A 40,931-nucleotide genomic window follows, 5' to 3' on the forward strand; every position below is an offset into this window, starting at 1 on the left:
CGCGTGGCTGGTCCGGATCAAATTTTCGGGCAAGGTGCTCATGTATCCGCAATTGCGATTTCCAAAAATCAATTCCCAACTCCATTTGCCGGAATTTCATGGGTGGACAGGTATTTGGGGGCGCCAATCGCATCAATTTCAATTGGATGCTTTCGGTGGCGATACTATTTTTCAGGCGAACAGTGTGGCAGACAGGTAAGGTGGAGTGACTACGAAATAAATCCTTATAAAGGAATATATTCCCTAGAACAATTCGATCCCCATATGCCAGACAATGCCGGCCAGGGATACGGCAAGCAACGTCTGGATCATGCCGGCCCTGAACCGGAAAATGGCAATGACCGCGGCAAGCGTCAGCAGGAACGACGGAACGTTGATCGATGACAGAACGGGGATGTCCAGCGCAATCCCATAAGCCTGCCACCGGACGACTTCGCCGAAAATTACGTGCAGGGCGAACCACACTGCGAGATTCATGATCACACCGACGACGGCCGCGGTGATCGCCGACATGGCGCCGGTCAGGGCGCGGTTATTGCGAAGACCTTCGATGAAAGGTGCACCAAGAAAGATCCATAGAAAACACGGCACAAAGGTCACCCAGGTCGTCAGGATAGAGGCGAGGGTGGCCGCCGTCAGCGGTGACAAAGTCCCCGGATCGCGAAATGCACCCAGGAAACCGACGAACTGCACCACCATGATCAACGGCCCCGGTGTGGTTTCCGCCATGCCAAGCCCATCAAGCATTTCGCCTGGCTGCAGCCATCCATAATGCTGCACCGCTTGCTGTGCCACGTAAGAGAGTACCGCATAGGCACCGCCGAAAGTTACCATCGCCATCTTGCTGAAGAAGATGCCGATTTGGCTAAACACGCTGTCCGCTCCCAGAGTGAGGACGATTGTAGCAACAGGTCCCAGCCAAAGGAACAGCAAGATCGCCGATATCTTCAAAGACCAGGTGAGGTTGGGTCGGGCATGGGCAGGCGTTGTTTCCCCGAGCGCCGAATCCCGATCGGCGAGACCGGGAGCCGCGCTGCCATGACCGCCGCCCACCTGGAATAGCGGGGATCCGGCTCGCCCGCCGATGTAGCCGACGACTGCGGCTGACAGAATGATCAGCGGAAAGGGTACATGGAAAGCGAAGATGCCAAGGAAGGCAGCAACGGCGATGAGCACCATGACTCTATTTTTGAGGGCGCGGTTGCCGATCCTCACGACCGCTTGCAAGACGATCGCGAGAACGGCAGCTTTCAGCCCGAAAAACAGCCCTTCCACGACCCCGACATTTCCGAAAATAACGTAGAGATAGCTGAGGGCCAGGATTGACAGGAAACCGGGAAGGACAAATAGGGTTCCGGCGACAAGGCCGCCTTTGGTCTTATGCAAGAGCCATCCGATATAGATGGCGAGTTGCTGTGCCTCGGGGCCGGGGAGCAGCATGCAGTAGTTCAACGCATGCAGGAACCGGCTCTCGCCGATCCAGCGTTTCTCGTCGACCAGGATACGGTGCATAACGGCGATCTGCCCGGCGGGACCGCCAAAACTCAACGCGGCAATGCGCACCCACACGCGCACAGCCTCGCCGAAGGTAATCCCGTGGCCTTCCCGAGGCGCAGGCGATGCCCCGATGTCAGTACCGGCAAAATCGGACATGTCACGCTCCGGGCTTACGGTTGGGCCAGTTATGTGTTTCGTCCGTAGCATCGCGGCACCATCGGTAGAATGCGTCATACAGCGTCATTCCGGTTTCCAGTTGTTCGAGATCGTCCGAGAACATGCGTGACAGGCCAAGGGATGCGGCCAGCAGCCCGGGGGCTTCCGGTGCAAGGTCAGGACGAGCCGTATCGGCACCCCGAACGATCGTGGCAAGCCGCAACAGCGGCTCGGTGGTCAGGCCGAACTCTTCGACCATCACGTCGAAAGTGCAGAGTTCGCCACGGTGGCTCCAGAACACATTTTCGATGTCAAAAGGTGCTCCGTTAAACCTGTCCGCCACGGCTTCCACCTCCGCAGGCGTCACAAACAGGAATATCGCATCCGGATCAACGAAGCGGCGGATGAGCCATGGACAAGCGATTCTGTCGATCTTCGGCCGTGCACGTGTCACCCAGACCGTTCGTCCCTTCTGATCGAGGGCCGGCAGGCGTGACACTGGAACCAAGGGTTGGCCGGTCGCAACCCAGGCTTCGTATCCCCCCTCAAGCGTTTCTGCAGGTATCCCGTTATAACGCAGCAGCGCCGCCGTTCCCTCGCTCAGTTTTTTGCCCTGCTGGCAGATGATGATTGCCCGTTTTCCCGCAAGCTCGTGGACCCAGGATTCAACATCCCTGTGGGAGCGCCTTCGCGAACCGGGGATCAATCGCGGATCCAAAACAAAATCCTCGTCAATGCGAACATCGATGAGTGTGGGACTGGCGGGCATTCCAATCAGCCGTGCCAATTTATCGTGTGAAATAGTCGTGGTCGAAGACATGTCGCGTCCCTCCGTCAACGTCGGTTTGTTGGACGCGATACTTGGGCATGACGCCTCGTGGGGAGATCGCAATCCCCATGACAATAAGATTGGCACGAAACGGAATTATGTCAAGCAAGCCCTTGGCTGTCAGCTGGCCTTGTCAAGGAAAGTTCGCATCGCGGCGTTGAATTGCTCCGGTCTTTGCAGCGGTGCGAAATGGCTTACCCCTGGCAGCAGGACCAGTTCCGCACCCGGAATGCTCCGCGCGAGAAATTCCGCATGTTCGGGTTTGATGAACTCGTCATGCTCGCTTTGTACAATAGCGACGGGTACCGGGATTTCAGCCAAATCGCGTGCCGAATAGTTGGGCTCAGTCTTCATCATCAGGCTGACCGCTTCGGTAAATGATTTGAATTCGTCCGGCGTGACCGACAACTGGGCATAGTCATTGGTGTGCCGGCGGAAGCACCGGTCAATGATTGAACTTGGCTCGAATTCCTTTGTACCGCTGGGATCCATGTTACAGCCGAAGAAGAACACGCCTGCAACGCGCGCGGGCGCCTTCATGGCGAGGACCAGAGCGATACACGCGCCATCGCTCCAGCCGACGATAGGGGCTTTCTCCAGGTTCAGGGCATCCATCACGGCCAACACATCGGATGCCATCAACTCGTAGGTAAAGCGTCGCAAATCGCGCGTGCTGCGGCCATGACCACGGCTATCGATGAGCACGACGCGACGACCCGCATTTATTAGCATCGGAACCTGATAGCCCCAGTTGCCGCTATGGCCGAGACCGCCGTGCAGCAAGATGACGGGAGAGCCGGATCCGTAAGCGGCGTACCAGATTCGAGCGCCGTCGTGGTCCACATAGCCCTGGTCGCTCGCGACTGGAAGCGGCGCGGCACCATGTGTTTCGAAGTTCTTGAGATCGTCGTCGCACAATTCCATCTTGATCCGGCTCAAGTACACATGAATTTCGGAAGAGGCTGCGATGCTTAGCACCGCCAATCCATTGCAGCGACACGATCATCGCGCCAGATTGTATAGCCTTGAACGATTGGCTGATTCAATGGGGCGCTTTGGTATGCTCCGCGTCGGGCTTGGAATTTCCAATATCTGGGAATGCCGAATCGAGAGGTCATGCCAATCAATCCTGGTCTATGGGCACGCAACATGATCTCTTGGCGACAACAAAAAAGGCAGCCATGCAGTGTCGGTTACAAATGCCGCACCTGCGTCGGTTTGTTTTCCCAATGATCATGCCTTCCGTCTTGATATTCGACCGGTGCAGCCAGCAACTCTTCCGGCGTCAAGTCGTCGAGGCAAGCCAGGTTGATTGCGTAGAATGCGCCGGTGATTTCCATCTCGCCTCGGCCAAACGTCTTGACGCCGCAGGCCGAGCAAAAGAAATGCGCGATGGTCTTGCTGCCGAACCGGTATTCGGTGAGGTGGTCAGCTCCAGCGGTTATTCGCAAAGCATCTGCGCCAATAAAAGCTTTCCAGAACCGTCCCTTCGTACAGGAGGAGCAATTGCACTTGCTTGTACCCTGATCAAGGTCGAGTTCTGCTTCGAAGCGGACTGCGCCGCAATGACAACTGCCATGAAAGGCCTTTTTCACTTGTTTCCTCCTGACGCAAGGATTATGCGGTTAATAACCATTTGGTTAAATAACTATTTGGTTTAGTACAATCTTCGACCGATAACGTCAAGTTGTCGGAATGCTCTTTTTTGTCACAAAGTTTCCTTGGAAATCGCCATTTCGGAAACCAGCCTGCGCCTGGCGAGAACCTTCGCAGTTCAATCCTCGGAGATGGAGATGAGAAATGGGTGGTCATATCACGCGCCGCGGGGCACTGATTGGATCAATGCTTTCTATACCGGCACTATCTTTGTCGATCAGGTCAATGGAGGCTGCTCCGTCGAGCCGGGTGGATCTCACGGCCGCCTTCAAGTCGTTGGAAGACAAAACCGGTGCGCGCCTTGGGGTCTCGGCGCACGATACCGGCAGCGATAATCGCATTGACTATCGCGAGAACGAGCGTTTTGCCATGTGCAGCACGTTCAAGTTTCTGGCGTCCGCGGCGGTGCTCGCCCGCGTTGATCGCAAAGAAGAAGAGCTCAACCGGATTGTCAAATTTAACAAGAGCGATCTGGTTCCCAACTCGCCGGTAACGGAAAAGCATGTCGGCGATGGGATGTCGCTCGGAGCGATTTGCGAAGCCGCAATCACGCGGAGCGACAATACCGCCGGCAATCTCATTCTCGACAGTCTGGGCGGACCAAAGGAGTTGACGAAATACGCACGCAGTAGCTTGGGGGATGCAACATTCCGCCTCGACAGGCGTGAGACCGAGCTCAATGAGGCTATTCCCGATGACCCTCGTGATACGATTACGCCAGCTGCGTTCCTGAAGGATTTGCAGAAGACGGCTCTGGGCGATGCATTGACGAAATCCTCGCGAGATCAGCTCGTTGAATGGCTGCTGGCCAACAAGACCGGTGACAAGCGCCTGCGTGCCGGATTGCCCAAGGATTGGAGCGTTGGTGACAAGACTGGCACCAGCGACAGCGGCATGGCTAACGATATCGCCGTGATATGGCCGCCTGAACGCAAGCCCATTTTGCTCGCAGTCTATCTCTATGACCCCAAGGGAACGCCCGACAATCGCAATACCATTCACAAGAAGGTGGCAGCTTTGGTGGCCGAGAACATCTGAGACCTGTCAAAGAGGGACGGGCGAAAGCCCGTTCCTCGCTTCAGAAGTAACAGCTTTCGGCCCCTTTCCGAGCGCGATCAAAAGCAGAATCCACTACTGCCGTGTCAGGCTCTCGCTCTTGCAGATCAGCCCGCCCATCACGCAGCCGGATAGCGACAGCTTGCCCCCGCTGACACTTGCCTTACCATTATAGGTCTTGCCCTCGTCGAGCTTGTTGACCTGGCCTTTGTAGGTGCCGTCCTTGCCCGACATCGAGCCTATGGATTTGCCCTTGTATTCGCCGGTCATCACTGTGCCGCAATAAGTATCCGCACCGCAGGACGAATATTGGATGATTGTGCCATTTGGCCGCTTCCAGGAACCGACAATCGGTTCTTCCGCCAGGGCGGGGCCTGCCATGAGAGCAAGGCCGGTGCAGGCCAACAAAAATTTACGCTTCATACTTTCCTCCCAATAGGGCGAGCCTCTCCACGGCCATCGCCTAGTCTTACGCAAACGTAAACGTAATTCAAAATATCTGCGAATGGAAGAGAGCATGTCCGCTGGAATTGATAACGTTCCATCGCTGTGGCGGTCTCAATTACACACAAGGCGCGAATTGCAAACCTGTCGTGTGGTTATCAAACGATTGAGAAGGGAAAGCTGCATTTTACACGAATTTTCGTCAAATGCCTGCAATTGCTGGGGCGTTATATTTAACGAATTCCGAAGTTTACGAGTTGTTTTTGTTTTGTTTGGCTCCAGTTAATCATGCCCCTTAACAGCAATTTCAAGTCTCTGCGTCATTCTCGAAAGCATCGAAAGAGCACGCCAAAACAAACAAATCAGGCGGTTCTCAGAAGTCTAACAGGGCTTTCGTAAGACGCGAATTTGGTTCAACAAGGGGTATGGCACAATGGCACGCTTTGATCTTCAGCAAATCGATACCGGTCACGTCGGTGGTTCGGCGGAGACGGACATTCTCTTCGAAATGGGTATCATGTACGCAACCGGGCGCGATTGCGCCGTGGACATGGTAGCCGCACACAAGTGGTTCAACATCGCCGCAATCAAGGGTAGCGATCGGGCAGCGGAATTGCGGGCAGAACTCGCGCAGACAATGTCCAAATCAGATCTCGCGATCGCTCTGCGCGAAGCGCGGGAATGGATGACGTCGCACTGATCGCTCTGTGGCGGCACACGGCCGCAGCGTTTGGATCGCCGCTATTTGCTCGTTGTAGATACAATCACCACGAGATATCGTATTCTAATACAACCAATAGTATGATAACCAACGAGCACTGGTGTCTATAAGGAGCGGATGTGCTGCCATGCAACGGGAAGGACATTCGAATATACATATGCGGGAGTGGTAGACTTTAGAGTGCACACGTGGGTATGACGCGGATCATGCTCGAATATTTGGCAATATTTCAAAAACTGTTTCAAATTTTATTGAATTGATGGCGACGATATCGTCTTCTAACTCGATATAAGTTTGGCATTTTTCGCTGTGGTAGCACACCTGTAAACAGTCGCAGCTGACACTGACATTGCTGTGTCTTTGTCATTTTCAGGGTTTTCGAACACTGGGATATCCGTTAAGTAATTGGTCGGTGAAATTGTTTGATTCTTGATGAAAACGGAAAAATGATGCTGGAAGATCTTGAAGAGTTGTTGTCGAGATTAACGGAGGCTCAAAAACAGCTGGTACTTTCATCTGCCAAGACAAAAGCATTTCCAGATAATAATACACTTAAAAAAATTGCCACGATATCTCTCAACATTTCCGCTGTTGAAGCCGTCATCAGTGACACACACGACCTCAACCAGAAAGCTAAAATGGCCAAGGCGAACGACTGAGAGTTGAACTCCAGCCAAAGGTTCGGCAGGAGTTCAATAGATGTTCGTTCACACGCTGGCAGGGCCTACACGGGTTGCTTCGAAAAGGAACCAGTGTCTGCGTTCTGATTCATCGATGTAGTTCTCGATGATGCTGGTCGTGGCACTGTCGCGATATTCGCTGCACAATTCGTGAACCTGGCGCAGATAACCGATGTAGTTTTTCGTATCATCGCGAAGCTCGGCCAGCATGTCTTCCGGTGTAACGAAATTGGCATCATTGTCCGGAATACGCTGCTGCTTCGAGATTTGCCCGATTGACTTCAGCGTGGTTCCACCAATCTTGCGGACACGCTCGGCCAATACATCGGTCATCTCAAATATTTGAGCCGCCTGTTCGTCGAGCAAAAGATGGAAATCGCGAAAATGCGGACCGCTCATATGCCAGTGGAAATTCTTCGTCTTTATGTACAGCGCGAATGTGTCGGCAAGCAGCGCATTGACCGCCGCCGCGATGTCACGTGTCGCTTTCGCGCCAAGGTCGGTAGGGGTTGCCGTTGGTGCACGCTTGATTGTCTGCAGGGATTTTGTGGCCATGGTCGATCTCCTCGATTGTGGACGGGAAACTTCTCGGCTTCGACGCTCGGTGAGGGTGAGCGTCTTTATTCCTACCACGGCCCTCGCAATATTTGCCCTTCAATTCTTCGTTGAATCGATTATTGCGGTTCCTCAAATCGCACCAGCGATGAATTTTCCTTCACCTGCGCGTTCTCGCTCGCAATTTCCGCGATCTTGCCATCGTGTGGTGCGGTAATCGAATGCTCCATTTTCATGGCTTCAAGGACAAGAAGGATCTGGCCCTTCTTGACCATCTCACCCGCCGTGACGCGCACGGATTTGACCAGACCTGGCATCGGCGCGGTTAATCGGTCACCAGCGTTTCCGGCTTGTTCGGCAAGCAGGAACGGATCGGCAGCGGTGAATATCGCAGTCGTTCCTTTGGCCAGTACCGCCACGCCGTGCGGTACGGTTACCGTTTTTGCCCTCAGATTGATTCCCTTGCCGGTAATATGCCAGCCTGCCGGTTCATGCCGCACGCGTAATTCGATCGTCGTGTCCGGGCCGGTGATGGCATAGCGCTCATCACCGAGGACGGAGACGCCATAGCGAACCGTATGGCCGGCTTCTTCAAGCACAACAGGATAGGCGAGGGTGCTATTATGACTGTAGCCCCGCAAGGCAGTCCAAGGATCGCCCAGAACCGCTCTTTTTAGAAGGCCACTGGCGTAGAGGATCGCGAGCTCCTTCGCGCCTGCTTCGACTGCGACAGGAACAATAAGTCTTGCAAGATCGCGGTCTATCAGCCCCGTATCGACGTCGCCGCTTGCAAAGCCTTCATGACGGATCAGCGCCGCCAGGAATGGGGCGTTGGTGGTGGTTCCGGCAATTTCCGTTTCGGCGAGTACGCTTCCCATTGTAGCAAGCGCCGCCACGCGATCACCACCATGCACCACCAGCTTGGCGATCATCGGATCGTAATATGGCGATATCGTATCGCCAGTGCGCACGCCGGTCTCGATGCGAACCGTCCCGTCCTTTACTGTAGCCGGAAACGCCAGATGGTGCAGCGTGCCAATCACCGGCAGGAAGCTCTTCGCCGGGTCTTCAGCATAAAGCCGAGCCTCGATTGCATGACCATTCAGCGGAATTTGCTTTTGCGTCAGCGGCAGTTTCTCGCCGGCGGCAACGCGCAATTGCCATTCGACCAGATCGAGGCCGGTAATCATCTCCGTCACGGGATGCTCGACTTGCAGCCGCGTGTTCATTTCCATGAACCAGAAGCGATCCGGTTTCAGCCCCTCGGTAGCATCAACGATGAATTCGATCGTGCCTGCGCCGGAATATTTGATGGCCTGTGCCGCCTTCACGGCCGCGCTCGTCATTGCGGCCCGCACTTCTGGGGTGATGCCGGGGGCAGGGGCTTCTTCGATGACCTTCTGGTGGCGGCGCTGCAGCGAGCAATCACGCTCAAAGAGATGCACAACGTTCCCGTGGTTGTCCCCAAACACCTGAACTTCGATATGACGCGGCTTGGCGATGTATTTTTCGACGAGCACCCGGTCGTCCCCAAAGGCACTCTTGGCCTCCCGCCGGGCGCTGCCAAGTGCTTCTGCAAAATCATTGGGATCATCGACCTTGCGCATGCCTTTGCCGCCGCCGCCCGCCCGCGCCTTGATCAGCACTGGATAGCCAATCTCACGGGCCTTGGAGGCTAGCACCACCAACTCCTGCGCCTCGCCATGGTAGCCGGGCACAACTGGCACCCCGGCCTTTTCCATCAATCGCTTTGCTGCATCTTTCAGGCCCATCGCGCGAATCGAATCCGCCGAGGGCCCGATGAAGACCAGTCCCGCCTTGACCACTGCGTCGACAAAACCAGGATTTTCAGACAGGAAGCCGTAGCCAGGATGGATAGCTTCCGACCCAGTCTCAAGCGCAGCCGCAATAATATGGTCGGCGCGCAGATAGCTGTCGGTCACGGGCGAGGGGCCGATATAGACGGCCTCATCAGCCATGGCGACATGCAGCGAGTGCGCGTCGGCGTCCGAATAGACGGCCACGGTGCCGATACCCATTTTTTGTGCCGTGCGAATGACGCGGCAGGCGATTTCACCGCGATTGGCAATGAGGATTCTGGAAAATGTCATGAAAGCTGTTCCTTTGCCCTTATATGCCAATTGGCGCTCTCATCCGTGAAGCAACAGAAAATGACCTGCGACGGTACTGATGATTCAGCAAGAAAAATTGCAACGCTCCCGACAGCAATCTTTGCGGCATCGTCTGCCGGGAATCGATAAACGCCGGTTGAAATGGCGGGAAAGGCAATTGTCTCCAATCCATATTCCTTAGCAAGCGCAAGAGAGCTGGTGTAACAAGACGCCAGCAATTCTCGTTCATTGTTATCGCCGCCACCCCACACCGGTCCCACCGTGTGAATGATGTATTTGGCCGGCAATCGATAACCTTTGGTGATCTTGGCCTGGCCCACCCTGCAGCCATTCAGCTTTCGGCACGCGGCATCCAGCTCTGGTCCGGCGGCGCGATGAATCGCGCCGTCCACTCCGCCACCACCCAGCAGCGATGCATTCGCGGCGTTGACGATGGCATCGACCGTCAACTTGGTGATGTCACCCGTATGAACACGCATTCGTTCACTGATGTTGTTCATCCTCACATCCTGAACACGCCGGATTTGGTTTCTTCCGCCGGCGCATTGAGCGCCGCCGATAGCGAGAGCGCCAGCACCTCGCGGCTCTTGGCAGGGTCGACAATGCCGTCATCCCATAGCCGGGCCGATGAATAGAGCGGGTGACCCTCTCGCTCATACTTTTCGAGGATCGGCGCTCGGAACGCGCTTTCCTCCGAAGCGGACCATTCACCACCCTTGCGCTCAATACCTTCGCGCTTCACCAACGCCAGCACGGTTGCTGCCTGTTCGCCGCCCATGACCGAAATGCGCGCGTTTGGCCACATCCACAGGAAGCGTGGCGAAAAGGCGCGTCCGCACATGCCATAATTGCCGGCACCGAATGAGCCACCAACGATCATCGTCACTTTTGGTACCCGCGCTGTGGCAACTGCCGTTACCAGTTTTGCGCCATCCTTGGCGATGCCTCGCGCTTCATAGGAGCGCCCAACCATAAAGCCGGTTATGTTCTGCAAGAAAATCAGCGGTATGCCGCGCTGTGTGCATAGCTCGATGAAATGCGTGCCCTTCAGGGCGCTCTCGGAAAACAGCACGCCATTATTGGCAATAATGCCGACCGGCATGCCGTAGAGATGCGCGAAACCCGTCACCAGCGTCGTCCCGTAGTTCTGCTTGAACTCGTCAAACTCCGAACCATCGACGATTCGAGCGATCAATTCGCGCACATCGTAGGGCTGGCGCAGGTCGGTCGGTACGATGCCGTAAAGTTCATGTGGATCGTAAAGCGGCGGAATCACTTTGCGAAGGTCGAGCCCTATCTCTTTCTTTCGATTGAGGTTCGCGACGATCCGCCGGGCGATGGCCAGCGCATGCGCATCGTCCACCGCATAGTGATCGGCCACGCCGGATTCGCGCGTGTGGACTTCGGCACCGCCCAGATCCTCGGCCGAAACCTCTTCGCCGGTGGCGGCCTTGACCAGGGGAGGGCCAGCGAGAAAGATGGTTGCCTGGCCCTTCACCATGATCGTTTCTTCCGACATGGCGGGTACATAGGCGCCGCCCGCGGTGCACGACCCCATTACGACTGCGATCTGCGGGATACCCGCCGCCGACATGTTCGCCTGATTATAGAAGATGCGACCGAAATGCTCGCGATCAGGAAACACCTCGTCCTGGTTGGGCAGGTTCGCTCCGCCGGAATCCACGAGGTAGAGGCAAGGCAGGTTGTTCTGCAGCGCAATCTCCTGCGCGCGCAGATGCTTCTTCACCGTGAGCGGATAATAGGTACCGCCCTTCACCGTCGCATCGTTGACGACGATCATTACTTCCTTGCCGGATACGCGCCCGATCCCGGCGATCAGCCCGGCGGAAGAAATATTGTCATCATACATGCCCCAGGCGGCGAATTGCCCGATCTCGAGGAATGGCGACCCTGCATCGAGAAGCTGTGCCAGCCGGTCGCGTGGAAGGAGCTTGCCGCGTGAGGTGTGGCGCTCCCGCGCCTCGTCCGTACCGCCCTTGATCACCAATGCTGCCTTCGCCTCGATATCGCTGACAAGCGCCCGCATCCGTTCCGTATTGGCGGTAAAAGTCTCGGACGTGGTGCTGATCAGGGATGAGAGTATGGTCATGCGGTCTCCTATCGGATCACTTCAATTTTGCAGCCAACATCGAGATCGGCCCAGGAACAGTCAGTTGTGATAGCTGTACCGTCTTCCCGAATTGCAAGGGCAAGGCAAGCGCGATCCCCAAGGGAGAGGCCTTTCGAGCGTGTAGCCGGACATAGTGATGCAGCAAGTAATGCCAGTTCCATGTTGAAATCGATGTATTGAACACCATGCATTGCCATCAAATGTTCGGCTATCTCTGACGGAATGTCTTTGTCAGCACATCGGGTCATAATCTCGGTTAAATTGACCGTTGTGCAGAGAGCGCCGGGAAGGCTAGCTCGGGCAACCGCCGCACCAGGTTCCTCCAGCAGGATCGCCAAAATAGCCGATGCATCAAGAATGACCTTCGTCATTTCTTCTGCGCTCTGGCAATTTCAGCGGCTTCCCGTTCGAGCCTGTCAAAGCGCTCGTCAACTGCCCGCTGTTCGGCCAACCTGTCTGCAATAAATTCGTCGACCACGCTTTCCCCGGGCTTCTTCACCTTGGCAGCGATCTCTCTGATCTTTTTCAAGATCATACTTTGGGATACGACCTGCAGATAGCCATTCTCGACCCGCAATGACACTCTATCCCCTGGTGCTACATCCATCAGCTTGCGCAGTTCAGCCGGGATGACCAGCCTTCCACCTTCGCCGATTATTGCACCTATGGCCCTGGAGGACATGGGAGAAGCACTCGCGGGTTGGTGATTAAATTTGGGCGGCTCCTCTTCGAAGCCCTTGGCTCTCTTACCGGCATTCATGCTGAAACCTCATTTTGAACAATGAGAAGAGTTTGCCATTAACTTGTTCGAATGGCAATTGTTCCAAAGTATGGCATAAAATCGCTTTTATGCCATTACGCGCTTTCCGCGAACATCTCCCGACCGATCAGCATGCGCCGGATTTCGCTCGTGCCCGCGCCAATTTCATAGAGCTTGGCATCACGCAGCAGCCGTCCAGTCGGGTAGTCATTGATATAGCCATTGCCGCCCAGCGCCTGAATTGCTTCGAGTGCACACCAGGTCGCTTTCTCTGCCGCATAGAGAATGCAGCCAGCCGCATCCTTCCGCGTGGTCTCGCCGCGATCGCAAGCCGCCGCAACGGCATAGACATAGGCACGGGAGGCGTTCATCGTCGTGTACATGTCAGCAAGCTTGCCTTGCATCAGCTGAAATTCGCCGATCGGCTGGCCGAATTGCTTGCGCTCGTGCAAGTAGGGAACGACGACGTCCAGGCAGGCGGCCATGATGCCCAACGGGCCCCCAGCAAGCACAACACGTTCGTAATCGAGGCCAGACATGAGGATCTTGACGCCCTTGCCCTCTTCACCGAGCACGTTCTCAAACGGCACCTCGCAATCTTCGAACACGAGCTCGCAGGTGTTGGAACCGCGCATGCCAAGCTTGTCCAGCTTTTGTGCCGTTGAAAAGCCCTTGAACTCTTTCTCGATCAAAAAGGCGGTCATGCCGCGCGAACCAGCCTCTGGATCGGTCTTGGCATAGACCACCAGAGTGTTGGCATCGGGACCATTGGTGATCCACATCTTGTTGCCATTCAGCACATAGCGATCGTTCTTCTTGTCGGCGCGCAATTTCATCGACACGACATCGGAACCCGACCCTGGTTCTGACATCGCGAGTGCGCCGACATGTTCGCCCGAGCAGAGCTTCGGCAGATATCTTGCCTTCTGCTCCTCTGTACCCCAGCGGTTGATCTGGTTGACGCAGAGATTGGAATGCGCACCGTAGGAGAGGCCGATCGATGCAGAAGCGCGGGAGATTTCCTCCATCGCCACCGCATGCGCCAGGTAGCCAAGGCCCGAACCGCCAAACTCCGGGTCCGCCGTCATGCCTAGGAGGCCGAGTTCCCCCATTTTTTGCCAGAGCAGCATCGGAAACTGGTTTGTTCTGTCGGTCTCGGCCGCAAGCGGCGCAATCTCCGCCTGGGCAAAGCGATGAACGGTCTCGCGTAGAGCTTCGATGTCTTCAGAATGTCCGAATCTTAGGCCCGACTGATACATTTTGTCCTCCCGTTTTAGTTGTCGCGATGTTCTTGGCGCCAACAAGGCGCAGTCCCATCTGGACATATTTTTCTGCAATCTCCGCAACGGTAAGCCGGTCATCCGCACGGAACCAGACGTTTACCCCGGTGGTCATCGCGATGATTGCACGCGTCGTCAGGGCAATGTCTTCGATGATGAACTCGCGGGCATCGAGACCATCATCCAGAATCTCGCGTAGCCCGTTTTCGTAGCGTGCGCGCAGTTCGATGATAAAGGCCCGGTTCTCAGGCACGAGGCTGCGTAGCTCCATATTGCCGATATGCACATCGTCCCGGCGTTCCACATGGTAGCGGATGTGAAACCGGATGAAGGCCGATAGCCGTTCAAACGGAGTATGAACTTTACGGCTCTCATATTCCCATGCATCGAGCAGGCGATCCATATGATCCCGCATCAGGGAAAACAGCAATTCCTGTTTGTTCGGGTAATAACGGTAGAAGGCCGCAGACTGCACGCCAACCTCGTCAGCAAGCAAGCGCATCGTCATTGCCTCGTAGCCGATTTTCGCAATCAATCGCTTCGCCGCCGCGTCAATTGCGCTGCGTGTCTTTTCCCCATCGGATCCTGTTGTACGTGCCATGGCAGCTTAATAAAACGAACGTTCAATTAATTCAAGATGGGAACTCGTCCTAGACGAAGGTACGCATAAAAGAGGGACGTCGACACATGTAAATTGCGTTCTGCGAGCCGTTTTCAATTATTCATTTTTAGCGTGGATTTCATGAGCGAAAGAAGAGTTGTCCGCCAAGCAACCGCCAGTCTCATAGCCGTTCTGTTACCGCTGATGTTGGTCCGTCCTGCGACTTCATTGAGCATGAAAGAGTGCAGCGTGAAGTATAAAGCGCAGGACGCCGGGGAGGCAGAGGGCCTATCGTCGAGCCAATTCCGGAAGGCACAATGTGCCAAGTCCAATGATTCAACTGCTGCCGGGGAATCTGCTGACCCTGCGCCAATGGATGCCAAGCAAGCCCAGACGGCTGAAGATAAGCCTGAAAAGGTAGCAAAAAAGACTGATACTGCGCCCAAATCAATATCTGGCAAGACCACGTTTCCTACATCAGTCTCGTCGAAATTCGCGGCCGAAAAGCCCGCGAAAGCACGGATGCACACCTGTCTTGAGCAATACCACGCCCAACAAGGATGGCGGCACGCTCGGCTGTATGCGCTGGATCGAGAAGGACGGTGGCTATTACAAGCTTTGCAACGCCAAATTGAAAGGGGACAGCTAGCGAGCCTGAAGCCCTATGGCTCAAGAACTTACGCGGGTGGAACGTTTGAAATCCGGGGGTGGCGATGGCACAGTCGACGCTATGGAACATAGGGTCGCATTCCTGGAAAAATCGTTTGAGAAGATGAATGCCAAACTCGACATCCTGATCAGGTATAGCGCGCGCGCTCCAAGAGGAAGTCACCTATCTCAAAGGCAGGATGGAAAGTCTTCCCTCGGCTGAGTCATTTGGGCGCTTCGCGAATCCTTTGCAGAACTTCGCGGTCGCGTGGATAGTCTGCCCACGACCGCTAAACTCGCCAGTTTTTTGGGCATCGCCGTTGGCGCGATCGCCATCATCAACAACTGGCAGGTCGTAAGACTTTCTATCTTTGGTGCTTGAAATCCAGCGCCCCAAACGCCGTTGCCGCCACCACGAGCCATCCCAGGATGAGCAGCGATCCACCGAGCGGCGCCGCGAAGGCGAACAGCCGGTTGCCCGCATAGTCGCGCGAAAGTAGATCGCCAATGAACAGCACCAGCCCCAGTATCAGCACGAGTCCGCCAAAACTGGCTGCCCGGCTGATTTTCGCCAGAATGGATAGCGCTAGAAAAGCCGGGGCATGGATAAACAAGATTGGCGCGATGGTGGCCACATGACCCTCCGCGCTGTGGGCCGCCGCCGCATAGGCAGCAATACCCGCGGCCCCGAATAAGCCCCCGAGGCCGGCAAAAATGCGATGAATGTCCAAGGTAGTCTCCATATACTGGGGCTCGCGAAACGCGGGCTATTTCACGGCAGCGAGTGCTTCAGGAAGTTGCTGCTCGAGATAATCGAGTTCTTCGTCAAGACCAACACTGACCCGAATGCAACGGTCCAGTATTGGCGCCATCGGTTTGCGCACGAAGATATCACGATCGATCAGTGCGTTGAGAACAGCGAGGGCATAGGTCCCATCGCGCCCGCAGTCGATGGTGACGAAATTCGTCGCGGACGGGATAGCTTCCAGCCCATTTTGAGCAGCGATCTGCGTGATTCGCTCGCGACCCGCGATAATTTTCTCCGTCACGACTTTGAGGTAATTCTGATCCTTCAGTGCCGCTAACGCTGCGATTTGCGTCAGCTTGTTCATGCCAAAATGATTGCGGATCTTGTCGAACGCGCTGATCTGCTTTTCGGCGCCGATAGCATAGCCGCAGCGCATGCCGGCAAGCCCGTACGCTTTGGAAAACGTGCGCATGCGCAGAACATTCGGCCGTGAAACATCAATTGGGGGCAGGGCCGTCATCGGCGCGGTTTCGCCGTAGGCCTCGTCGAGGATGAGCATCGTGTCACCAGGCAGCGCATTGATAAAGCGCTCGATTTCCGGTGCCTCCCACCAGGTCCCCATGGGATTGTCCGGATTGGAGAAATAGACCAGCGGTGCCTGTTCCCGTCTCACCGCGGCGAGAAGACCCTCAAGATCCTCCCGGTCGTCGCGGTAGGGAACCGTCACCAGTCGCCCGCCAAACCCCGCCACATGAAAATTGAAAGTAGGGTAAGCCCCAAGCGACGTGACGACCGGCGTGCCTTCGCGCACATATTGGCGGACTGCAAGACCAAGCAGCGTATCGACGCCCTCGCTAACGACGACATTGCCAGGCTTTATGCGGAGATGCGCCGCAAGATCCTGTTTCAGATCGAAGTTTTCCGGATCGGCATATTTCCAGACCTCGCCAGCGTTTTGCTGCATGGCAGCAATGACCGAAGGTGCGGGGCCAAAGCCGTTTTCGTTGGCACCAAGCCGCGCGCGGAAGGGCTGATTGCGCTTGCGTTCCAGTGCTTCCGGTCCGACGAACGGCACGCTCGAAGGCAGCGACTCGATGAGTGGGGTGAATTGCGGTTCCATGCGCAAATCGATATCAGTTTTTGCGCTGGTGAAAAGCAAAACTTCGGCGCTTATTTGGCTGATGCGGGATTGAGTTTCCCGCTTTCCGGCTTTGTTACCGATTTAATGCCAACCCACAGTGCCGGGACCAACGCTGCGCCCAGAACCCACCACATAGGCCGTATTGAATAGCTAAACGAGATATTGGCGAAAAGGACGCGTGTCGGTGGAATCCTTGTTGCCAGCGCAAACCAGGCATATTCGACAAGTGCCGTACCCAGTGCAGCAAGGACGGCTATACCGATCAGTGTCCGGACCGATGAAAGCTTGAAATTGTGAGAATGGGCGGAGCGATAGAACAGAAGCGCGATGAGGAAACCTGCCATCAGCGTTGCCTCCGTTACGTCCGCCTTGGACTGCATGAAGAAGTGCAGCACGCCAAGCGCCGCTAATGGATAGGCTAGCTTGTGTAGCCGGTTCCAGTTCTGGCCCATGCGGCGGATCATGGCGTCGGTCGATGTTACGCCGAGCGCCGTCAGCCCCAACAGCGTCGTAAAGCCGATAAGTAGATAGACGCGTAGCCAGATTTCGCTGGCGACGCGCAGCAAATTGAAATTCTGGTCAACGATATAGAGCGAGAAATGCAATGCCGCGTAGGCGAGGGCCGTCAGTCCCAGAATGCGCCGGATAAGCACAAGCTTCGACCAGCGGGTGATATTGCGGACAGGGGTGACCGCCAAAGAAATCAGTAGAAAGCGGATCGCCCAGTCGCCCGTCTCGTGTATGGCCTGGGTGATTGGGCGCGGTCCGAGAATATTGGCTTTGTGGCCGGCAATGATCAGAACAAGCGGCATGAAAGCTGTGCCCAGGGCCACGACTTTGATGACTGATAATTTTCCGGCCCGGTCGTTCCACGGATAGTTCATCGCCTCACTCTTTTGTCCTGAACATACAAAGCTTTACGGCCACAGCTCCCTGTGGATTTCAAGACAAGATGCTGTGAGGTCGCGGTTTTTTTTACCTCTCAATCTGTCGAAGCCTGTGTGCTTGCCCTCGCATTTCGCCCGGAACCAAACCGTCTGATACCGGGTTTCCTTGTCATTGGGACGGATCGGAAACAATAGAGAGGCAAGAAGATGAACAAGGTTTTTACACTGACTGCCGCGGCGTTGTTCGCGACGTGCGGTCTTGCGTTCGCCCAGGATAGCGTTGTTGTTGTACCGCAAAGGGCGCGTGATTATGTCATAGCTCACCCGGCCGATCCGGTCGTTATCGACGACAATATTTCTCAAGGTTACGTCGTTCCAAAGCACATAGTCGTGCATCCAATTCCGGATGATCCGGGCTATGGCTATATCTACGTGGATGGTCGGCCGGTAATCGTGTCCATTGAAAATCGCCAGGTCGTTTATCTTTCAGACGATGTATCGGCGATTCCTGATGATGCGATTACCTATGTCGAAAGGAATCCCGTCGATACAGTGATGATCGACGGCCCAATCCACAGGGGAACAGTCATCCCCGACGATATTCCCCTCGCCGAAATTCCTGACCAGCCACATTATTCCTATGTCTATGTTAATCAGAAGCCGGCGCTGGTTGATTCCGGAACCCGAAGGGTCGTCTGGGTTCGGTAATTTGCGGATGGTATGACTTGAAGCTGCCCGCTAACCAAGCGGGCAGTTTCCCAGTTCGGCTTCCTGCCCCATACTGGATGGTGCCCTAAAATGCGATCGCCACATTCAACTGAATCAGTCTTTTAAATATTGAGCGGAAGCTCTTGAATGCATTTTAAAAATTCCACATTCAGCCGGAAATGATTGCTGTCGCTTCGATCTCTACCAGGGCACGATCCTCGAGCAATGCCAAGACCTGAACCAGCGTCATCGCGGGATAGTGGCGACCGAAGACGCGGCGATAGGCTTCGCCCAGCCGCTTCTGTTCTGCGACATAGGCTTTCTTGTCGGTGATGTACCAGGTGAGCCGCACGATATCGGTCGGTTCGGCGCCAGCGCTGGCCAGTACATCGGCGATATTGCGCATGGCCTGTTCGGCCTGTTCGACAAGATCATCCGTCTCGAATTGCTGATCCTTGGTCCAGCCGATCTGACCGCCCACGAACAGCGTCTTGCCTTCGCCGATCACGCCGTTCGAATAACCCTTTGCCGGTGGCCATCCCTGAGGATGCACAATCTCTACCATGCTGATTTCCTGCCTTGTCTTTTAGTGCTGATTCGCGCGCCGCAATTGGAAGCGCTGTATCTTGCCGGTTGCCGTCTTCGGCAAGGCGTCGACGAACTTGATGGAGCGCGGATATTTGTACGGCGCGATCACTTGCTTGACGTGATCCTGCAGCCGCTTGATCGTTGCCGCGTCTGCGGCAATGCCGGTGCAGAGCACGATATGCGCCTGGACGATCTGGCCGCGTGCTTCGTCGGGCGCACCTATTACCGCACATTCGCTGACGTCCGGGTGAGCGAGCAGGGCTGCTTCCACCTCGGGCCCCGCAATATTGTAGCCCGACGAAATGATCATGTCGTCCGAACGAGCGGCGAAATGGAAATAGCCGTTCTCGTCTTGGACGAAGGTATCCCCGGTCAGGTTCCAGCCATCGCGCACATATTTCTTCTGGCGGTCATCGGCCATATAGCGGCAGCCCGTCGGGCCGCGAACTGCAAGCTTGCCGATCTCGCCGCGCGGTACTTCGCGCATATCGTCATCGACGATGATCGCTTCATAGCCGGTAACCGGCTTGCCGGTTCGGCCGGGACCGGAATCGTCAAGACGGTTGCTGATGAAGATGTGCAGCATTTCCGTGGCGCCAATGCCGTCGAGCAGCGGTTTGCCGGTCTTGGCCATCCAGGCTTCGTAGATGGGTGCTGGGAGGGTTTCCCCGGCCGATACCGCCACGCGCAAGGAGGATAGGTCCGCACCCTCGTTCATCGCCTGCAGCATCACGCGATAGGCGGTTGGCGCCGTAAAGCTGATCGTCGCCTTGTAGGTCTCGATGATCTCGATCATCTTTGGCGGTGTTGCCTGTTCGAGCAGTGTCGCCGCGGCGCCGAACCGCAGCGGGAAGATTGCGAGACCGCCAAGCCCGAAGGTGAAAGCGAGAGGCGGCGAGCCAACAAATATGTCGTCCGGCTGCACATTCAGCACTTCCTTGGCATAGGCGTCGGCGATCATGAGAAGGTCGCGGTGGAAATGCATGGTGGCCTTGGGCTCCCCAGTCGTCCCGGAGGTGAACCCGAGCAGGGCGACATCGTCGCGGCCAGTTTTCACGGCCTCGAAACGCACGGGCTTGTCGAGCGCGATCCGGTCAAGTTCAGCGTCATGATTGGCTGTGCCGTCGAAGCCGACGACGCGTTTCAGATAGCGGCTTTCCTTGGCGCACGCCACCAAGTCTTCCATGATCCGTGTATCGCAAAGGGCGAGACTGATTTCCGCCTTGTCGACGATCTGGGCAAGCTCGCCAGCCCGCAGCATCGGCATCGTGTTGACCACCACGGCCCCAACCTTGGTGGCTGCGAGCCAGCAGGCGACCATCGCAGGATTATTGGCGGAGCGGATCAGGATGCGGTTGCCCGGTTCGACGCCATAGTGCTCGATCAACGCGTGGGCGATGCGGTTGGTCCAGTCTGTCAATTCCTTATAGGTACGGCGGCGGCCATTGCCGATCAGCGCCGTATTGTCTCCGAAACCCTTGTCGACCATGGCATCTGTCAGTTCGACCGCGGCATTCAGCCATTCCGGATATTGGAAACGATTCAGCAGAAATTCTGGCCAGTCTTCTGCTGGTGGAAGATTATCCCTGGTGAAGTGATCCCTATGCGCCGTTGGTCCCAAAATCATAGCTATCCCCTTGCAAGTTCATGCCTTGCGATGATTATTTTTTGTACATCCGATGCGCCCTCATAGATGCGCAATGCCCTGATTTCCCGGTAGAGACGTTCGACGATGCTGCCCTTGCGCACGCCGTCTCCACCGTGGATCTGCACCGCCTTGTCGATCACATTCTGCGCGTGATCGGTTGCGTAGAGTTTTGCCATAGCCGCCTCGCGGCTCACGCGTTCCGCGCCGCTGTCCTTGAGCCAAGCGGCGCGATAGACGAGGAGCGCTGCCGCATCGATATCGAGCGCCATGTCGGCAATATGGCCCTGCACCATCTGCAGGTCCGCCATCGGCGCGCCGAAAAGATGGCGGCCATTTGCGCGCGATACCGCCTCATCGAGCGCACGCCTGGCAAAGCCGAGTGCTGCTGCGGCTACGGTCGAGCGGAAGACATCCAGCACCGACATGGCAATACGGAAGCCCTGTCCGGGCGCTCCAATGAGCGCGGAGGCAGGAATGCGGCAATTCTCAAAGACAAGCCGAGCGAGAGGGTGCGGCGCGATCGTCTCCAGCCGTTCAGCGATACGGAGGCCCGGCGTATCGGCGGGAACGATGAAGGCGGAAATACCCTTGGCGCCAGCGCCTTCGCCGGTGCGGGCGAACAGCGTATAGAGATCGGCAATGCCGCCGTTCGATATCCAGGTCTTTTCGCCGTTGAGCACATAGTCGACGCCATCACGTGTCGCGGCCAGTTCAATATTGGCGACGTCGGAGCCCGACTGCGGTTCGCTAAGCGCGAAGGCGGAAAGGGCTTCACCGGCGCGGGTCTTGTGCAGCCAGCTCTGCTTCTGCCCTTGCGAACCGAACAGCGACAGGGCGCCAGTGCCAAGACCTTGCATGGCAAATGCGAAATCGGCGAGGCCATCGTGCCGGGCCAGTGTTTCGCGGATCAGGCAGAGGCTGCGCACGTCGAGCCTGCTGGCCGCATTGTCGGGATCAATAGCAGTGTGGTGCAGGAATTTGGCCTCACCAAGCTGCGATACCAATACGCGGCAGGCTTCATCGACATTGTCGTGATCAATGCCGCCGAGATTGTCTTCGGCCCATTTTTCAATGCTATCGGCCAGTTCGCGGTGGCGGTCATCGAAAAACGGCCAGGACAGAAACGACCTGTCAGCCATCTCAGTTGCCCTCGAAGACGGGCGTCTGGTGTGCAACAAAAGCGTTGTAGGCGCGCTCGAAATCCTGTGATTGCATGCAGATCGCTTGCGCCTGCGCTTCCGCTTCGATGGCCTGGTCGATGGACATGGACCATTCCTGGTTGAGCATGGTTTTGGTCATCATGTGACCGAATGTCGGCCCCTCAGCGAGCCGCTTCGCCAGCCTGACCGCTTCCGTGTCGAGCTCGTCCGCGGCAACGATGCGGTTATAGAAGCCCCAGCGCTCGCCTTCTTCTGCCGACATCGAGCGGCCGGTGTAGAGAAGCTCAGCGGCGCGGCCTTGTCCGATGATCCTCGGCAATATCGCGCAGGCACCCATATCGCATCCAGCGAGACCGACGCGGGTGAATAGAAATGCCGTCTTTGCATTGGCAGTCGCCAGACGCAGGTCCGACGCCATGGCAATGATCGCGCCAGCACCAACACAGACGCCGTCGACCGCCGCAATAACCGGCTTGCCGCAATGCACGATCGCCTTGACCAGGTCGCCGGTCATGCGGGTGAAGTCGAGCAGGCTCTTCATGTCCATTTTCAGCAGCGGACCGATAATGTCGTGCACATCGCCGCCGGAGCAGAAATTGCCGCCATTCGAACCGAAAATCACGGCTTTGATATCGTCTGCATAAGCGAGTGCACGGAAACAATCCCGAAGCTCGGCATAGCTGTCAAAGGTTAGCGGGTTCTTGCGTTCCGGGCGATCGAGCGAGATCACAACGATCCCATCTTCCGCGCGCCATTTGAAATGGGTGGCCTGATAGTTCGCCATCTTACGCATCATGATCCTCCCCGGGAGTAAGTCCTTGCGAATGTTCGATCGTATCGAGAATGGAAATCAGCCGCGCCGTCGTATCCGGCGAGAGACCTCCAAAGATCTCGTTGATCCAGAGCTCATGCGCGGCCGCCATTTTGGCGAATTCGTCGCGCCCCTTGTGTGTCAGGCGCACCAGCATGGCACGCTTGTCACCGGCGACGGGCACGCGCAGCACGGCGCCGTCGGCGACAAGCCGCTCAATGATGCCGGTCACATTACCATTGGAAACCCGCAGCGCCGAGGAAAGCTCGCTCATCTTGAGACCTTCTTCAAAACGGTAGAGCGCCGCCATGACGTCAAATCGCGGCAGCGTCGTATCGAATTCGACGCGCAGCTTTTCCCGAACCGTCGCCTCGACATGCTTTGTTGCCTTCAGCATCTTCAGCCAGACACGCAGGTTTTGCTTGACCAGGGCAGGGGATGTGTTTGCGGTGGCGGATGGAAACTGGTCCGGATCGCTCATACTTCGCCTCCTGATATCGAAATAGCCTGGCCCGTGAAGGATCCAGAGTGCGGGCCGCAGAGCCACAGCACGATCTGCGCAACCTCGTCGGGCTGGATCAGTCGTTTCTGCGGATTTGTTGCGGCAAGTGCGGCGACTGCCTCGTCGCGGCTCTTTCCGGTCTTCGCCATGATGGTCTCGAGCGAACGCTCGAGCAGCGGCGTTTCGACGAAGCCGGGGCAGATGGCGTTGACCGTGATCCGTGTCTTGGCAAGTTCCAGCGCCAGCGACCGAGTCAGCCCCACAACACCGTGCTTGGCAGCCGTATAAGCCGATACGTAAGGATAGCCTTTCAGGCCGGCCGTCGAGGCGACGGCGATAAGGCGGCCGCTGTTGCGCTTCATCATGCCGGGCAGTGCATGATGATAAGTCGTGAAGACCCCGGTGAGATTGAGATCGATCTGGCGCTTCCATGCCTGCAGATCGATCCGGTGAAATGGCGCACTTTCCGCTGCGCCGGCATTTGCAACAGCAATGTCTAGTTCGCCGATATCGGCGTTGATTTGCTCAAACAGACTTTGTGAAGACGCTTCGTCCGTGACATCGGCAACGATCGCAATGATGCGCTCCGATTTAGCCGCTGTCTCCTCCAGCACATTGGCCCGCCGCCCGGAAATGACCACGCGGGCGCCTTGTTTTGCCAGTTTCAACGCGATCGCCGCGCCGACGCCAGAGCCGCCGCCTGTGACCAATGCGATCTTGCCTTCAAGAGAAACAGTCATCTAAGCCCCCTCGATTGGAGTGACGATCTCGGCGCGTTCGGCCAGCCGGACCATCTGGTCGCGCCCTTGGTAATAGGGTTTCGGCCAGGCTTCGATCTTGTCGCCAAGCGCGACAGCTGCGTGCAGGGTCCAGTAGGGATCGGCGAGGTGCGGACGCGCGAGGCAAACGAGATCGGCGCGGCCCGCAAGCAGGATGGAGTTGACGTGGTCGGGTTCATAGATGTTCCCGACCGCCATGGTCGCCATGCCAGTCTCGTTGCGGATGCGGTCAGAGAAAGGCGTCTGGAACATGCGCCCATAGACAGGCTTGGCCTGGATCGACGTCTGGCCGGCGGACACATCGCAAATATCGACACCGGCATCCTGCAGCATACGGGCAATCTCGACAGCATCCTGCGGCGTGATGCCTTGCTGGCCCACCCAGTCATTGGCAGAGATACGCATGGAGATCGGCTTTTCGCCCGGCCAGACCAGCCGGACGGCACGGAAGACCTCAAGCGGATAACGCATGCGGTTTTCCAGCGAGCCGCCGTAGTCGTCGGTGCGGTTGTTCATCATCGGGGTGATAAACGATGACAGGAGATAGCCATGCGCCGCATGCAGCTCCAGCATGTCGAAGCCGGCGCGGTTGGCCATTTCCGCGGCGGTAACAAACTGATCGCGGACCTGGTTCATATCGGCACGGGTCATGGCGCGGGGGATCTGATTATCCTTCGACCACGGCACGTTGGAGGCGGAAAGGACCGGCCAATTGCCATCGGGCAGGGGAACGTCATTACCTTCCCAGCCGACACGCGTCGAGCCCTTGGCGCCGGAATGTCCAAGCTGGCAGCAGATCTTGGCCTCGGTCTCGGCATGGACGAAATCGACGATCCGCTTCCACGCCAATTCGTGTTCGGGTGCATACATGCCGGTACAGCCGGGCGAAATGCGGCCTTCCGGGCTGACGCAGGTCATCTCAATGGTAACCATGCCAGCGCCGCCCTTGGCGCGCTCGCCATAATGCACGAGATGCCAGTCGTTCGGCATGCCGTCCGCAGCCTTGTATTGCGCCATCGGCGAGACAACGACTCGGTTCTTCAATTCCATTGCGCGAAGACGGAATGGCGCGAACATCGGTGCGCGGCAGGTTCCGTGACGCGCTCCCGACTTCTCCTGAAACCAGCCCTCGGCGCTCGCCAGCCAATTGCGGTCACGCAGGCGCAGGTTCTCGTGGCTGATGCGCTGTGAACGCGTCAGCAGCGAATAATTGAACTGGACGGGATCTAGATCGAAATAACGTTCCACATCCTCGAACCATTCAAGCGAATTGCGCGCAGCCGACTGCAGGCGCAGCACCTGCAGGCGGCGCTCATCCTCATATTTGCCAAACGCCGCCGCGATGGATTCTTCCGTATGAAGATATTCGGCCAATGCAATGGCACTCTCCAGCGCCAGCTTGGTGCCGGAGCCGATGGAAAAATGCGCCGTTGCCGCCGCGTCGCCGAGCAACACAACATTCCGATATGACCATTTCTCGCAAAGGACGCGCGGAAAGCTGATCCAGGCCGAGCCGCGAATATGATTGGCATTGGTCATGAGCGCATGACCGCCAAGATATTTCGCAAAGACCCGCTCGCAGACCGCGATGGATTCCTGCTGGCTCATGTCGCCGAAGCCGAACTTTTCCCACGTCGCCTGGTTGCATTCGACAATGAAGGTCGCCGTGTCGCCATCGAATTGATAGGCGTGCGCCCAGACCCAGCCGTGCTCGGTTTCTTCGAAGATGAAGGTAAAGGCGTCATCGAATTTCTGATGCGTGCCGAGCCAGACGAACTTGCATTTACGCATGTCGATTTCCGGCTTGAAGTGCTCGGCGAATGTTGCGCGGGTGCGTGAATTAAGCCCGTCCGCCCCAATCACCAGATCGTATTCGCGGCTGAGTGCCTCCACGTCTTCCACGGGCGTCTCGAAGCGCAGATGCACCCCGAGCTCGCGGGCGCGGTCCTGCAAGAGCAGTAGCAATTTCTTGCGGCCGATCCCGCAGAAGCCGTGCCCGGTCGATACGGTTTCGGTGTTCTTGAAGTGGACCGCAATGTCGTCCCAATAGGCAAACTGCGCACGAATAGCTTCGGCACTGATCGGATCATTGGCCGCGAGATTGTTGAGCGTCTCGTTGGATAGCACGACACCCCAGCCGAACGTATCGTCGGCCCTGTTGCGCTCGATAACGGTGATGTCGTGTTCGGGATCGCGCAATTTCATGCTGATCGCGAAATAGAGACCGGCGGGTCCTCCTCCAAGACAAGCGATCTTCATCAGGCGTGCACTCCGGTTTGACCTTCGTCGTGGGCTCATCGTGTCATTGCACCAAAATAATTTCAAGTATGAAATTTCAAGCTTGAATAATTATTCGATTGTGCGGATAGTCGAGATGGAAAATGAGAGGGGCGATATGGAAAACTATATCCGAACCGAATTGCAGGATGGCTTTACGATCCTGACGCTGTGTCGTCCGGATGTGCGCAATGCCCTCAACACCGGCATGCTGCAGCAACTGGCCGAAGCCCTTTCCAAATTCGATCGCGATCCCGATATACGCACAGTCATTCTGACCGGCGCAGACGGCAATTTCGCTTCCGGCGCTGATATTGGCGAGATTGCCGACAAGACCGCGGTCGACGGCGTTCATGATCTTCGGCTGCAATTCTGGGAAACTATCGCCAGGTTCAGAAAGCCGCTCATCGCCGCGGTCGAAGGCTATTGTCTCGGCGGCGGCTTTGAACTCGCGCAGCGCTGCGATCTAATCGTCGCCGCCGACAATGCGATATTCGGCCAGCCCGAAATCCGGCTTGGCCTGATCCCCGGCGCTGGCGGCATCCAGCGCCTTGCGACGAGCATCGGCAAGGCACGGGCGATGCGCCTCGTCCTCACCGGGGAGACAATCACGGGGCAGAAGGCGTTCGACTGGGGCCTCGCTTCCCATAAAGCTGCACCCGGCGAAGCGCTGCAATCGGCCAAGGAAATCGCCGCCAAACTGGCGAAGGGCGCGCCGCTGGCGCAGCAGTTCGCCAAACAGGCGGTGTTGACCGCGTTGGACAAGCCGGAAGGTTTCAATTTGGAGCGGCGGTCCTTCGAACTGCTGCTTTCGACGGAAGACAAGGCGGAAGGGATTGCAGCGTTCCGCGCCAAGCGCAAACCGGACTTCAAGGGGCGCTGATTTGACCGAACCGATTGATACAATTGCCGTCATTGGCGCCGGTGTCATGGGACGCGGCATCGCCCATCTCATGGCGCGAGGCGGCAAGCAGACGATACTCTACGACGCAGCAGCGGGCATGGCGGAAAAGGCCAAGATGTCTATCCTCGCCGAGGTTGACCAGCGTATCGCGCGCGGCAAGGCCAATGAAGCCGAGCTCAGCGCCTGCACCAGCAACATTACTATTGTCGGTAACCTGCATGACCTGGCGTCTGCGGACCTTGTTGTCGAAGCAATCATCGAAACGCTGGAAGCAAAGACTGCCCTTTTCCGTTCACTGGAAACCGTGTGCAGCGATCGCTGTATCCTCGCCACCAATACTTCTTCGTTGTCGGTCACCGACATTGCCAAGGTGCTGCGCAAGCCACAGCGTTTTGCCGGATTGCACTTTTTCAACCCGGCAACAATGATGAAACTGGTCGAAGTTGTCGCCGGGCCGTCGACGGAATCCGGCACCACGAAGCGTCTGGTGAACCTTAGTCACGATCTCGGCAGGACAGCGGTCGAGGTGCGAGACAGCCCGGGCTTCCTTGTCAATCGCTGCGCGCGTCCCTTCTATGGCGAAGCGCTCAAAATGCTGGAGGACGGCGTTGCGGATGCCGCAACCATTGACGCCTGTCTCAAACTCGAAGGCGGCTTTCCGCTTGGTCCGTTCGAACTGATTGATCTTGTCGGCGTCGATATCCATCTCAATGCCACCCGCGCTGTCTGGAATGCCTTCGGGCAGGCGCCACGCTTCACGCCATCGCCTCTGCTCGAAGATTTGGTGAAGCAGGGAAAGCTGGGTCGAAAGACCAATGCCGGCTTCTTTGCCTATCCGCGGGAAGCAACTGCGCCACTCAGCAAACAAAGCTGCCATCCAGACATTTTTCTGCGCGTTGCGTCCATGCTCGCCAACGAAGCCGCTTTTGCTTTTCAAGAGGGTCTCGCCCCAGCGGAAGGGATCAATACCGCTCTGAAATTAGGCCTCAACTTCAAGCACGGGCCGCACGATCTGGCGAAGATGATCGGCGTTCCGGCCATCATCGACACACTGGAGCGTTACGCCAAAAACGACTCGTCCGGCCGATACACAATCTGTACGGCGCTCGCGGAATTTGCGGATCAATAGGTCCGCGATACGCCCACACATTCTCGTTATTGTGCGTCCATGGGGGCGACATTTGCCCATGGGGCAAGTATAGGTAACAGCTGGCCAGCTCATGGCCACTCAAACCATCACCCTCAGCCACATCATATCCGTCAGGGGAGTTTTAACCATGGAGTATCGTCAACTTGGCCGCTCCGGTCTCAAAGTATCCGCGCTCAGCCTCGGTACGATGACGTTTGGCGGCGCAGGCAAGTTTGTCAAGACCGGCGATACCGACTTAAATGGCGCCAAGCGCCAGATCGGCATGGCGCTGGATGCCGGCATCAACCTCTTCGATACAGCCGATGTCTATTCGGCGGGCCTGTCCGAAGAAATTCTCGGCCAGGCACTCAAAGGCAAGCGTGACAATGTTCTCGTCGCCACCAAGGCCCGGTTCCGCATGGGCGAAGAGGTCAACGATGCAGGCCTGTCGCGCTATCATCTCATCCGCGCCGCCGAAGCGAGCCTCAAGCGCCTCGGCACCGATCATATCGATCTTTATCAGTTGCATCAGTGGGACGGGCTGACGCCGTTGGATGAAACGCTCGAAGCGCTTGATACACTCGTGCGCTCCGGCAAGGTGCGTTATGTCGGCGTGTCGAACTTCTCCGCCTGGCACCTGATGAAGGCAGTGGGTACCGCAGCGCTGAAGAATTTCATTGTCCCCATCAGCCAGCAAATCCATTACAGCCTCGAGGCGCGCGAAGCCGAGTATGAGCTGATCCCTGCAACGCTCGACCAGCAGCTCGGTATCCTCGTCTGGAGCCCCCTGGCCGGTGGGCTTCTCTCCGGCAAGTATCGCCGTGACAAGGCAACACCGGAAGGCACGCGCCAGATTGCCAATTGGGGTGAGCCGCCGATCCGCGACCAGGAGCGCCTCTACGATATCATCGAGGTTCTCGTCGCCATCGCCGAAGCGCGCAATGTTCCGGCCGCGCAGATTGCGCTTGCCTGGCTCCTTGGGCGCAAAGGCGTAACGTCGGTCATCGTCGGTGCGCGCACGGACGCCCAACTGGCGGACAATCTCAAGGCCGCCGATGTGGTCCTGACTGCTGAAGAACGCGAGAAACTCGACAAGGTCAGCCAGTTGCCGCTCATCTATCCGTACTGGCATCAGGCCTGGACCGCGTCAGACCGTCTTTCTGCCGCTGATCTTTCCCTGATCGAGCCGCATCTGAACAAGTAATCATGGACCGGCGATGGGAGGATCGCCGGCAGCGAGAAACATCATGCCATATTCCAGAGACGCCATATCGCCTGCCGCCGAGCTTGCCGAACCTTTGACGCCAGAATTGCCGGGGCTTTCCCCGGCATTGACATTTTTGTTCGCCTTTGCCTGCGGCGCTATGGTGGGCAACATCTATTACGCGCAGGCGCTGATTGGCCTGATCAGCAGCGATCTCGACATGCATGGCGGCATGGCGGGTTTCATCGTCACCGTGACGCAGCTTGGCTACGGGGCAGGGCTGCTGCTGCTGGTTTCGCTTGCCGATCTTATCGAAAACCGCCGCCTGGTCCTGATGACGCTCGGCGGAACAGCACTCGGCCTCGCTGGCGCGGCTTTGTCCGGCTCGGCAATCACCTTCCTCCTGTGCTCCTTTGCCATCGGCTTTTTCGCCTGTGGTGCCCAGGTCCTCGTGCCCTTCGCCTCGCATCTCGTTCCCGCCGCCTCGCGTGGGCGGACGATCGGCAACGTCATGGCGGGGCTATTGACCGGCATCATGCTGGCACGACCTTTGGCAAATCTCGTCGCATCGGAATTCGGCTGGCGTGCGATCTTCTGGATTTCCGCCGCCGCGATGCTGGTGGTGTTGGTGCTCCTGCGTGCCGCGCTGCCGCAGCGTCAACCGCATGGCACCATGCGCTATCTGGAAATCATCAAATCGATGTGGCATCTCCTTGTCACAACACCCGCCCTTCAGCGCCGCGCTCTCTATCAAGGTATTATCTTCGCCAGCTTCAACTTGTTCTGGACCGCGATACCACTGCTCCTGACCGAGAAATTCGGCTACAGCCAGCGCCAGATCGCCATGTTTGCGCTGGCCGGGGCGGCTGGTGCCGCCGCTGCGCCCGTTGCCGGACGGCTTGCGGATCGCGGCCATACCCAGCGCGGCACCGCCGTCGCCATGATCACGCTCACGATCTGGTTCATTGTTGCCGGCTGGGGCGGAACGGCCATCTCCATTGCGGCGCTGGTGCTATCCGCGATTTTCATCGACAGCGCCGTACAGACCAACCAGATCCTCAGCCAGCGCATCATTTTTTCATTGAATGAACACGCGCGCGGCAGGCTCAATGCGGTCTATATGACCATCGTCTTCCTGCTCGGATCGGCGGGTTCGGCCCTTGCTGCTGCCACCTATTTTTATGGCGGCTGGTGGATAACAGCACTCACCGGCGCCGGACTTGGCCTTGCGGTGCTTCTCGTTTTCTCAACCGAGCGTTCGAGGAAATCCTGAGGCTCATGCCGACCATTGCGGGATGTCGTCGCGCTCGCCAATAAGCGCGAGGCCATGGGCGATGGAAAGCAGTTCGCCGCCGCTCTCGATGCGGCCGTGATCGAACCGTTCGGTGAAGATGCGCCGCACGGCCGGTACGAAAGAGGTGCCGCCGGTCAGGAATATCTTGTCGATCTGTCCAGGCAGGGTGCCTGTCTTTTCCAGCACGTCGTCAAGGGCAGCTTCGATCCGCGCCAGATCGCCCTCGATCCAGCTTTCGAAATCGGCACGGCGGATGGTCTTGCGCCCTCCGCGTCCGAGCGGTGCAAAGTTGAACTCCGCCTCGTCTGCCGATGAGAGCGCAATCTTCGTCGCCGACACGGCCTGATACAGCGGATAGCCTTCGTCGTGATCAACCAGATCGACGAATATCCCCAGCTTTTCCGGTTCCAGGCTGTCGCGCACCAGTTTCTTCAGCGCTGCAAATTCCCTCGATGTCTTGAAGATGGAAAGTTGGTTCCAGCGACCGAAATTGGCGTACCACGAGCCGGGAACTTCAAGTGTTTTATCGAAGCTCTTGAACAAGCTGCCTTTTCCGATCTGTGGTGCCACGATTTGATCGATCATGCGATAGTCGAAATGATCGCCAGCAACGCCAACGCCTGAATGGCCGATCGGTGTGGCGCTGAGTTTGCCGCCAAACGTTTGGAAACGGATGATGGAATAGTCGGTGGTGCCGCCGCCAAAGTCGGCCACGAGCACCGTGGCGTCTGATTTGAGGTTCTGGGCGAAATAGAATGCAGCCGCCACCGGCTCATAGACGAAGTGGATTTCCGGAAAGCCGAACCGGGTCAATGCCTCATTGTAGCGTTCAGTCGCCAGTGCCGGGTCCGGATTGGCACCGGCAAAGTGTACCGGGCGGCCGGTGACGATGCGGCTGACGTCCGAAGGCCAATGATCGCCGGCATAGGTCCGAAGACGGCGCAGGAAAATTTCCATCAAGTCTTCGAAGGTCTGGCGCTTCGCAAAAATCAGTGTTCCCTGAAACAGGGCACTTGCAGCAAAGGTCTTGATCGACTGCAAAAAACGGCACTCGCCCGGGTGGTCGATGAACTGGCGGATAGCTGCGTGTCCGGCCTCTACCTTCAGTGCCGAAGCCCTGGCGAGCGGGTCTTTCATGAAGGACAGTGCAGTGCGCATGCTGTCGGCAGTGCCGGCGGCGCTGGTGAAGGCCATGGAATGAGTCGTCGCTCCATTGGCCAAGGCCATGACTGTATTGGTTGTGCCAAAGTCGAAACCCAGCGCCTGAGCCATCGCAGCGCTCCTTTTGTCCAGTGAATTTCAAAGATCGAGGCATTGTCCGCAAAGGCGGCGCGATGCGCCCTCAATAAGGGAGGCGCGTCATGCCACAGCGAAGCGACAGATGCAAGGGAGCAGGGCGGGACTTGACGCTGTTGTGAATTACGAGGTCAGCGCCCGTTCTTCGGGACTCTTGATGAAATCGACAAAAGCCCGCAGTGGGGCGGGCATGTGCTTGCGGCTCGGGTAATAGAGCCGGGGACCAGTGAAATTCTGCCACCATCCGCTTAGAACGGGTACCAGATCGCCACGTTTGAGGCTGTCGTCCAGGTATTCCTCGAACGTGTGGATCAGTCCCAGGCCCGCGACAGCTGCGCCTATCCCTAGCTCCGCGGTCGAGGCGATCAAGGGTCCCTTGGGCGTTATCTTCACCACTTTTCCATTGCGCTCGAACTCCCAGTTGGGAACGACACCGCTGGCGAAGCGGTGGCGAATGCAGGCATGATTGATCAAATCGCGCGGATGCTGCGGTGTTCCGTATGCAGCAAGATAGGATGGTGCCGCGGCGACCATGAAACGCTGGGTCCGCGGTCCGATGGGAACAGCGATCATGTCGCGCTCGATGCTTTCATCATAGCGGATGCCCGCGTCAAAACCTGCCGCAAGCACATCAATGAACGTATCGGAGGCTGAGATCTCCAGCGTGATCCCGGGATGGGCAGCAAGAAAGCGATTGACGATTGGCGGCAGGATTCTTTGCGCCGTAATGATTGGCACATTGAGTTTCAGCGTTCCCGTCGGACTGTCGCGAAAACTGTTCAATGCATCGAGCGCCCCGGCAATCTCGCCGAGCGCCGGCGTCAGGCGTTCGAGCAACTGGTTCCCCGCCTCAGTTGGCGTGACGCTGCGTGTGGTCCGGTTGAGAAGACGCACGCCAACGCGCGCTTCCAGCCGGCGAATGGCGTCGCTCAGGGAGGATGCCGAAACGCCGCGAAGAGTGGCGGCAGCACGAAAGCTGCGCGTCTGCGCGACGGCAACAAGGGCGCCAAGGTCAGAAAGATCTGGATCGATCATTGTGCATTTTTCCGAACAACCCGTACAGAATGCACTGGATTATCGCACAAATACAGATCTTTTATCTTATCTCTCGAACAATCCGTCCAATGGACAAGACCAAGGAGTTTGAGAATGCAATATCGTCAACTTGGCGCGACGGGACCACGCGTTTCTGAAATCGGGCTCGGCTGCATGGGCATGTCGGGCATATATGGTCCTTCCGACCGGGCGGAAAGCATCGCCACCATTCACGCCTCGCTTGAATCCGGCATCACATTTTTCGACACCGGCGATTTCTATGGTTCTGGCCACAACGAACTGCTGATCTTCGAGGCGCTGAAAGGCAAGAAGCGCGAGGATGCGATCATCAGCGTCAAATTCGGCGGGCTTCGCGATCCTGCCGCCGGCTGGACCGGAATCGATGCGCGGCCGCAAGCGGTCAAGAATTTCCTTGCCTATTCATTACAGCGGCTTGGCGTCGATTATATCGACATCTACCGTCCGGCGCGGCTGGATCCTAACGTGCCGATCGAAGATACCATCGGCGCCATCGCCGACATGGTGAAGGCAGGTTTTGTCAAACATATCGGCCTGTCGGAGGTCGGTTCAAAAACGATCAGGAGGGCTGCCGCCGTTCACCCGATCGTCGATCTCCAGATCGAGTACTCGCTGATTTCCCGCGGCATCGAGGATGGCATCCTTGAGACCTGCCGCAAGCTTGGCATCGGCATCACCGCCTATGGCGTGCTCTCACGCGGCCTGATCAGCGGCCACTGGACCAAGGATCGCGCTGGCCCCGGCGATTTCCGCGCCCACAGCCCGCGCTTCCAGGGCGAGAATGTCGACAAAAATCTTGCCCTGGTTACGGCTTTGCAGAAAATCGCCGAAGCAAAGGGTGTCACTGTCGCGCAGATCGCCATTGCCTGGGTTGCATCGCAGGGCGACGATATCATTCCGCTGGTCGGTGCCCGCCGACGCGACCGCCTCACCGAGGCGCTTGGCGCTCTCGACGTCAAACTGACACCGGAGGACATGGCAGCCATCGAAACGGCGGTTCCGAAAGGCGCAGCTGCGGGCACGCGCTATGCGGAAGCGCAGATGGCACATCTCGACAGCGAAATCGGCCACAACTAACCCGGCAACAACATCCCGGAGACAGCATCGTCTCCGGGATGTTGCATTCCCGGTATTCACATCGGCGGGACGACACCATTGGTGCCGACCACGACGCGTTTGGTCGTCAAAGCCCCGTCGCTACCGCGTTCAGCCGAGACGAAGACTGTCGCTCCCGGCTTCAGGTCATCCTTTGTCGCCTGCGCGAGCGTCACGATCGGCGTTCCATCGGGAATTGCGATTTTCTTTTCCGTGCCATGGTAGACAACGGTGACCGTGCGCCCATCAACGCCCTTGACGGCATCCGCAACCGTGGCGTTGGTCATGCTGCTGTTCGGCTTCAGATCCCACGGGCGGTCGCCCTCGCCGGTGCCTTTGAGGACCGCGGGGAAGATCACGACCTCCAGTGCACTGCTCAGTCCTGCTTCCTTGGGCACATTGGTGATCCCGACGAAGTCGCCTTTCTTGATGTCGTCGATTGACGCCTTGGCGACGCCGCCTACGACCCAGCCGTCGCTCAAGGATACGGTCGCATCCGGACCTTCGCGCGTCTTAACCACCAGCGACTTGTCGGTGACGCTCTCAATGGTCCCGCGGACATTGATGCGCGTGGCAGCCTGCATGCTGTTTGCCGCCTGGCCGGCCTGTTTTGCCATCCCGGCTGCATCAGCCTGCAGCGGTAAGGACAGTGCGACCGCTGCCCCCAGCACGAAGGCCGGGAAGCCTATCTTGAGTATCGTCATAGCCATGGTCATTCTCCTGTTAGGACAGGCAACTGGCGGGCCCTAGTGCCCCGCCGGTTTTGGCGCCTGTTTTTCCACGTGCCCGCCAAACTCACGTCGCATGGCGGACAGGATCTTGTTGGCGAAGTCGGCATTGCCGCGCGAGCTGAAGCGCTCCTGCAACGCAGCGCTGAGCACGGGTGTCGGCACGGCCTCATCGATGGCCGCCATGACGGTCCAGCGCCCTTCGCCGGAATCAGAGACATGGCCCGCATAGCTCGCGAGGGTCGGATCGTCGTAAAGCGCGTCGGCAGTGAGATCGAGCAGCCAGGAGCTGATCACGCTGCCGCGCCGCCACACTTCGGCGATCTCCGGCAGATCGAAATTGTATTGATAGTGTTCCGGATGCTTGAGTGGTGTCGTTTCCGCGTCGGCTTCATGGGAACGCATGCCGATATCGGCATTGCGCAGGATGTTGAGGCCCTCGGAATACGCTGCCATCAGCCCGTATTCGATGCCGTTATGGACCATCTTGACGAAATGCCCGGCGCCATGCGGTCCGCAGTGCAGATAGCCCTGATCGGCAGTACTGCTCGTCTTTTGCGGTCGGCTGGCTGTCACGGGAATATTGCCCTTGCCCGGTGCGAGGGCGGCCAAAATCGGCGAAAGATGTTGCACGACATTCGGTTCACCACCAACCATCAGGCAATAGCCACGTTCGAAACCAAATATGCCGCCGCTCGTTCCAACGTCGACATAATGAATTCCATGCGATTTCAGCTCGCCACTGCGCCTGATATCGTCATGGTAATAGGAATTGCCGCCATCGATGACGATGTCGTCCGCGTCGAGCAAGGGCACCAGCTTGGCAAGAACCTGATCAACCACGGCGGCAGGCAGCATCAGCCACACAGCACGCGGCCGCGCCAGCAACGAGACGAACTCCTCAAGTGAAGTGGTTCCCTTGGCGCCGAGGCGCTGCAGGTCGGTCATGCTCTCCGCGCGCGTATCATGCACCACACAGTCGTGGCCGTGCTTCATGAGGCGCTGTGTCATGTTGCTGCCCATGCGCCCCAGTCCAATCATACCAAGCTGCATCTCGAATTCTCCTCAGGAGGGGTTGGAATCTGTTCTGGAGGCTGCACGTTATCGGGGGCAGGAGCAACAATAAGTTAGGTCCGCCTGCTTGACAGCACAAGCGAGCAACACGGTCATAAGATCGTGATGGGGTAAGGGGCTGTGCACAGTTCCTGCACGAAACTCCTGAGATTCTCCCTTTCGGCACCACACGGGCTCCCTGATCCGCTTGCACAAAAGTGTCATGCGACCCAGCCCTTCCAACATTGCCTTCCTGCCACTTCCTTTGCCATCGCGTCTGCTCGCCGATGGCTGGTGGCTTGTGGACCAGCCCAACCCCGGCGCTGGCGCGACAATTCTCCCGTTCAAATCCAGAACCGCAACAGACGATCCTTCAACCAGGAACAGCGAAAAATGATCTCCACACGCGCCCGACAATCGAGTTTCCCATCACGTCTGGGCATTGCCCTTGTTCTTGCGCTTTCTGCCGATTTCCTGCTGTTTGACCAGACGCCGGGAATTTCTGTTTTTATTTTCGCCGCGTTGCTCGCTGCTGCCATTATCCTCGTCCACCGGTTCCCGGGAGGTCAGAAAGCGCTGCTCGCGAAATGTGTTGCTCTGCTCATTGGATTGGTGCCGCTTATTGAAAACGTCAGTGAACTGTCAATTTCAATTGCGTTGCTTTCGCTTGCGGCTTTCGCGCTGGCCATGGCGGGCCGGTTGCGTGCCAGGCTTCTGCCGATTGTCGAGCAAATATTTGGTTTCCTGCTCGTAACACCAATCCACCTGGGGTGGGATTTGCGCCGCTGGCGGCTAGCTGCCAGGCGGGTCGGCGGTGGCACCGTCAAACTGGTGAGCCTGATCGTCTGGCTGATGCCGCTCATATTGTCGGCGGTTTTCATCGCCCTCTTCGGCGTTGCCAATCCCGTCATCGAACATTGGCTGTCACTGATCGACTTTTGGGCGCTCCTCAATCGTATTGAAATCGCGCGGATTCTGTTCTGGATCGTGGTTATTGTTGTCACCTGGGCCTTTTTGCGGCCCCGTTTGCGCCGGCGCGCTCGCCGTTCGACATGGTTGCCAGTCTCGCGCCAGACAACCACCATTGAGGACATCGTCTTTGGCAAGGCGGCAATCTTGCGGGCATTGATCCTCTTCAATGCAATTTTCGCAATTCAAACCCTGCTGGATGGTGCCTACCTGTGGGGTGGAGTGGCTTTGCCTGCTGGCGTGACCTATGCCAGCTATGCCCATAGCGGTGCCTATCCGCTGATTGCGACAGCACTCCTTGCCGCGTTGTTTGTGCTGATCGCGATGCGGCCCGGCAGCGCCACTTCGGCTGACGGTCGCATTCGTATGCTCGTCTACGCGTGGATCGCTCAAAATGTGGTGCTCGTCATTTCGTCGATATTGCGGCTCGATCTCTATGTCAGCATCTATTCGCTGACCTATTGGCGAGTATCTGCGTTTATCTGGATGGCACTGGTGGCAACGGGTCTTATGCTGATCATGGCCCGTATCGCCTTCGAAAAATCCAGCGAGTGGCTGTGCAGTGCCAATTTTCTGACGCTTTTTGCGACGCTCTATCTCTGCTGCTTTGTCAATTTTGGTGCGTTGATCGCAAGCTATAATATCCAGCATAGCAGGGAACTCGGCGGTGAAGGGCAGCAACTGGATATCTACTATCTGAGATCGCTTGGTCGTGAGGCAGTCCCGTCGATCGATCGTGTCTTTGCCGAAGGAAGACTGACCACAGGTAACAGCTCACCTATTCTGCGACAGCAGCTTTATGAGCTTGTGATGCGTTACGACGAGAGCAACGCGAATTGGCGCGGCTGGACCTTTCGCAATTGGCGTCTTTCCCGCTATCTGGAGCGAAATCCTTTTGCGCCGGCCACCCAGGACGCGGCCTCGAACGAACGTTGAAAGAAGCATTGTCATGGTCCATCGTATTCTGGTTGCCGATGATGATCCGCACATCCGCGAAGTGATCTGTTTCGCCCTGGAGAAGGCGGGCATGGTAACCGACATCGCTGCCGACGGAATTGCCGCACTTCGCCAGTTCGAGCGCAAGACGCCTGATCTGGTGGTTCTCGATATCGGCATGCCGGAAATGGATGGACTGGAGGTCTGCCGCGAACTGCGGAAGAAATCCACGGTTCCGATTCTGTTTCTCTCGGCCCGCGATGACGAGATCGACCGTATTCTTGGGCTGGAGATCGGCGGCGACGATTATGTCACCAAGCCATTCAGCCCGCGTGAACTGGCGTCACGCGTCAACGTCATCCTACGCCGTGTCCGTTCGGTACCGGTGGCGGATACGAGCGCTACCATCCCGATGATACATGGCCGGCTGTCGCTCGATCCGGGGCGGCGGAGTGCAGCTTTCGGCGGCAAGGAAATTGACCTGACATCGATCGAATTTTCGATTGTGAAGAGCCTGCTTGCTAGGCCCGCGCATGTACTTACACGCAACCATATCATGGATGCGAGCCACGCCGCCAATGTCCACGTCTCGGACCGCACCGTGGACAGCCACATCCGCAACATTCGCGCCAAATTTGCTGCAGCCGGTTGCAATGATGTTATTGAGACCGTCCACGGCGTCGGATTTCGCCTCGGCAGGTGCGGTACATGAAGATCACGAGGAAGTGGCGTCCACCTCTTGGCTTGGTCGTACTGGCTATCCTCATCGCGGTCATGCTGCTGCCGCTCGTCGGTCTCTTTTTCTTTCGGCTCTATGAGAACCAGCTGGTCCGGCAAACAGAGGCCGAACTCATCGCCCAGGGCGCGGTGGTTGCCGTAACCTATGCGCGCGAGGTGAGGGAAGCCGGTATTCCTCCCGCTGAAATGGGCGCGACAATTGCTGCCGCACCTGCGAACCAAACCGGGGAGCGCTACCGCCCAATTGAGCCGCGTCTCGATCTGGCCACGGACGCCATCTTGCCGCGCCGCCCTGATTCGGTTCCGGCAACCAGCAATCCTGCCTATGCCGCAATCGGTGCACGGCTTTCCGGCACCCTTGCCGAGGCACAAGACACGACGCTGGCTGGCTTCCGTCTGCTCGATCCCGCCGGAACCGTTATTGCCGGTGGCGGCGATATCGGCCGTTCCTTCGCCAGAGTTGAGGAAGTTCGCGCTGCACTCGCCGGGAAATACATGAGCGTGCTGCGGACGCGTGTGCTGGATGAACCAGCGCCGCCCCTTTATTCAATCAGTCGCGGAACCAAGATACGCATATTCGTGGCGATGCCGGTGATCGTTGGTAACAAGGTGGCAGGCGTTGTCTATCTGTCGCGCACGCCAAACAATATTGTCAAACATCTTTATGGCGAGCGCGGTAAAGTGGCACTCGCGGTGGTCAGCATATTGGGCGCGACTTTGCTCATCGGTTTGATTTTCCTGCGCACCATCAGCCGGCCGATTTACGAGCTGATGGACCGGACGACCCGCATCGCGGCCGGTGATCGCGATGCGATCCGTCCTCTCAGCAGCCACGGCACGCGGGAGATGGCTGAACTATCCGGGGCATTCCTCGACATGGCACAAAAGCTTCAGGCACGTTCGGATACGATCCGCACCTTCGCCACGCACGTCTCGCACGAGCTGAAATCGCCACTCACAGCTATTCAGGGTGCGGCGGAACTATTGCGTGACGGCGAGGACGAAATGGACCGCGCTCAGCGGCAGCGCTTTTACGACAATATCATCGCTGATACCGGACGGCTGAACCAGCTTGTCCGCCGCTTGATAGAGCTTGCGCGTGCCGAAAGCATGACCCTGACCGGAGAGACGACCTCGCTTGCCGAAGCTCTGAAGATCGTCGTTGTGGACAATCGTCACTCTATCCAGCTCGAAAGTGGCAGCGAAGTCCGGTTCCGCATGTCTGCAGAGAATGCGGCCATCATCATGGCCAATCTGGCCGACAACTCGGCACAACACGGAGCCACACACCTGTTTATGTCGGCCATTGAGGAACGCGAGACCGTCGTCATAGCTGCATGGGACGATGGCACGGGAATTTCGCCGGGCAATCGCCCGCGTGTTTTCGAGCCATTCTTCACCACGCGGCGTGAGACCGGCGGTACCGGCATGGGCTTGGGTATTGTCGCAGCCTTGATCAAAGCCCACGAAGGAACCATCCAGCTAATGGATTCCGGAACAGGTACACGTTTTAAGATCAGGTTGCCTCTGGCTTGACGCTTACCACCGGCGGTAGCGGCGATACCGGTTGTCGTAAATGATAAGTGGCTTGTTGAACTGCATCTGTTCAAACTGTGCTCTGCTTGCGGCGCGACGGTCGAGCTCGAGATTGAGCAGGCAGGAGGCGAAGCCGTCTGTCCCACGTTTGAAGCCGTAGGAAGCGCATGTCCGGGCATCGATTGCCCGTCGCTCCTCCGGGGTCATCGTCGTGCATCCCGCGGCAAGGAGGGTACGCAGCAGGACCGCACGCGTCGATAGTCTTATCATCTCCCTCCGAACAGGACCTGCGTCAAGTGCCGGCAACTCAAGCCGCGATTCGACATTATCCCGATTGCTTGGAATGTTTAACAGCCAGACTTTGGTTGAACGCGATGTTGAGGTAGGGTGGTGACCATCAAGGTCACATGAGGAAGGGGCCTATAATCAATAAAAGCACAACGGCTCCTGCCAATATTGGCAAGATCGAGAAACCCGAAGAAGTGGGCTGCGGCCTCAATACCAATTTGGCAAGGTCAGCAGCACCGTGGCTGCAATTTCAGTAAATACGACAAAGACGACGAACGGAATAAACCCGTTG

The 40,931-nt window shown here is 57.3% G+C and carries 41 protein-coding genes; 13 read left to right on the forward strand and 28 right to left on the reverse strand.

Annotated elements, in window-relative coordinates:
• Positions 1-199 (forward strand): hypothetical protein (locus AAAC48_RS13895; protein WP_340654742.1); only part of this gene is annotated, 199 nt, incomplete at its 5' end.
• Between the two features lie 44 nt (positions 200-243).
• Here AAAC48_RS13895 and chrA read toward each other — a convergent pair.
• From chrA to AAAC48_RS13915, 4 genes are all read right to left on the reverse strand, one after another.
• Positions 244-1,653 carry a chromate efflux transporter gene (chrA, locus tag AAAC48_RS13900; protein WP_340654743.1) on the reverse strand — a complete coding sequence of 470 codons (1,410 nt, stop codon included), beginning with the start codon at positions 1,651-1,653 and terminating at the stop codon, positions 244-246.
• A gap of 1 nt (position 1,654) precedes the next feature.
• Positions 1,655-2,473: a sulfurtransferase/chromate resistance protein gene (locus AAAC48_RS13905; RefSeq protein ID WP_340654744.1), complete on the reverse strand. Its 819-nt coding sequence runs from the start codon at positions 2,471-2,473 to the stop codon at positions 1,655-1,657.
• Positions 2,474-2,602: 129 nt separating this feature from the next.
• The gene (locus tag AAAC48_RS13910; RefSeq protein WP_340654745.1) at positions 2,603-3,406 is read right to left on the reverse strand and encodes an alpha/beta hydrolase; all 804 of its coding nucleotides are present in this window, start codon (positions 3,404-3,406) and stop codon (positions 2,603-2,605) included.
• A gap of 269 nt (positions 3,407-3,675) precedes the next feature.
• Positions 3,676-4,077 (reverse strand): GFA family protein, encoded by a 402-nt coding sequence (locus AAAC48_RS13915; protein WP_340654746.1) that lies wholly within the window; start codon positions 4,075-4,077, stop codon positions 3,676-3,678.
• Between the two features lie 205 nt (positions 4,078-4,282).
• On the opposite strand from AAAC48_RS13915, the gene bla reads away from it, so the two are divergent.
• Complete coding sequence (gene bla, locus AAAC48_RS13920) at positions 4,283-5,176, forward strand: class A beta-lactamase (protein WP_340654747.1); 894 nt, start codon at positions 4,283-4,285, stop codon at positions 5,174-5,176.
• Between the two features lie 93 nt (positions 5,177-5,269).
• Here the strand turns inward: bla and AAAC48_RS13925 are convergent, their stop codons facing one another.
• Positions 5,270-5,617: a DUF2147 domain-containing protein gene (locus AAAC48_RS13925; RefSeq protein WP_340654748.1), complete on the reverse strand. Its 348-nt coding sequence runs from the start codon at positions 5,615-5,617 to the stop codon at positions 5,270-5,272.
• Positions 5,618-6,071: 454 nt separating this feature from the next.
• Here AAAC48_RS13925 and AAAC48_RS13930 point away from each other — a divergent pair, with 454 nt between their 5' ends.
• Together AAAC48_RS13930 and AAAC48_RS13935 are read left to right on the forward strand one after the other, a co-directional pair.
• On the forward strand, positions 6,072-6,338 hold the full coding sequence (locus tag AAAC48_RS13930) for a sel1 repeat family protein (RefSeq protein WP_340654749.1): 267 nt from the start codon (positions 6,072-6,074) through the stop codon (positions 6,336-6,338).
• A gap of 443 nt (positions 6,339-6,781) precedes the next feature.
• On the forward strand, positions 6,782-7,018 hold the full coding sequence (locus AAAC48_RS13935) for a hypothetical protein (RefSeq protein ID WP_340654750.1): 237 nt from the start codon (positions 6,782-6,784) through the stop codon (positions 7,016-7,018).
• Between the two features lie 48 nt (positions 7,019-7,066).
• Here the strand turns inward: AAAC48_RS13935 and AAAC48_RS13940 are convergent, their stop codons facing one another.
• From AAAC48_RS13940 to AAAC48_RS13990, 11 genes are all read right to left on the reverse strand, one after another.
• Complete coding sequence (locus AAAC48_RS13940) at positions 7,067-7,594, reverse strand: DNA starvation/stationary phase protection protein (protein WP_340654751.1); 528 nt, start codon at positions 7,592-7,594, stop codon at positions 7,067-7,069.
• A gap of 119 nt (positions 7,595-7,713) precedes the next feature.
• Positions 7,714-9,705, reverse strand: a complete 1,992-nt coding sequence (locus AAAC48_RS13945) for an acetyl/propionyl/methylcrotonyl-CoA carboxylase subunit alpha (RefSeq protein WP_340654752.1) — start codon at positions 9,703-9,705, stop codon at positions 7,714-7,716.
• Positions 9,702-10,226 (reverse strand): O-acetyl-ADP-ribose deacetylase, encoded by a 525-nt coding sequence (locus tag AAAC48_RS13950; protein ID WP_340654753.1) that lies wholly within the window; start codon positions 10,224-10,226, stop codon positions 9,702-9,704. Before AAAC48_RS13950 ends, AAAC48_RS13945 begins: the two co-directional genes overlap by 4 nt.
• 2 nt (positions 10,227-10,228) lie before the next feature.
• The gene (locus AAAC48_RS13955) at positions 10,229-11,836 is read right to left on the reverse strand and encodes a carboxyl transferase domain-containing protein (protein ID WP_340654754.1); all 1,608 of its coding nucleotides are present in this window, start codon (positions 11,834-11,836) and stop codon (positions 10,229-10,231) included.
• A gap of 8 nt (positions 11,837-11,844) precedes the next feature.
• Positions 11,845-12,228, reverse strand: coding sequence for a type II toxin-antitoxin system VapC family toxin (locus tag AAAC48_RS13960; protein ID WP_340654755.1), 384 nt, complete (start codon positions 12,226-12,228; stop codon positions 11,845-11,847).
• The gene (locus tag AAAC48_RS13965) at positions 12,225-12,539 is read right to left on the reverse strand and encodes an AbrB/MazE/SpoVT family DNA-binding domain-containing protein (protein WP_340654756.1); all 315 of its coding nucleotides are present in this window, start codon (positions 12,537-12,539) and stop codon (positions 12,225-12,227) included. The genes AAAC48_RS13960 and AAAC48_RS13965 overlap by 4 nt, the downstream gene beginning before the upstream one ends.
• A 173-nt stretch (positions 12,540-12,712) precedes the next feature.
• A complete protein-coding gene (locus tag AAAC48_RS13970; protein ID WP_340654757.1) occupies positions 12,713-13,876 on the reverse strand; it encodes an isovaleryl-CoA dehydrogenase in 1,164 nt (387 codons plus the stop codon).
• A complete protein-coding gene (locus AAAC48_RS13975) occupies positions 13,842-14,498 on the reverse strand; it encodes a TetR/AcrR family transcriptional regulator (RefSeq protein WP_340654758.1) in 657 nt (218 codons plus the stop codon). The genes AAAC48_RS13970 and AAAC48_RS13975 overlap by 35 nt, the downstream gene beginning before the upstream one ends.
• Before the next feature lie 1,013 nt (positions 14,499-15,511).
• Positions 15,512-15,877: a DUF423 domain-containing protein gene (locus AAAC48_RS13980; RefSeq protein ID WP_340654759.1), complete on the reverse strand. Its 366-nt coding sequence runs from the start codon at positions 15,875-15,877 to the stop codon at positions 15,512-15,514.
• Between the two features lie 36 nt (positions 15,878-15,913).
• Positions 15,914-17,014, reverse strand: coding sequence for a pyridoxal phosphate-dependent aminotransferase (locus AAAC48_RS13985; protein WP_340654760.1), 1,101 nt, complete (start codon positions 17,012-17,014; stop codon positions 15,914-15,916).
• Between the two features lie 50 nt (positions 17,015-17,064).
• A complete protein-coding gene (locus AAAC48_RS13990) occupies positions 17,065-17,919 on the reverse strand; it encodes a protein-methionine-sulfoxide reductase heme-binding subunit MsrQ (protein ID WP_340654761.1) in 855 nt (284 codons plus the stop codon).
• A 210-nt stretch (positions 17,920-18,129) separates the two neighbouring features.
• Here AAAC48_RS13990 and AAAC48_RS13995 point away from each other — a divergent pair, with 210 nt between their 5' ends.
• Positions 18,130-18,630 (forward strand): DUF1236 domain-containing protein, encoded by a 501-nt coding sequence (locus tag AAAC48_RS13995; RefSeq protein WP_340654762.1) that lies wholly within the window; start codon positions 18,130-18,132, stop codon positions 18,628-18,630.
• Positions 18,631-18,799: 169 nt separating this feature from the next.
• On the opposite strand, the gene AAAC48_RS14000 is transcribed toward AAAC48_RS13995, so the two are convergent.
• Genes AAAC48_RS14000 through AAAC48_RS14030 form a run of 7 tightly spaced genes read right to left on the reverse strand, consistent with a single transcriptional unit; the run spans position 18,800 to position 26,377 of the window.
• Positions 18,800-19,195, reverse strand: coding sequence for a RidA family protein (locus AAAC48_RS14000; RefSeq protein WP_340654763.1), 396 nt, complete (start codon positions 19,193-19,195; stop codon positions 18,800-18,802).
• Between the two features lie 21 nt (positions 19,196-19,216).
• Positions 19,217-20,842, reverse strand: a complete 1,626-nt coding sequence (locus AAAC48_RS14005; RefSeq protein WP_340654780.1) for an AMP-binding protein — start codon at positions 20,840-20,842, stop codon at positions 19,217-19,219.
• Positions 20,843-20,847: 5 nt separating this feature from the next.
• Positions 20,848-22,005, reverse strand: a complete 1,158-nt coding sequence (locus tag AAAC48_RS14010) for an acyl-CoA dehydrogenase family protein (protein ID WP_340654764.1) — start codon at positions 22,003-22,005, stop codon at positions 20,848-20,850.
• A gap of 1 nt (position 22,006) precedes the next feature.
• A complete protein-coding gene (locus AAAC48_RS14015; protein WP_340654781.1) occupies positions 22,007-22,819 on the reverse strand; it encodes an enoyl-CoA hydratase family protein in 813 nt (270 codons plus the stop codon).
• Entirely contained in the window at positions 22,812-23,318 is a 507-nt protein-coding gene (locus tag AAAC48_RS14020; RefSeq protein WP_340654765.1) for a MarR family transcriptional regulator, read from the reverse strand. Before AAAC48_RS14020 ends, AAAC48_RS14015 begins: the two co-directional genes overlap by 8 nt.
• Complete coding sequence (locus tag AAAC48_RS14025) at positions 23,315-24,079, reverse strand: SDR family NAD(P)-dependent oxidoreductase (protein ID WP_340654766.1); 765 nt, start codon at positions 24,077-24,079, stop codon at positions 23,315-23,317. Before AAAC48_RS14025 ends, AAAC48_RS14020 begins: the two co-directional genes overlap by 4 nt.
• A complete protein-coding gene (locus AAAC48_RS14030; protein ID WP_340654767.1) occupies positions 24,080-26,377 on the reverse strand; it encodes a bifunctional salicylyl-CoA 5-hydroxylase/oxidoreductase in 2,298 nt (765 codons plus the stop codon).
• 136 nt (positions 26,378-26,513) lie between these two features.
• Here AAAC48_RS14030 and AAAC48_RS14035 point away from each other — a divergent pair, with 136 nt between their 5' ends.
• The 4 genes from AAAC48_RS14035 to AAAC48_RS14050 all read left to right on the forward strand — a co-directional run bounded on the left by AAAC48_RS14035 (position 26,514) and on the right by AAAC48_RS14050 (position 30,905).
• Positions 26,514-27,278, forward strand: coding sequence for an enoyl-CoA hydratase-related protein (locus AAAC48_RS14035; RefSeq protein ID WP_340654768.1), 765 nt, complete (start codon positions 26,514-26,516; stop codon positions 27,276-27,278).
• A 1-nt stretch (position 27,279) separates the two neighbouring features.
• Positions 27,280-28,428, forward strand: coding sequence for a 3-hydroxyacyl-CoA dehydrogenase NAD-binding domain-containing protein (locus AAAC48_RS14040; protein WP_340654769.1), 1,149 nt, complete (start codon positions 27,280-27,282; stop codon positions 28,426-28,428).
• Positions 28,429-28,576: 148 nt separating this feature from the next.
• Positions 28,577-29,632 carry an aldo/keto reductase gene (locus AAAC48_RS14045; RefSeq protein ID WP_340654770.1) on the forward strand — a complete coding sequence of 352 codons (1,056 nt, stop codon included), beginning with the start codon at positions 28,577-28,579 and terminating at the stop codon, positions 29,630-29,632.
• Between the two features lie 43 nt (positions 29,633-29,675).
• A complete protein-coding gene (locus tag AAAC48_RS14050) occupies positions 29,676-30,905 on the forward strand; it encodes an MFS transporter (protein ID WP_340654771.1) in 1,230 nt (409 codons plus the stop codon).
• Between the two features lie 3 nt (positions 30,906-30,908).
• Here AAAC48_RS14050 and AAAC48_RS14055 read toward each other — a convergent pair whose 3' ends face one another.
• A complete protein-coding gene (locus AAAC48_RS14055; RefSeq protein ID WP_340654772.1) occupies positions 30,909-32,198 on the reverse strand; it encodes an Hsp70 family protein in 1,290 nt (429 codons plus the stop codon).
• 147 nt (positions 32,199-32,345) lie between these two features.
• Positions 32,346-33,257 carry a LysR family transcriptional regulator gene (locus AAAC48_RS14060; protein ID WP_340654773.1) on the reverse strand — a complete coding sequence of 304 codons (912 nt, stop codon included), beginning with the start codon at positions 33,255-33,257 and terminating at the stop codon, positions 32,346-32,348.
• A 114-nt stretch (positions 33,258-33,371) separates the two neighbouring features.
• Here AAAC48_RS14060 and AAAC48_RS14065 point away from each other — a divergent pair, with 114 nt between their 5' ends.
• Positions 33,372-34,373 (forward strand): aldo/keto reductase, encoded by a 1,002-nt coding sequence (locus tag AAAC48_RS14065; RefSeq protein WP_340654774.1) that lies wholly within the window; start codon positions 33,372-33,374, stop codon positions 34,371-34,373.
• Positions 34,374-34,429: 56 nt separating this feature from the next.
• On the opposite strand, the gene AAAC48_RS14070 is transcribed toward AAAC48_RS14065, so the two are convergent.
• Together AAAC48_RS14070 and gnd are read right to left on the reverse strand one after the other, a co-directional pair.
• Entirely contained in the window at positions 34,430-35,008 is a 579-nt protein-coding gene (locus AAAC48_RS14070; protein ID WP_340654782.1) for a hypothetical protein, read from the reverse strand.
• Between the two features lie 129 nt (positions 35,009-35,137).
• Entirely contained in the window at positions 35,138-36,172 is a 1,035-nt protein-coding gene (gnd, locus tag AAAC48_RS14075) for a phosphogluconate dehydrogenase (NAD(+)-dependent, decarboxylating) (protein WP_340654775.1), read from the reverse strand.
• Positions 36,173-36,565: 393 nt separating this feature from the next.
• Between gnd and AAAC48_RS14080 the strand changes: the two genes are divergently transcribed.
• The 3 genes from AAAC48_RS14080 to AAAC48_RS14090 are packed head-to-tail and all read left to right on the forward strand — an operon-like array spanning position 36,566 to position 40,351.
• A complete protein-coding gene (locus AAAC48_RS14080) occupies positions 36,566-38,077 on the forward strand; it encodes a DUF4173 domain-containing protein (protein ID WP_340654776.1) in 1,512 nt (503 codons plus the stop codon).
• A gap of 13 nt (positions 38,078-38,090) precedes the next feature.
• Positions 38,091-38,789 carry a response regulator transcription factor gene (locus AAAC48_RS14085; RefSeq protein WP_340654777.1) on the forward strand — a complete coding sequence of 233 codons (699 nt, stop codon included), beginning with the start codon at positions 38,091-38,093 and terminating at the stop codon, positions 38,787-38,789.
• Positions 38,786-40,351: an ATP-binding protein gene (locus AAAC48_RS14090; protein WP_340654778.1), complete on the forward strand. Its 1,566-nt coding sequence runs from the start codon at positions 38,786-38,788 to the stop codon at positions 40,349-40,351. The genes AAAC48_RS14085 and AAAC48_RS14090 overlap by 4 nt, the downstream gene beginning before the upstream one ends.
• 3 nt (positions 40,352-40,354) lie before the next feature.
• On the opposite strand, the gene AAAC48_RS14095 is transcribed toward AAAC48_RS14090, so the two are convergent.
• On the reverse strand, positions 40,355-40,621 hold the full coding sequence (locus AAAC48_RS14095) for a hypothetical protein (RefSeq protein WP_340654779.1): 267 nt from the start codon (positions 40,619-40,621) through the stop codon (positions 40,355-40,357).
• Positions 40,622-40,931: the final 310 nt, after the last annotated feature.

Origin of the sequence: Phyllobacterium sp. (assembly GCF_037994405.1) — a bacterium.
Classification (GTDB): Bacteria; Pseudomonadota; Alphaproteobacteria; order Rhizobiales; family Rhizobiaceae; genus Phyllobacterium.

Bases quoted from the DNA above. Each gene is read 5' to 3' on its own strand.
- chrA (WP_340654743.1), bottom strand. From the start codon at position 1,653: ATGTCCGATTTTGCCGGTACTGACATCGGGGCATCGCCTGCGCCTCGG.
- AAAC48_RS13905 (WP_340654744.1), bottom strand. From the start codon at position 2,473: ATGTCTTCGACCACGACTATTTCACACGATAAATTGGCACGGCTGATT.
- AAAC48_RS13910 (WP_340654745.1), bottom strand. From the start codon at position 3,406: ATGGAATTGTGCGACGACGATCTCAAGAACTTCGAAACACATGGTGCC.
- bla (WP_340654747.1), top strand. From the start codon at position 4,283: ATGGGTGGTCATATCACGCGCCGCGGGGCACTGATTGGATCAATGCTT.
- AAAC48_RS13925 (WP_340654748.1), bottom strand. From the start codon at position 5,617: ATGAAGCGTAAATTTTTGTTGGCCTGCACCGGCCTTGCTCTCATGGCA.
- AAAC48_RS13930 (WP_340654749.1), top strand. From the start codon at position 6,072: ATGGCACGCTTTGATCTTCAGCAAATCGATACCGGTCACGTCGGTGGT.
- AAAC48_RS13940 (WP_340654751.1), bottom strand. From the start codon at position 7,594: ATGGCCACAAAATCCCTGCAGACAATCAAGCGTGCACCAACGGCAACC.
- AAAC48_RS13945 (WP_340654752.1), bottom strand. From the start codon at position 9,705: ATGACATTTTCCAGAATCCTCATTGCCAATCGCGGTGAAATCGCCTGC.
- AAAC48_RS13950 (WP_340654753.1), bottom strand. From the start codon at position 10,226: ATGAACAACATCAGTGAACGAATGCGTGTTCATACGGGTGACATCACC.
- AAAC48_RS13955 (WP_340654754.1), bottom strand. From the start codon at position 11,836: ATGACCATACTCTCATCCCTGATCAGCACCACGTCCGAGACTTTTACC.
- AAAC48_RS13960 (WP_340654755.1), bottom strand. From the start codon at position 12,228: ATGACGAAGGTCATTCTTGATGCATCGGCTATTTTGGCGATCCTGCTG.
- AAAC48_RS13965 (WP_340654756.1), bottom strand. From the start codon at position 12,539: ATGTCCTCCAGGGCCATAGGTGCAATAATCGGCGAAGGTGGAAGGCTG.
- AAAC48_RS13970 (WP_340654757.1), bottom strand. From the start codon at position 13,876: ATGTATCAGTCGGGCCTAAGATTCGGACATTCTGAAGACATCGAAGCT.
- AAAC48_RS13975 (WP_340654758.1), bottom strand. From the start codon at position 14,498: ATGGCACGTACAACAGGATCCGATGGGGAAAAGACACGCAGCGCAATT.
- AAAC48_RS13985 (WP_340654760.1), bottom strand. From the start codon at position 17,014: ATGGAACCGCAATTCACCCCACTCATCGAGTCGCTGCCTTCGAGCGTG.
- AAAC48_RS13990 (WP_340654761.1), bottom strand. From the start codon at position 17,919: ATGAACTATCCGTGGAACGACCGGGCCGGAAAATTATCAGTCATCAAA.
- AAAC48_RS13995 (WP_340654762.1), top strand. From the start codon at position 18,130: ATGAACAAGGTTTTTACACTGACTGCCGCGGCGTTGTTCGCGACGTGC.
- AAAC48_RS14000 (WP_340654763.1), bottom strand. From the start codon at position 19,195: ATGGTAGAGATTGTGCATCCTCAGGGATGGCCACCGGCAAAGGGTTAT.
- AAAC48_RS14010 (WP_340654764.1), bottom strand. From the start codon at position 22,005: ATGGCTGACAGGTCGTTTCTGTCCTGGCCGTTTTTCGATGACCGCCAC.
- AAAC48_RS14015 (WP_340654781.1), bottom strand. From the start codon at position 22,819: ATGCGTAAGATGGCGAACTATCAGGCCACCCATTTCAAATGGCGCGCG.
- AAAC48_RS14020 (WP_340654765.1), bottom strand. From the start codon at position 23,318: ATGAGCGATCCGGACCAGTTTCCATCCGCCACCGCAAACACATCCCCT.
- AAAC48_RS14025 (WP_340654766.1), bottom strand. From the start codon at position 24,079: ATGACTGTTTCTCTTGAAGGCAAGATCGCATTGGTCACAGGCGGCGGC.
- AAAC48_RS14030 (WP_340654767.1), bottom strand. From the start codon at position 26,377: ATGAAGATCGCTTGTCTTGGAGGAGGACCCGCCGGTCTCTATTTCGCG.
- AAAC48_RS14035 (WP_340654768.1), top strand. From the start codon at position 26,514: ATGGAAAACTATATCCGAACCGAATTGCAGGATGGCTTTACGATCCTG.
- AAAC48_RS14045 (WP_340654770.1), top strand. From the start codon at position 28,577: ATGGAGTATCGTCAACTTGGCCGCTCCGGTCTCAAAGTATCCGCGCTC.
- AAAC48_RS14050 (WP_340654771.1), top strand. From the start codon at position 29,676: ATGCCATATTCCAGAGACGCCATATCGCCTGCCGCCGAGCTTGCCGAA.
- AAAC48_RS14055 (WP_340654772.1), bottom strand. From the start codon at position 32,198: ATGGCTCAGGCGCTGGGTTTCGACTTTGGCACAACCAATACAGTCATG.
- AAAC48_RS14060 (WP_340654773.1), bottom strand. From the start codon at position 33,257: ATGATCGATCCAGATCTTTCTGACCTTGGCGCCCTTGTTGCCGTCGCG.
- AAAC48_RS14065 (WP_340654774.1), top strand. From the start codon at position 33,372: ATGCAATATCGTCAACTTGGCGCGACGGGACCACGCGTTTCTGAAATC.
- AAAC48_RS14070 (WP_340654782.1), bottom strand. From the start codon at position 35,008: ATGGCAAAACAGGCCGGCCAGGCGGCAAACAGCATGCAGGCTGCCACG.
- gnd (WP_340654775.1), bottom strand. From the start codon at position 36,172: ATGCAGCTTGGTATGATTGGACTGGGGCGCATGGGCAGCAACATGACA.
- AAAC48_RS14080 (WP_340654776.1), top strand. From the start codon at position 36,566: ATGATCTCCACACGCGCCCGACAATCGAGTTTCCCATCACGTCTGGGC.
- AAAC48_RS14085 (WP_340654777.1), top strand. From the start codon at position 38,091: ATGGTCCATCGTATTCTGGTTGCCGATGATGATCCGCACATCCGCGAA.
- AAAC48_RS14090 (WP_340654778.1), top strand. From the start codon at position 38,786: ATGAAGATCACGAGGAAGTGGCGTCCACCTCTTGGCTTGGTCGTACTG.
- AAAC48_RS14095 (WP_340654779.1), bottom strand. From the start codon at position 40,621: ATGATAAGACTATCGACGCGTGCGGTCCTGCTGCGTACCCTCCTTGCC.